The organism is Grimontia sedimenti, from assembly GCF_011045095.1.
GTDB classification, from domain to species: Bacteria; Pseudomonadota; Gammaproteobacteria; order Enterobacterales; family Vibrionaceae; genus Enterovibrio; species Enterovibrio sedimenti.
Genome location: NZ_JAALDL010000010.1, coordinates 115,344 through 171,909, shown reverse-complemented (window position 1 = coordinate 171,909; position 56,566 = coordinate 115,344). Strand labels below are relative to the sequence as shown.

The 56,566-nt window shown below is 50.3% G+C and carries 54 protein-coding genes, 2 tRNA genes, 1 other RNA gene and 1 pseudogene (2 of these 58 only partly in view); 26 read left to right on the top strand and 32 right to left on the bottom strand.

Annotated elements, in window-relative coordinates; translation table 11 throughout:
- Both pta and G5S52_RS14315 read right to left on the bottom strand, forming a co-directional pair.
- Positions 1–653 carry the beginning of a phosphate acetyltransferase gene (gene pta, locus G5S52_RS14320; RefSeq protein ID WP_165015050.1) on the bottom strand. The gene continues 1,495 nt to the left of window position 1, outside the view, so only the first 653 of its 2,148 coding nucleotides appear in the window; the start codon lies at positions 651–653; the stop codon falls past the left edge of the window.
- Positions 654–812: 159 nt separating this feature from the next.
- Complete coding sequence (locus tag G5S52_RS14315; RefSeq protein ID WP_165014979.1) at positions 813–2,009, bottom strand: acetate kinase; 1,197 nt, start codon at positions 2,007–2,009, stop codon at positions 813–815.
- A 610-nt stretch (positions 2,010–2,619) separates the two neighbouring features.
- On the opposite strand from G5S52_RS14315, the gene yfbV reads away from it, so the two are divergent.
- Complete coding sequence (yfbV, locus tag G5S52_RS14310) at positions 2,620–3,069, top strand: terminus macrodomain insulation protein YfbV (protein WP_165014976.1); 450 nt, start codon at positions 2,620–2,622, stop codon at positions 3,067–3,069.
- Positions 3,070–3,147: 78 nt separating this feature from the next.
- Here the strand turns inward: yfbV and G5S52_RS14305 are convergent, their stop codons facing one another.
- The 13 genes from G5S52_RS14305 to G5S52_RS14245 form a co-directional block, all read right to left on the bottom strand.
- The gene (locus G5S52_RS14305; RefSeq protein WP_235956258.1) at positions 3,148–4,803 is read right to left on the bottom strand and encodes a BatD family protein; all 1,656 of its coding nucleotides are present in this window, start codon (positions 4,801–4,803) and stop codon (positions 3,148–3,150) included.
- A 13-nt stretch (positions 4,804–4,816) separates the two neighbouring features.
- Positions 4,817–6,733, bottom strand: coding sequence for a VWA domain-containing protein (locus G5S52_RS14300; protein ID WP_165014971.1), 1,917 nt, complete (start codon positions 6,731–6,733; stop codon positions 4,817–4,819).
- Entirely contained in the window at positions 6,726–7,691 is a 966-nt protein-coding gene (locus G5S52_RS14295) for a vWA domain-containing protein (RefSeq protein ID WP_165014968.1), read from the bottom strand. The genes G5S52_RS14300 and G5S52_RS14295 overlap by 8 nt, the downstream gene beginning before the upstream one ends.
- Complete coding sequence (locus G5S52_RS14290; RefSeq protein WP_165014965.1) at positions 7,684–8,199, bottom strand: DUF4381 domain-containing protein; 516 nt, start codon at positions 8,197–8,199, stop codon at positions 7,684–7,686. Before G5S52_RS14290 ends, G5S52_RS14295 begins: the two co-directional genes overlap by 8 nt.
- 2 nt (positions 8,200–8,201) lie before the next feature.
- Positions 8,202–9,143, bottom strand: a complete 942-nt coding sequence (locus G5S52_RS14285; RefSeq protein WP_438590722.1) for a DUF58 domain-containing protein — start codon at positions 9,141–9,143, stop codon at positions 8,202–8,204.
- A 5-nt stretch (positions 9,144–9,148) separates the two neighbouring features.
- Entirely contained in the window at positions 9,149–10,105 is a 957-nt protein-coding gene (locus G5S52_RS14280; protein WP_165014960.1) for an AAA family ATPase, read from the bottom strand.
- A gap of 140 nt (positions 10,106–10,245) precedes the next feature.
- On the bottom strand, positions 10,246–11,193 hold the full coding sequence (locus G5S52_RS14275; RefSeq protein WP_165014957.1) for a ChaN family lipoprotein: 948 nt from the start codon (positions 11,191–11,193) through the stop codon (positions 10,246–10,248).
- An 87-nt stretch (positions 11,194–11,280) separates the two neighbouring features.
- On the bottom strand, positions 11,281–12,111 hold the full coding sequence (gene rlmA / locus G5S52_RS14270) for a 23S rRNA (guanine(745)-N(1))-methyltransferase (protein WP_165014954.1): 831 nt from the start codon (positions 12,109–12,111) through the stop codon (positions 11,281–11,283).
- Positions 12,112–12,229: 118 nt separating this feature from the next.
- Positions 12,230–12,532, bottom strand: a complete 303-nt coding sequence (locus G5S52_RS14265) for a type II toxin-antitoxin system RelE/ParE family toxin (protein ID WP_165014951.1) — start codon at positions 12,530–12,532, stop codon at positions 12,230–12,232.
- Entirely contained in the window at positions 12,520–12,777 is a 258-nt protein-coding gene (locus G5S52_RS14260; RefSeq protein WP_165014948.1) for a type II toxin-antitoxin system Phd/YefM family antitoxin, read from the bottom strand. The genes G5S52_RS14265 and G5S52_RS14260 overlap by 13 nt, the downstream gene beginning before the upstream one ends.
- 128 nt (positions 12,778–12,905) lie before the next feature.
- Positions 12,906–13,829: an agmatinase gene (gene speB, locus G5S52_RS14255; protein WP_165014945.1), complete on the bottom strand. Its 924-nt coding sequence runs from the start codon at positions 13,827–13,829 to the stop codon at positions 12,906–12,908.
- A gap of 50 nt (positions 13,830–13,879) precedes the next feature.
- Positions 13,880–15,799 carry a biosynthetic arginine decarboxylase gene (gene speA / locus G5S52_RS14250; RefSeq protein WP_165014942.1) on the bottom strand — a complete coding sequence of 640 codons (1,920 nt, stop codon included), beginning with the start codon at positions 15,797–15,799 and terminating at the stop codon, positions 13,880–13,882.
- A 111-nt stretch (positions 15,800–15,910) separates the two neighbouring features.
- Positions 15,911–16,102 carry a hypothetical protein gene (locus G5S52_RS14245; RefSeq protein ID WP_062711126.1) on the bottom strand — a complete coding sequence of 64 codons (192 nt, stop codon included), beginning with the start codon at positions 16,100–16,102 and terminating at the stop codon, positions 15,911–15,913.
- A gap of 38 nt (positions 16,103–16,140) precedes the next feature.
- On the opposite strand from G5S52_RS14245, the gene G5S52_RS14240 reads away from it, so the two are divergent.
- Positions 16,141–16,284, top strand: coding sequence for a hypothetical protein (locus tag G5S52_RS14240; protein WP_002540991.1), 144 nt, complete (start codon positions 16,141–16,143; stop codon positions 16,282–16,284).
- Between the two features lie 177 nt (positions 16,285–16,461).
- Here the strand turns inward: G5S52_RS14240 and G5S52_RS14235 are convergent, their stop codons facing one another.
- Positions 16,462–16,968 (bottom strand): YfbU family protein, encoded by a 507-nt coding sequence (locus G5S52_RS14235; RefSeq protein ID WP_046307024.1) that lies wholly within the window; start codon positions 16,966–16,968, stop codon positions 16,462–16,464.
- 204 nt (positions 16,969–17,172) lie between these two features.
- Between G5S52_RS14235 and G5S52_RS14230 the strand changes: the two genes are divergently transcribed.
- Both G5S52_RS14230 and G5S52_RS14225 read left to right on the top strand, forming a co-directional pair.
- Positions 17,173–17,820, top strand: coding sequence for an energy-coupling factor ABC transporter permease (locus tag G5S52_RS14230; protein WP_165014939.1), 648 nt, complete (start codon positions 17,173–17,175; stop codon positions 17,818–17,820).
- Between the two features lie 70 nt (positions 17,821–17,890).
- On the top strand, positions 17,891–18,316 hold the full coding sequence (locus G5S52_RS14225) for a GtrA family protein (RefSeq protein WP_165014935.1): 426 nt from the start codon (positions 17,891–17,893) through the stop codon (positions 18,314–18,316).
- A gap of 31 nt (positions 18,317–18,347) precedes the next feature.
- Here the strand turns inward: G5S52_RS14225 and pflA are convergent, their stop codons facing one another.
- The 5 genes and pseudogenes from pflA to ycaO form a co-directional block, all read right to left on the bottom strand.
- Positions 18,348–19,088 (bottom strand): pyruvate formate lyase 1-activating protein, encoded by a 741-nt coding sequence (gene pflA, locus G5S52_RS14220; RefSeq protein ID WP_165014932.1) that lies wholly within the window; start codon positions 19,086–19,088, stop codon positions 18,348–18,350.
- Between the two features lie 148 nt (positions 19,089–19,236).
- Positions 19,237–20,448, bottom strand: a complete 1,212-nt coding sequence (locus G5S52_RS14215; protein ID WP_165014929.1) for an EAL domain-containing response regulator — start codon at positions 20,446–20,448, stop codon at positions 19,237–19,239.
- A gap of 212 nt (positions 20,449–20,660) precedes the next feature.
- Positions 20,661–22,936: pseudogene (pflB, locus tag G5S52_RS14210) on the bottom strand (formate C-acetyltransferase).
- A gap of 199 nt (positions 22,937–23,135) precedes the next feature.
- Complete coding sequence (locus G5S52_RS14205; RefSeq protein ID WP_002541003.1) at positions 23,136–24,680, bottom strand: DUF3360 family protein; 1,545 nt, start codon at positions 24,678–24,680, stop codon at positions 23,136–23,138.
- A gap of 431 nt (positions 24,681–25,111) precedes the next feature.
- The gene (ycaO, locus tag G5S52_RS14200) at positions 25,112–26,863 is read right to left on the bottom strand and encodes a 30S ribosomal protein S12 methylthiotransferase accessory factor YcaO (RefSeq protein WP_165014926.1); all 1,752 of its coding nucleotides are present in this window, start codon (positions 26,861–26,863) and stop codon (positions 25,112–25,114) included.
- Between the two features lie 162 nt (positions 26,864–27,025).
- Here ycaO and G5S52_RS14195 point away from each other — a divergent pair, with 162 nt between their 5' ends.
- The gene (locus G5S52_RS14195) at positions 27,026–28,186 is read left to right on the top strand and encodes a tetratricopeptide repeat protein (protein ID WP_165014923.1); all 1,161 of its coding nucleotides are present in this window, start codon (positions 27,026–27,028) and stop codon (positions 28,184–28,186) included.
- Positions 28,187–28,236: 50 nt separating this feature from the next.
- On the opposite strand, the gene G5S52_RS14190 is transcribed toward G5S52_RS14195, so the two are convergent.
- Positions 28,237–29,898: an ABC transporter substrate-binding protein gene (locus G5S52_RS14190; protein WP_165014920.1), complete on the bottom strand. Its 1,662-nt coding sequence runs from the start codon at positions 29,896–29,898 to the stop codon at positions 28,237–28,239.
- A 372-nt stretch (positions 29,899–30,270) separates the two neighbouring features.
- Here G5S52_RS14190 and G5S52_RS14185 point away from each other — a divergent pair, with 372 nt between their 5' ends.
- From G5S52_RS14185 to G5S52_RS14170, 4 genes are all read left to right on the top strand, one after another.
- Positions 30,271–31,041, top strand: a complete 771-nt coding sequence (locus G5S52_RS14185) for an ABC transporter ATP-binding protein (RefSeq protein WP_002541009.1) — start codon at positions 30,271–30,273, stop codon at positions 31,039–31,041.
- 98 nt (positions 31,042–31,139) lie between these two features.
- Positions 31,140–31,904 (top strand): transporter substrate-binding domain-containing protein, encoded by a 765-nt coding sequence (locus G5S52_RS14180; protein WP_002541011.1) that lies wholly within the window; start codon positions 31,140–31,142, stop codon positions 31,902–31,904.
- Positions 31,905–32,205: 301 nt separating this feature from the next.
- Entirely contained in the window at positions 32,206–32,907 is a 702-nt protein-coding gene (locus G5S52_RS14175) for an ABC transporter permease (RefSeq protein ID WP_165014918.1), read from the top strand.
- A gap of 11 nt (positions 32,908–32,918) precedes the next feature.
- Positions 32,919–33,641, top strand: a complete 723-nt coding sequence (locus G5S52_RS14170; protein ID WP_002541015.1) for an ABC transporter permease — start codon at positions 32,919–32,921, stop codon at positions 33,639–33,641.
- Positions 33,642–33,772: 131 nt separating this feature from the next.
- Here the strand turns inward: G5S52_RS14170 and xthA are convergent, their stop codons facing one another.
- Entirely contained in the window at positions 33,773–34,579 is an 807-nt protein-coding gene (gene xthA / locus G5S52_RS14165) for an exodeoxyribonuclease III (RefSeq protein WP_165014915.1), read from the bottom strand.
- A gap of 210 nt (positions 34,580–34,789) precedes the next feature.
- On the opposite strand from xthA, the gene G5S52_RS14160 reads away from it, so the two are divergent.
- Positions 34,790–35,221 (top strand): hypothetical protein, encoded by a 432-nt coding sequence (locus G5S52_RS14160; protein ID WP_165014912.1) that lies wholly within the window; start codon positions 34,790–34,792, stop codon positions 35,219–35,221.
- 143 nt (positions 35,222–35,364) lie between these two features.
- Complete coding sequence (locus G5S52_RS14155; protein ID WP_165014909.1) at positions 35,365–36,327, top strand: glutathione S-transferase family protein; 963 nt, start codon at positions 35,365–35,367, stop codon at positions 36,325–36,327.
- Positions 36,328–36,375: 48 nt separating this feature from the next.
- Here G5S52_RS14155 and G5S52_RS14150 read toward each other — a convergent pair.
- Positions 36,376–36,460, bottom strand: a tRNA-Tyr gene (locus G5S52_RS14150).
- A gap of 66 nt (positions 36,461–36,526) precedes the next feature.
- Positions 36,527–36,611: transfer RNA gene (locus G5S52_RS14145), tRNA-Tyr, on the bottom strand.
- Between the two features lie 294 nt (positions 36,612–36,905).
- Here G5S52_RS14145 and G5S52_RS14140 point away from each other — a divergent pair.
- The 4 genes from G5S52_RS14140 (at position 36,906) to G5S52_RS14125 (ending at position 42,474) form a co-directional block, all read left to right on the top strand.
- A complete protein-coding gene (locus G5S52_RS14140) occupies positions 36,906–37,973 on the top strand; it encodes an efflux RND transporter periplasmic adaptor subunit (protein ID WP_165014906.1) in 1,068 nt (355 codons plus the stop codon).
- The gene (locus G5S52_RS14135; RefSeq protein WP_165014903.1) at positions 37,974–41,102 is read left to right on the top strand and encodes a multidrug efflux RND transporter permease subunit; all 3,129 of its coding nucleotides are present in this window, start codon (positions 37,974–37,976) and stop codon (positions 41,100–41,102) included.
- A gap of 119 nt (positions 41,103–41,221) precedes the next feature.
- The gene (locus G5S52_RS14130) at positions 41,222–41,539 is read left to right on the top strand and encodes a DUF1244 domain-containing protein (RefSeq protein WP_002540963.1); all 318 of its coding nucleotides are present in this window, start codon (positions 41,222–41,224) and stop codon (positions 41,537–41,539) included.
- A 200-nt stretch (positions 41,540–41,739) separates the two neighbouring features.
- On the top strand, positions 41,740–42,474 hold the full coding sequence (locus G5S52_RS14125) for a class I SAM-dependent methyltransferase (RefSeq protein WP_165014900.1): 735 nt from the start codon (positions 41,740–41,742) through the stop codon (positions 42,472–42,474).
- A gap of 35 nt (positions 42,475–42,509) precedes the next feature.
- Here the strand turns inward: G5S52_RS14125 and G5S52_RS14120 are convergent, their stop codons facing one another.
- From G5S52_RS14120 to G5S52_RS14105, 4 genes are all read right to left on the bottom strand, one after another.
- Positions 42,510–43,016: a peptide-methionine (S)-S-oxide reductase gene (locus G5S52_RS14120; RefSeq protein ID WP_165014897.1), complete on the bottom strand. Its 507-nt coding sequence runs from the start codon at positions 43,014–43,016 to the stop codon at positions 42,510–42,512.
- 147 nt (positions 43,017–43,163) lie between these two features.
- The gene (queC, locus tag G5S52_RS14115; RefSeq protein WP_165014894.1) at positions 43,164–43,850 is read right to left on the bottom strand and encodes a 7-cyano-7-deazaguanine synthase QueC; all 687 of its coding nucleotides are present in this window, start codon (positions 43,848–43,850) and stop codon (positions 43,164–43,166) included.
- Positions 43,851–43,945: 95 nt separating this feature from the next.
- Entirely contained in the window at positions 43,946–44,389 is a 444-nt protein-coding gene (locus G5S52_RS14110; RefSeq protein WP_165014892.1) for a GNAT family N-acetyltransferase, read from the bottom strand.
- A 160-nt stretch (positions 44,390–44,549) separates the two neighbouring features.
- Positions 44,550–45,620, bottom strand: a complete 1,071-nt coding sequence (locus G5S52_RS14105; protein WP_205743904.1) for a PLP-dependent cysteine synthase family protein — start codon at positions 45,618–45,620, stop codon at positions 44,550–44,552.
- Positions 45,621–45,814: 194 nt separating this feature from the next.
- On the opposite strand from G5S52_RS14105, the gene G5S52_RS14100 reads away from it, so the two are divergent.
- The 4 genes from G5S52_RS14100 to G5S52_RS14085 all read left to right on the top strand — a co-directional run bounded on the left by G5S52_RS14100 (position 45,815) and on the right by G5S52_RS14085 (position 50,550).
- The gene (locus tag G5S52_RS14100; protein ID WP_039850363.1) at positions 45,815–46,279 is read left to right on the top strand and encodes an Lrp/AsnC family transcriptional regulator; all 465 of its coding nucleotides are present in this window, start codon (positions 45,815–45,817) and stop codon (positions 46,277–46,279) included.
- 87 nt (positions 46,280–46,366) lie between these two features.
- On the top strand, positions 46,367–48,112 hold the full coding sequence (locus tag G5S52_RS14095) for a SmdA family multidrug ABC transporter permease/ATP-binding protein (protein WP_165014890.1): 1,746 nt from the start codon (positions 46,367–46,369) through the stop codon (positions 48,110–48,112).
- Positions 48,109–49,896, top strand: coding sequence for an ABC transporter transmembrane domain-containing protein (locus tag G5S52_RS14090; protein WP_165014887.1), 1,788 nt, complete (start codon positions 48,109–48,111; stop codon positions 49,894–49,896). The genes G5S52_RS14095 and G5S52_RS14090 overlap by 4 nt, the downstream gene beginning before the upstream one ends.
- A 33-nt stretch (positions 49,897–49,929) precedes the next feature.
- Positions 49,930–50,550: a helix-turn-helix domain-containing protein gene (locus tag G5S52_RS14085; protein WP_165014884.1), complete on the top strand. Its 621-nt coding sequence runs from the start codon at positions 49,930–49,932 to the stop codon at positions 50,548–50,550.
- 9 nt (positions 50,551–50,559) lie between these two features.
- Here G5S52_RS14085 and G5S52_RS14080 read toward each other — a convergent pair whose 3' ends face one another.
- The gene (locus G5S52_RS14080) at positions 50,560–50,943 is read right to left on the bottom strand and encodes a VOC family protein (protein WP_165014881.1); all 384 of its coding nucleotides are present in this window, start codon (positions 50,941–50,943) and stop codon (positions 50,560–50,562) included.
- A 289-nt stretch (positions 50,944–51,232) separates the two neighbouring features.
- Here G5S52_RS14080 and G5S52_RS14075 point away from each other — a divergent pair, with 289 nt between their 5' ends.
- Positions 51,233–52,156: a porin gene (locus G5S52_RS14075; RefSeq protein ID WP_165014877.1), complete on the top strand. Its 924-nt coding sequence runs from the start codon at positions 51,233–51,235 to the stop codon at positions 52,154–52,156.
- A gap of 63 nt (positions 52,157–52,219) precedes the next feature.
- Here the strand turns inward: G5S52_RS14075 and tesB are convergent, their stop codons facing one another.
- The gene (tesB, locus tag G5S52_RS14070) at positions 52,220–53,086 is read right to left on the bottom strand and encodes an acyl-CoA thioesterase II (protein ID WP_165014874.1); all 867 of its coding nucleotides are present in this window, start codon (positions 53,084–53,086) and stop codon (positions 52,220–52,222) included.
- Positions 53,087–53,423: 337 nt separating this feature from the next.
- Here tesB and G5S52_RS14065 point away from each other — a divergent pair, with 337 nt between their 5' ends.
- The gene (locus G5S52_RS14065; RefSeq protein WP_002540943.1) at positions 53,424–53,843 is read left to right on the top strand and encodes a YbaY family lipoprotein; all 420 of its coding nucleotides are present in this window, start codon (positions 53,424–53,426) and stop codon (positions 53,841–53,843) included.
- A 2-nt stretch (positions 53,844–53,845) separates the two neighbouring features.
- Here G5S52_RS14065 and G5S52_RS14060 read toward each other — a convergent pair whose 3' ends face one another.
- Positions 53,846–54,157 (bottom strand): MGMT family protein, encoded by a 312-nt coding sequence (locus G5S52_RS14060; protein ID WP_165014871.1) that lies wholly within the window; start codon positions 54,155–54,157, stop codon positions 53,846–53,848.
- A 111-nt stretch (positions 54,158–54,268) separates the two neighbouring features.
- Here G5S52_RS14060 and G5S52_RS23980 point away from each other — a divergent pair, with 111 nt between their 5' ends.
- From G5S52_RS23980 to G5S52_RS14040, 5 genes are all read left to right on the top strand, one after another.
- A complete protein-coding gene (locus G5S52_RS23980) occupies positions 54,269–54,436 on the top strand; it encodes a hypothetical protein (protein ID WP_235956256.1) in 168 nt (55 codons plus the stop codon).
- On the top strand, positions 54,433–55,002 hold the full coding sequence (locus G5S52_RS14055) for a VP0952 family biofilm-associated protein (protein ID WP_235956253.1): 570 nt from the start codon (positions 54,433–54,435) through the stop codon (positions 55,000–55,002). The genes G5S52_RS23980 and G5S52_RS14055 overlap by 4 nt, the downstream gene beginning before the upstream one ends.
- 136 nt (positions 55,003–55,138) lie before the next feature.
- An RNA gene (ffs, locus tag G5S52_RS14050) (signal recognition particle sRNA small type) lies at positions 55,139–55,235 on the top strand.
- A gap of 111 nt (positions 55,236–55,346) precedes the next feature.
- Positions 55,347–56,198: an AbaSI family restriction endonuclease gene (locus G5S52_RS14045; RefSeq protein ID WP_165014868.1), complete on the top strand. Its 852-nt coding sequence runs from the start codon at positions 55,347–55,349 to the stop codon at positions 56,196–56,198.
- Positions 56,199–56,528: 330 nt separating this feature from the next.
- On the top strand, positions 56,529–56,566 hold the 5' portion of the coding sequence (locus G5S52_RS14040) for a DUF4238 domain-containing protein (protein ID WP_165014865.1). It continues 2,329 nt past the right edge of the window; 38 of the gene's 2,367 nt are visible here — the first part of the coding sequence; the start codon lies at positions 56,529–56,531; its stop codon lies off the right edge, out of view.

Genomic DNA, 56,566 nt, shown 5'->3' with positions numbered 1-56,566 from the left:
CTCCAAGGCACACAACCCAGAACGCGGATTGGGCTGGAGTTAAAGATCTCCATCACTTCAACATTGCTGCTTTTCGCTGCATTGTTGTCATCGAAGATGTCAGACAGATCAGGACGGGTACGACCTTGCTCATCAACCGGTGCGCCGTGTTTGTTGATCACAACGCCTGCGATGTTTGAGTTCTTGCTACCACCGAAGTTAGATACGGCAACTTCAATGCGCTCTTTCAGTTGCGCAGGGTTGTCAGTGCCCGGAGTGGTGATGAACACGATTTCCGCATCCAGCGTTTTCGCGATTTCGTAGTTAACCTGGTTCGCGAAAGGATGGTTACGGGTAGGTACCAGACCTTCAATCAGCGCGACTTCTGCTTCAGCAGTTGCTTCTTTAAAGCGGGCGATGATTTCTTCCATCAGCACGTCAGTCTGATCGGTACGGATCAGCGCTTCAGCGTTTGCCATGGTCAGCGGCTCTGCCACTTTCATGTCGCTGTTTGCTTCGATGATGGTTGTTGTCAGGTCAGGCTGGTTATCGCCATGGCGAGGCTGGGCGATAGGCTTGAAAAATGAGACGCGAAGGCCCTTTTGTTCCATCGCACGCAGTACGCCCAGGCTAACGCTGGTCAGACCAACACCTGTGCCGATTGGAATGAGCATAATAGTACGGGACACGCTTGATTCCTCTTTACTATGTAGGGAGCAAAACCCACAGACGCGGGTTTTGTTAATAATTCAGTTTGGCAGACAGTCAGATAACTTTGCCAAATTGAAACGGCTGACCACATTGATCAGCCGCATGTTTGCATCAAATGGCGATTAGATTTCAGCCAGACGTGCAGTGTCTTGTGCGATAACCAGCTCTTCGTTGGTAGAGATAACCATTGCTGGAACACGGCTGCTATCAGTAGTGATAACGCCTTCGCCGCCGAAGCGAGCTTTCAGGTTGCGCTCTTGGTCAACTTCAACACCCAGCAGAGCCAGACGGTTCAGAACCAACTCACGGATTGGGCCAGAGTTCTCGCCGATACCGCCAGTGAACACGATCGCGTCCAGACGGCCGTCCAGGCATGCAGTGTAGCTAGCAACGTATTTCGCCAGACGGTGACAGAACACGTCCATTGCGCGAGTTGCTTCTTCTTTCGCACCGTAGTTGTCTTCAACGAAACGGCAGTCAGAAGTCACTTCGGTCAGACCCATCAGGCCAGACTCTTTGGTCAGCATGCTGTTGATTTGCTCAACGCTGTAACCCAGTGCATCGTGCAGGTGGAAGATGATTGCTGGGTCCAGGTCACCAGAACGGGTACCCATTACCAGACCTTCAAGCGGAGTCATACCCATAGATGTGTCTACAGATTTACCGTTCTTGATTGCACATACAGATGCGCCGTTACCCAGGTGACAGTTGATGATGTTCAGTTCTTCAACTGGCTTATCAAGCTGAGCCGCTGCTTCTTGAGCGATGAAGTAGTGAGAAGTACCGTGCATGCCGTAACGACGGATACCGTGCTCTTTGTACAGCTTGTATGGCAGTGCGTACAGGAACGCTTCTTCTGGCATAGTCTGGTGGAACGCAGTGTCGAATACCGCTACGTTTTTCAGAGTAGGGAATGCTGCTTTCGCTGCTTCGATACCTACCAGGTGCGCAGGGTTGTGCAGAGGTGCGAAGCTCGCAGCGTCTTCGATACCTTTCAGTACTGAATCACAGATCAGTGCAGATTTAGTGAACTGCTCGCCGCCGTGAACAACACGGTGACCGATTGCGCCCAGGTTTTCAGCCAGTTCTGGTTTAGAAGCCAGAATGGTTTCAACGATGAAGCTCAGTGCTTCTTTGTGTGCAGCACCTTCGCCCAGTTGAGCTTCGTGTTTGCCGTCCAATTTCCACTTAATGCGTGCTTCTGGCAGGTGCAGACATTCTGCCAGACCTGACAGGTGCTCATCACCTGATTGTGCGTCGATGATTGCGAATTTCAGCGAAGAGCTGCCGCAGTTAAGAACAAGAACCAGCTTAGACATTTGAGACTACCTATTCGTGTAAAGTAGATGGTGTTTACTAATCGGAGAAGGATAGTTGATTAACGTCACACTAACCGTCCCAGAAAAACTTTTAGCAAAATTTGTCGCGGAATAGATACATCGCTCATCAGTCCTTTGATAGATACCCACTGCGCCGCGCCCATCCTTGTTTTGCGTCACATGACTGGCCAATTCGGTTTTCTGTCACATCAGTGATTGATGTTCGAAGAATTCACGTACTGAACCTTATGACTCAACAAGGTTTGAGCTTTGAGGTGTGACTGCTTCATTTTCGGAAACAGTTTTTTGCCACACCGGTCAACATATCCGGGTACGCAACGAAAAACGCCAGACAGATTGTCCTACAGGCCCACCATCTTTGGTGATTTGTTGCGCTGCCGGTCATCCATTTGGCGTTTCAGTGGTTGCGAGATAATCAAATCCGAGCAACAATTGATTTAGGTCGGCTAAGTCTAGCGATACTTGCGCCAGATAACAAAAATTTTTGAGTCTTAATTGATTTGAATTAATGTTTATCAACTTTGTTTTAAAGATTGCAGCAAGTTTTTAGCCGATGATACAGAGACATCGCTTTAGAGGTATGCGCCATATGAGTAATAAATCAATGTGGAACGCGTTCCGTGATGGTCAGAAGTACATGACGGAATGGCCGGTTCGAAAAGAGCTGGCACCGATGTTCCCGGAAAACCGAGTAATCCGTGCAACCCAGTTTGCGATTAAAGTGATGCCTGCTGTTGCCGTCATCAGCGTTTTGATGCAAATGGCCTTCAATAACTACTCAGGTTTGCCGCAGGCCATGATCATGGCTTTGTTTGCACTGAGTTTGCCGCTACAAGGTATGTGGTGGTTGGGGAAACGCCGCGAAACACAACTGCCTCCTGCGCTTGCAGGTTGGTATCGCGAATTGCATGAGAAGATTGTCAGCGAAGGTGGGGCCCTGCAGCCAATGAAAAGCCGCCCGCGCTACAAAGAGCTTGCGCAAACGCTGAACCGTGCATTCAAGCAACTCGACAAGACATCACTGGAGCGTTGGTTCTAAGCCAAAATTCCAAGTGACAGTGCTACGAAAACGCCCCGTTTGTCGGGGCGTTTTGCTTTCTAGAGAAAGGAGAACACGTCAGGACAGTTCGCTAAGACTTGCCTTTTTGCTGATGCTTTTCTTTTCTCGACGAGCTTGCTGCAAGAGCTTCAGCAAGGTTGCGTTGTTCCAATCAGACGCTGATGGGCTGTAGCGGCTTGCCATCATCGCATTCACTTCCAAATCTATTTGCGCTGTCAGCGTCTCTGGCACTAGGGAGTTATCCCACGCGCGCATTGCAGACGCCACCTTCACAGAATCATTTGCCTTTACGGCAGCTATGAGCGTATCAAGCGGTGAAGCGGACTCGTTCGCCACGCTGACAGCACCGATGCTTGAAGGCGCAGCTGAAGGTTTTCTGAAGTAAAGCACCAGCGTGACGAGCCACAAGAAGGCAAACACACCGGTAGCCCAAGGCCAGATGCCAGCATCTTTCACTACAGTGGTTACGCTTGTCGGCGTTGTTGTGACTGTAGCAGGCGCAACAACGTCTGGCGTTTGTGGCACTGGAGCGGCAACAGCACTGCCCGGTTTCACATCCAGCTGAAGGCCCGCAATCTCACTGGTCTGTTTTTGCCCACTAATGGTGTTAAACCAATTGATGCTGAGCGCAGGCAAGATCACGGTTCCAGCTTCGCGCGGAATAATCACCTGTTTGAGCGTCATGACAGTGTAATCACCATCGCGGCTGTACTCGGGCTTATCCGCATAAACGCGCACGCTTTGTGGATAATCGATAGCGATATCCGGCATCGCGCTTTGCTCAATGTTTTTAATTTTTAACGTGATTTCACGATTGATAGCTTCACCAACCTCGACACCTAAAGGCTCTGATATCGCATCGGGTTGCCAAGATTGCGTCAGCTCCAGAGAAGGTGTTGGTAGCCAAAGTCCTGTGTAATCGCTCGGTTTTTCTTTGATGTCGAGCGTCATGTACTCCGCTTGGCGGGCAATAGGAACACCCAGTGATGGTCCCCAACCACGGCGACCTTTCACTTCTGAAGCGCTAAATACCGCGCCCTCCAGTGTTAGCTGTCCTGCTTTGGCTGGCGTCACTTGATAAAGTCGGCTGATAACAACATAGCGGCGGCCATTAACCACAGCCTCTGCCTGAACATCTTCACCCACTTGTTTCACCTCCAATCCATCGCCAAATGGCGCTTGAAGCGCAGGGGAGTCTAATTGGGTGCCAATCATTAAGCGGACACGGTAGTTAAAGGTTTCACCGACGTAGCCAGCGTTGCGATCGAGTGTCGCGGTCAGTTTTACGGTTTCAGTGTCCTGTGCTGCGCTTTTGTCTCTCGCTTCCACCGCCCGAATAGTAATGGGTTCGGTTTTCATGCCTTCAATGTCTAGGCTAGGCAGGGTGAAGGTTCCCATCTTTTTCGCCGCGACCGCAACGCGCCACACCGTGCTGCGGGTCATACTGCCATTGATGATAGAAGTGTTGCTGCTGACGCTCGGACGGCCGTAGATGAAATCTGTATCCAGCGGCGATAAATCGAGCGCTTCGTTATCGACACTGTCATCGACGGAAACGGTAAGCTGAAACGCCTCGCCAACAGGGACAACATTTTGCGATACAGTCGCTTCGGCAGAGGCCGCAAGCGCAGAGCCTGATGCCAAGAGCAATACCAATCCCAGCAAGAATGCGCCAGTGCGGCGATATGGAGCAAAGGATGTTAAACGTGTCATTCTCATTGTTCGTTTACCATGAATTTTCTGTTGGCTCAGGGGCATCTTTTTCCCTTGCCTGTAGAATGAGTTGAGCGCGGATTAGCGCGGCAGTGTCGTCCTGCACTTGCTCGAGTTTTTTCAGTACGGGGTGGCTGGCTTGTAAGCCATTACTGTCACCGCTTTCCCCTGCGTTAGCACTCGCTTGCGCATTTGGCTCTTCGCCATCTTCGCTGCTTTGTTTTGCTATCGCTGCGTCAGATTCAGTGCTCTGATCATCCCCTTGCTGCCCCTCTTGGGTATTGGCAGCGTTGCTCTTTGATTCAGACGCTTGGTCGCCTTTCTCGGTTTGAGGCTGTGAGTCGCCGTTAGATGCAGCTTCGTTTTCCGAAGCCTTGTCCTCTGAGTCGGCGCTGTTATTTTCAGCCTGCTGACCCTGCTGACCCTGCTGACCCTGCTGACCCTGCTGACCCTGCTGACCCTGCTGATTTTGCTCTGATTGCCCGTCCTGCGACTGACTATCTTGTCCTTCAGAAGGGTCTTGTTGGCCTTGGTTACCTTGTTGCGGTTGCGACTCTTGTTCGCCACCCTTTTGTTGCTGTTGCTGTTGCTGTTGCTGTTGCTTCAGCGCTTGTTCCACGACATCGAGATTACGTTTCGCATCAGCGTGATCAGGATTCGCATCCAGCAAAGAGCGGTAAGTGTCCGCAGCTTTCTCAAGGTCACCTGTTTGCGCTAGGGCATTACCTAAGTTGTACTGCGAAGTTGGGTCTTTCAAAGTCGAAAGCGTATCCACCGCACCTTGGTAATCGCCAGCTTTGTATTGCGCGATGCCTTTCCATTGTGGCGATTCGAATGTCTCCGCTGCGTTTTGGTAATCACCCGCTTCAAACTGCGAATACGCCTGTTGGTCATCGGTTTTAAAAGCGTTGGCGTTAGCATGTTCGATTGGCATTACCAAAAATAGGGCAGCCAATACAACGCCTCGGCGGAAACTCATGAGTGCAAGAAGAAGCACTGGGACAATCAACCAATAGCCATCGTTGATGCGCTCTTCTATGGTTTTCTTCGCGGTGTCTGCGGCACCGGAAAGCGGCTTTTCAGTGAAGGCAATGAGATTGTCCACGTCCTGATCGGTTGGTTGCCACATTTGCAGTAACCCACCGGTCGCTTTGGTGACTTCCGACAAAGGCGCAAGAGCGAGCTTGGCAATCACAGTGCTGCCATTTTGCTCAAGTAGCGCGCCGTCAGGCAATGGAATAGGCGCGCCTTGCTGCGTGCCCACCGCAAGAATAGAAACGCGGTAATCCTCACCACTGACAATGTTCAATGTGCGGGAGGCTTCTTTCTCGCTCATGCCATCAGTGATCACGATAATGTCACCTTTGACGAAGCCTGCCTGCTTGAGTACATCTATAGCCTGTTGCACCCCAGCGGCAGCATTGCTGCCAGCAATCGGCATTAACGCGGGGGAAAGATTCGGGATCAGGTTTTTCAGCGTCGCTGCATCTTGTGTCAGCGGACTGACGATGTAACCGTCCGCCGCATAAGTCACCAGCCCCGTACTGCCTTCTTTCCAGCCAGGCAGCATGTCCAAGGCTTTAAAACGAGCCTGCGCCAAGCGACTTGGCGCGATGTCTTCGGCATACATAGAGCGCGACATGTCCATCACCAGCACACGGGCACCAGCAAGGTTCACTGCAGGCAATTCGGTTTTCTGCCAGCTTGGTCCTGCCAACGCGAGTACGGCCAGCAACCAAGCCAACGCCAATGCGCCAATAGGCCAACGTTTCTTACTACTGTTTGTGGCATGACCGCCCGCAAGTAACGCCGACAAATGCGGGGCAATTAGCCCTGATTTCTGTGCTTTCTCGCGCAGCCAAGGTAAAAGCAACGCCAGCGGAATGGCGGCGAGCAGCCACATGGGATGCATAAAGGTAAAATCAGCCATTGCGTCTCCTTAAGACGGCAATCAATGCCGACAACAGCAGGGCTAACGCCAGTGGATAACGGAACATTTCATCGCGCGGTCGCCATGTTTGCTGCACGGTGGAAATGGGCTCCAATTGGTCGATGATCTGATAGATTTTCTCTAGTTCTTCGGGGTTACGGGCACGGAAATACTCGCCACCGGTTGATTGCGCGATAGCCGATAGCATGCGCTCATCCAAATCCTGAGAAGGATTCACCACGCGAGAACCAAACAGGCTGCGCTGGCGCATTTCCTCAGCGCCCACACCCACGGTGTAAATCGTCACATCGTACTCTTTGGCGAGTTTCGCGGCTTCCAGCGGGTCAATCACACCCGCGGTATTGGCACCGTCACTTAACAGGATGATGACGCGTTGCGGCGCTTTGCTGTCGATAAAGGTTTTGGTCGCCACGCCCAAGCCTTCACCAATCGCCGTTTGCTTACCAATCAGCCCCAGTACGGCACGTTCCAGTTGCTGTGCAACGGTATTTCTGTCGAGCGTTAACGGCGTTTGCAGATAGCCGTGGTCTGCGAACAACACCAAGCCCAAGCGATCTCCTTCGCGCTTACCGATAAACTCTGACAGCACGTGCTTGACCGCATCCAAACGATTAATGGTGCCACCACTTGGCAGCAGCATGTCTTCGATTTCCATCGAACCCGACAAATCAACCGCGAGCATCATATCGCGGTGTTCCGGTTGGATTTGGATGGGGTCGCCATACCAAACTGGGCGAGCAAGTGCTGCGACGAGGCTGATCCAAAGCAAAGACATCAGCACAATGCGTAAACGGCTCCCCGTTTGTTGGCTACCCAGACCTTGCGGTAATTTAGGCAGATGAATCGCTGCTGGGCGCGGAATAGGGCGCACAAAGCGGTATACCAGCCAAGGTAGTGGCAACAATAAAATCGCCCACCACCAGACAAGTTCAAACATGGCGAGCCTGCGTTTTTGACGGAGATGTGCTTAGCGCGGATGGCGACTTAGCCGGAATGGCTTTTTGCAGCCAGCGGGTGGCAAGAGCTCTTGCCTGTGTGAGTTCGGCGTCTGTTGATGGCGCGTTAGAAAATACGCCTTTTTGCCAAAGGGCGGATTCAGCGACAAAGCCTTGTTGCGCGGTAGGGAGCTGACTATCAAGGAATGCCAGCCAGCGTTCGCCAGTTAATCCCGCGACAGTTTCTCGGGGGAAGTAGCTTAACGCTGCACGTTTTAATAGAGCATTGATATCTGAGATGGAAGTGGTTTTCGCCAAGGCGTTCAGCGCCTCATTGCGTGCTGCGAGATGCGTTTTGCGCTTACGTAGCCAGAGAATGATGAGCGCCAGTGCGACAAGCACAGCAGCGATCACCAGCCACCAACCCCACGCCAGCGGCCAAATGCCGGGCGCTTGTTGTAGATGAATATCTGCCAATGGCAGCGTTGGAGTAGACACGCTGTTTGCCATGGTTAGTGCTTAGCCTTCATTGAAGAGGTACCAAGTTGCTTGAGCAAAGGAATGGCCGCACTGATGCTGTGCAGCGGAATGGCGAGCGAACGCGCCATGTCGGCAATAAACCCTTGCTGTTGTTGATACTGTTTTGCTAATCCATCGCGGGTCTTTTTCGCAGAGAAATCGAGCCACGCGGTTTGTCTGTTGTCTGCTACCAGTTCATGGCCACGGTAATCCGTTTGCCCCTGTTCAAGTGGGTCATACACGCGCACAAATTGAATGCGGTTATGCTGACGAAGCTGGCTGAGGCGACGTTTGTCCTCGGCTTTCAGCGCATAGAAGTCGCTGACGATGACGATATCACTGCCTTTCGGACACAGGTGATGCAAGTGGCGAAGCGCGCTGTGAAAGTCTGCGCTGGCGTCGGGCTGGGAATCCGCCGCCAACATTTCTTCGTGCGCCTCCATCAAGGTATGGATAAGACGCAGCGGCCCTTGCTGACGCGCCGTCGGTTTACACTCGCGCAAGCGAATGCCGTTGTAAATCACCGCGCCAATGCGGTCTTGCTGACTCACTGCTAACCAACTCAACAGGCTGGCAAAGTGCGACGCCTGAACCGATTTCAGCATCAGTTGCGAGCCAAACTTCATGCTGGTGCAGAGATCAATCATCAGCATGACTGGTTGTTCGCGTTCTTCGGTAAACAGCTTGGTGTGGGCTTTACCTGTTCGCGCTGTCACTCTCCAATCAATCGCGCGAATGTCATCACCCGCCTGATACGGACGCACCTCTGAGAAGTTCATGCCGCGACCTTTCTGACGGCTGGCATGTTGGCCGCTTAGCTGCGACCAAATGCTGAGCGCAGGCGGCAACCAGCGCACCGCTTGTTGGCGGTAGTGCAGCAGTTCTGCTAAAGACACATTGACGCCATCACTGTGTGCTGGCAGTTCAATACGCATGTCGGTCATACACTTGCGACCTGCTCGATAAGGTGAGTTACCACTGCGTCTGCGGCAATGCCTTCTGCCTGTGCTTCGTAGCTCAGCAGTAGGCGATGGCGCAGCACAGGATAAGCCATGGCTTGCACATCTTCCGGTGTAACAAAGTCACGCCCTGAGAGCCATGCATGTGCGCGAGAGCAGCGGTCGAGCGCCAAGGTAGCACGCGGACTCACGCCCATTTGCAGCCAGCTTGCCAGTTTGTCGCTGTATCGGCTTGGCTGACGTGTCGCCATCACCAGACGGATGATGTATTTCTCGACTTCATCGGCCATGTGGATGTTCAGCACCGCTTTGCGTGCTTCAAAAATGCTTTCTTGCTTGAGGTGAACGGCCTCTTCTTTTGCGACGCCTTGTGCTTCGCCGCGGTTCAAGCGCAGGATGTCCAGCTCACTGCTTTCGTCGGGGTAATCCACGTTCAGTTGGAGCAAAAAACGGTCAAGCTGTGCTTCTGGCAGTGGGTAGGTGCCTTCCTGCTCTATCGGGTTTTGTGTCGCCATTACAAGGAAAAGCTCTGGTAATGGGTAGGTTTTTCTACCAGCAGTAATTTGCTTTTCCGCCATGGCTTCCAGCATGGCCGCCTGCACTTTCGCTGGGGCTCGGTTGATTTCATCTGCCAGCAGCAGTGAGTTAAAAATTGGCCCCGGCTGGAAGGTGAACTCGCCGGTTTCAGGACGGAAAATGTCCGTACCTGTCAGGTCGGCAGGCAAGAGATCTGGGGTAAATTGAATACGGTGGAAATCCCCTTCGATGCAATCAGACAGCATTTTTACCGCGCGGGTTTTTGCCAGTCCCGGAGGGCCTTCTACCAAAATATGTCCGTCCGCCAGAAGGGCGATAAGCAGTTGCTTAACCAGTTCAGGTTGACCGATAACCTGACTTTGCAGGTAAGTGTTAAGGCGTTGAAAAGTATCCGCTAACATAGCTTTTGTTATCCCTGAGATAGACAGAGTGAAATTGTGACCTGAGTCAGACCGTGAAAGGTTTCTAAGGTTCCTTTCGAAAACAAATATGGATTGTAGGTGGGAATTTCAAGGGGAGGAGAGCGCCTCCCCTGAATGTATTACTCGCAAGACACGTTAGCGCCATGGCGCATTGAGGATATGGCTTGGTTCATTTCTTCTTTAGAAATCCATTGTGGCGGTAATGAATTGACAATTAAGCGATAATCGCCGTTTTCTGAGTGGCGTTTTGCGTCGTCAGTTTGTGGTGAGATAACTGCGATACTGAGGTCTGGGTTGCGCGCGAGAATGCGGGCAGCAATACCAAGACCGCCTTCAACGTGAAAAGCGCCAGCGATATGCATCACCTGATAACTCGGGTTTTCCGCTAAAAAGTCGACGATGCTTTCCGCCATGGTATCGTCCCACGCTATCTGAGCCTGATATTGGTTTTCAGTCTTGGTTTCATCGCCGTGGAACATGGCAGCATAGAACTTCTCTTTATATGGTGAATCTTCATCACTCAAGGTTTTAGCGACCCAACCACGCTCTTCTGCCGAGAGTTTATCGAGATAACTTTTACCTTCTCGGCCAATACAGCGAACAATGTCTTTCGGGGCGTTGGCGGCAATCACTGGCAAGTCATTGGCTTTGGCATATTCAACCAGTGGGCGGTAACTGCCTTCGTAGTTTGGCCAGTCATTGGTTTCAGAAAGCAGGGTGTTTTCACCAAATTCTCCAGCAAGATAAGCATCCAGCACCGCTTGCTCGGGGCGGGTAAACTGCTCCATGGAAAGGGCGGTATTCGGGTTTTGTTGTGTCAGCGAGGCAAGGAACTGCGCTTGGAATAAATGCACACCCGGATGGGAATGCCATTCACCGATCAAGACCACATCCGCATCAGCGACCGCGCTGGCGAGCTTATTGACGGAATAGGGCTCACCCATTGGTGAGGCAATGCGGTAGTCATAGAGGGTGCCCGACGTAGGGAGTTGCTGCGATGAAAGCGAAGACGCGCATCCAAGAAGCGTTAGGGAAAGCGCAGCAGCAATAATAGAGCGTATCGGCATGGGAAGTCCTGAGAGGTAAATCCTTAGATACGCTCCATTATGAGGTAATAGCTCAGTTATACCCAAACAACTTGAATGCGAGCATCTTCAGGTCGTTTGGGTACATACAACCTTGCGGTACACACGCAGGGTGAAATCGGCTTCACATTCAAACTGTTCTGCCTCTTTCAAGGTTTGCCACAGGCTTTCTGGCGCGCGCCACGCAAATGGCGTCATTTGCAAAAGGGTAGTGGCATCCGCACTGTTGAGCGTCATTGGGTAAGCGACGGTCTGTTCAGTTTCCAGTTCAAAGCCCGGTAAGTCTTCCACTGGTACATCGTGCAGTTTCACTTCGTCGTAAATGCCTGCTTTCAGTTGATACAGGTGACGAGGCCCCGGTGTTACCGTAACCACAACACCATTGTCCTTCACTGTACGTGCGAGTTCATCACCATTGCATGGCGCATAGATGCGAACCACTGCATCCAGTTGCTTGTCAGCGAATGGCAAGCGCTGGCTGGAAGCCACCAGAAAATCCACGTTTGGGTAGCGCTTGGCAGCGTAGCGGATCATCACTTTGGAAATATCGAGGCCAAACACTTTGGTGCCCGCCAGTTGATTGGCAAAGAAGCTGGTGTAGTAGCCTTCACCACAACCGATATCCAAAAGTTCCGCGTTTTCTTTTCCATTAAGCAGCGAAGTCAGCAGTTCGCTGACGGCATCGCGCATTGGTTGGTAGTGTCCAGCATCCAGAAACTGGCGACGCGCCTGCATCATCTCTTTGTTATCACCCGGATCTTTCGAACGCTTATGCTGCACAGGAAGCAAGTTTACATAGCCCTCTTTCGCCAGATCGAACTGGTGATTGTTGGCACATTTGTACGTGCGGTCAGAAAGGTTCAGCGCCTCTTGGCACAGCGGACAAAGATAAGATGACATAGCGATGTTTCGACAAGGATGAATGAGCGGCAAGGATACGGTGTGGGGGCGGGTGGTTCAAGCAAAGCAGCGACAATAGCGTCATAAAGGGGTATGATCAGGAGGGTTTTTTGCTTCGCTACTTTTGGCTTAACAGGAACTTTCGCAGATCTCTTTCAACACGCATGACAAACAAAACAAACACCTTATCGCCTTCGTGCTTGTAAAAAACGCGGAAAGGATTCACAACAACTTCACGATAGCTGAGGTTTTTGAGTTCTGGTGGCGTGCGTCCTGACTTAGGGAACTCCTCTAAACGTTCGACACTAGCGAACACAGTCTGAACAAGGTGCTTTGCCGCTACGATGTTTTCAAGTGCGATGTATTCAGCGATATCATCGAGATCTGATAGCGCTGATTCCGTCCAGATTACTTCAGCCATTTTGACATCTTGTCCTTGGCTTCTTGGTGGTCAATCGTTTTACCCTCTGCCAACGCACGTTCTCCCCGTGCAATTCCCTCAAGAATGGCTAAACGGTTCTGCATAAACTCGTAATCCTCAACGTCGACAAGATAGGCTGACGGCTTACCGTGTTCTGTAATCAATATCGGCTCTTTTGTATCGTGCAGTTCAGCGAGGATTTTGGTTGCTTGACGCTTTAGCGAAGTAACAAGTTCGACTTTCATTACAGTAGCTCCAAAGTGATACTATAGTGATACTATAGTTATACTATTATATCACTTTCATCGTAGCAACCTGCGCTGAAAACAAAAACACCCGCCTAAGCGGGTGTTTCTAGTCAGCAAAGTAGCAATCACTTCGCTTTAAGATTTGCCGCCCAAACATACAGCAGGTCAGTTGCTATCGTCGCAGCTGCCAGTGAGGTGAGGTCTGCGTGGTCGTAGGCGGGTGCTACTTCTACCACATCCATACCAATCAGGTTGATGCCTTGCAGCGAGCGAATCACTTTCAGGATCTTGTCAGTGCTCAGGCCACCACAAACTGGGGTACCAGTACCCGGCGCGTAAGCTGGATCCAGACAGTCTATGTCGAAGGTCAGGTAAACCGGACGGTCGCCAACACGGATTTTAATCGCCTCAACGATTTGCTCAACAGACCAGTCGTTTGCCGTCGCTGCATCTACCACCTTGAAGCCCAGCTCATCGCTATGCTCAGTACGGATGCCAATTTGAATCGACGCGTGTGGGTCAATCAGACCTTCTTTTGGCGCGGTGTAGAACATGGTGCCATGGTCGAATTCGCTGCCTTGGCTGTAGGTGTCGGTATGCGCATCAAAGTGAACCAGTGCCATTTCGCCGAACTGCTTTGCGTGGGCGCGCAGCAGTGGCAGGGTCACGAAGTGGTCGCCGCCAAACGTCAGCAAGGTTTTACCTTCTGCCAACAGGCTGGTGGCGTGCGCTTCCAGACGCTCGCTCATGTTGCGTGCATCGCCACAATCAAACACCAAATCACCACAGTCAGCGATGTTGATTTCTTTGGTCAGGGAGAAATCCCAAGGCCATTTTTTGCTTTCCCACGCCAAATTGGTAGATGCCTGACGAATCGCCCCTGGACCCATGCGTGCGCCAGAACGGCCCGTGGTTGCCATATCAAAAGGAACACCTGTGATCACCACGTCAGCGTCGCAACCTTGTGGGTTAAACACCAGTGGTTGGCGCAGGAAACCGAACGCGTTGGCGTACAGGGAGTAGTCTGGGTAATTGGCCAATGTTGCCATTGATAAATCCTTGAAAAAGGGGCTGCCCGCGTTGCCGGCAGCCGAAATCATTAACGGTTGTGGTGAATGTCTTCGAGGTAGGTGTAGCCTTTCAGACCTTCAGAAAGCTCAGAAAGAATTGCGTCTTGCTCCTGCTCTGGCAGGGTTTTCACCATTTCTTCGTATTGGTTCAGGAACTCGTCCGCTTCCAGATGAACGTAACGCAGCACATCACCCACGGTGTCGCCATGGTGGATAGATTCAATCTCGTAGCCACCATTTTTATTGCAGCGAACAACGGCAGAATCGGTATCACCGAACAGGTTGTGCATGTCGCCCAGAATTTCCTGATACGCACCCACAAGGAAGAAGCCGATGCGGTATGGCGATTCATCGCTCCAGGTCGGTACAGCGAGTGTACTTTCGATACCTTGACCTTCGACGTATTGCTCAACGGCACCGTCTGAGTCACAGGTAATATCCAGCAGCACAGCACGGCTTTCCGGCTCTTTATCCAGCTTCGACAGCGGCAGGATAGGGAACACCTGCTCAATACCCCATGCATCCGGCAGAGACTGGAACAGGGAGAAGTTCACGAAGAACTTGTCTGCCAAGCGGCTGTTCAGCTCATCCAGTACCGGGCGGTGTGCGCGGTTCTTGTGGGACATTTTGCAAGACAGCTCGTAACAAATACGCAGGCTGATTTGTTCTGCCCAAGCGCGCTCAGCAAAGTTCACCAAGCCCATGGCGAACTGCATGTGCACTTCTGCCAGATCGTTCTGATTATCGTGGTAAATCTCAACCAGCGAGCGCTGGTCAGTCGACTGGCTCAGGTCTTTAAATGAACGCCACATGTTATGAAGTATTTGCGACGCATCTTCTGCAGGCGCAAACACTTCCTCGCGCTGGTAGCTTTCAACGCCCATCACGTCAGTAATCAGCACAGCGTGATGCGCCGTCAGGTTACGGCCTGACTCAGAGATAATGCGCGGCATCTTGATGTCGAAGGCTTTACACACATCACCGATCGTGTAGACGACATTGTTGGCGTACTCGCGCTGGCTGTAGTTCATGGAACAGCTGCTTTGGCTACGTGTGCCTTCGTAGTCGATTGCCAGACCGCCGCCCACGTCCAGCGTAGTGATGCCAGCGCCCATTTGGTAAAGCTCAGCAAATACACGCGCCGCTTCGTTCACACCCGAGCGTACGTCGCGGATATTGGCGATTTGCGATCCCAGATGGAAGTGCAGCAGTTGCAGTGAATCCAGCATGTCGTTTTCACGCAGGCGATCCATTACCGTCATACACTGAGAAGCTGACAGACCGAATTTCGATTTCTCGCCGCCACTTGCCTGCCATTTGCCTTTGCCTTGTGACGCCAAACGCGCACGCAGACCTAAACGCGGTGTCACACCCAATGCTTTTGCTTCTGCCAGCACTGTGTCGAGCTCAGAGAGTTTCTCCAGCACGATATACACTTCGTGGCCCAGCTTTTCGCCGATCAGTGCCAGACGGATGTATTCACGGTCTTTGTAGCCGTTACACACGATTACAGAGCTTGCCTGACGCGCCATGGCCAGCACTGCCATCAGTTCTGGCTTACTGCCCGCCTCCAGACCCAGCTGGCGTTCCTGACTGGCGTATTGGCTTTTCAGGATTTCACCAACCACTTCTTTTTGCTGGTTCACTTTAATCGGGTAAACCAGCAGGTAGTCGCCTTCATAGCCGTAGTCAGCAATGGCATCGTTGAAGTGGGTGCACAGGCTGTCTACGCGGTGGTGCAAGATCTCCGGGAAACGTACCAGCACAGGCAGTGAAGCGCCTTTGGCAATCAGTTCATCGGCCAGCGTTGAAAGCGCGATGTTGTTGTCCGGTTGTTGGGTATCCGGACGGGCAACCACCTCGCCTTGTGAATTAATATCGAAGTAACCCTGACCCCAGTAAGGCGTGTTGTAGACATCGCGGGCGTCATTGATAGACCAATCACTCATGTTCGTTCCTCAGTGGTGATTGGGTACAGGAAACGCCGCTGACGGCAGATAATAGGTGGCCGTCACCGGTGCTTTGTACCAGACAAAAATAATGGGTAACGCTGGCAGACCTTACTCAGGCATCTGAAGCGACAGTTCGAAAAGCACGGTTTCCGCGCTGCGTGTTCGCTTTAACGATGCCCGTTTCCTGCGCACATGAGTCGACAGGTTCTGGGGCTTGTTTTGCGGGTGGATGTTAGCTGCGGTGTCGCAAAGAGTAGTCAGGCCTTCAGCCTGAACAGCGTGGTTTGCGATAGATTTCATTGCCATTCCTAAAAAGGCCGCGCTTACTGCTGCACGGTATGACAGAGAAAACGGCTCGTCTGCGTGGAAACTGCAACTTGAGGTTGTTCCAGCACATTGCAAATCAGAGGTTTGATTTGCTCGACCTAGCCCGTATACACCTCGACGGCATCATCAAAACCGGTTGGGTGCGTGGCGATTAGACAACCGATTTAGCTTGGGTGCAAATAAATTAATTTGTCACTGGCAATCAAAATTACTTGTCGATCCCTCTGTCAATACTGCGCGAGATAAGTTCAATTTAAACAGAAGGTTATGGGTGGAATTCAAATACAGAAAAGCCGCTAAAAACAGCGGCTTTTGATTGAGGTTTTTTGTGCTTATGCGCCCACGATTTGGCAAAGTTCGTTACCACACAGGTGGTACTGACGAGGGCAGTTGCGCCATACCTGCAGCATGCGCTGGTATTTCGCCAGCATTGGCGTTTGGCTGTTGAAGTGGTGTGAGCCTTTGTCGAATTGTGGGTACAAACCTTCCACATCGGTCAGGAAACGCACGTAGTTCACCAGATGTGCTTCCGTCGCGGCGTCAAAGCCCCAGAACTGAAGGCGGCGTGCATCCACATCACATTCGCAACGGGTGCCGTCTTCCAACATGCGGTAAGACTCTTGAAGTGCGTGGTGCATCTCCATGATATCAACGACCTGGCGGCACAGTTCTTCTGACATGTCGCCAAAGTCTTTATCCAATTCACGCATTTGCAGGGCATATCCACGCTCTACAATAGTTTGTAGACGACGATATTTTTCTGCGTTTTGTGGATCAAGTTGGGACATTAGCGTGTATTGATTAGATAGGATAAGACGTTGAGCGTGTGTCATTTCCATAATAGTGGCCTCGAAAGATAAAAATTCTTTATCCAAACAGTCTCTTAGTAATGATTTGAAGTGAGCAAGTTTGGCAATTCATGTGCCACAGATTAACAGTTGAAGCAGGTCATTTTTTTGATCTGGACACAGGTTAGTTACGCTTTTTTAACTTGAAAAGTGACTGAATTTTGTAGCTCAGAGCCCAAGAATAACGGAGCAAGGATGATTTACTGGCAGGTGTTTGGTTGGACGTGTTTTCTGGTGTCGCTGTGTCTTTGCCGATCGCCGCTTGGCTGGCAGAAAATGCGTACCGAAAAAGACTATCAGCACTTAGTGTTTGCCAGTGGGATCATCCTGTTTTGTTTGTGGGCATTGAAAGCGGGGATCAGCGAAGGGCTGGATATTCACTTTCTGGGAATGACAGTGCTCACGCTGTGTCATGGCCCGAGAATCGCTATCTGGATCTCAGCAATTCCATTGACCTTGATGGTGGGTTTTGGCCTGTTGCCGTTTGCCGATGTCGGGCTGTATGCGTTCACCACGGCGGTGCTTCCTGCCTTGGTCAGCTATGCGATTTTCCAGCTCTCCTACCGGTATCTTAGTCATCACCTGTTTATCTATATCTTCATCGCCGGTTTTCTTAACGCGGCGTTTACCATTGTGTTCCACCTTTGCACGGTGTCGACAGGTTACTGGGTGTCTGGTCTTCATGGCTGGGATACCATTTTCGATAATTACCTGACACTGGCGCTGTTGATCTGGTTCCCGGAAGGGCTGCTCAACGGCATGGCTGTGACTTTACTGGCGGTGTATCGCCCGCACTGGCTACGTACATTCTATGACAGGGAATACTTGTCGCCGGATAGATGATCTCCTTTTGACCTTTTTTCTACCGACCATCGGATAGATTGTCTGTTGGTTGTATCAAAAGAGAAAAGCGATGTTGGCGCAGATCAGAAAAACAGAGTGGACAGGTCTTGGCACGGCAAAGGTTGTGATAGGGCAACTAAAACGGTTCTCAGGCGTGGGTATTTTTAACACTGTGCTGGGTTACGGGCTCTATGCTTTCTTCCATCTTTTTTTCGACTACGCAACGGCTTATAGCCTTTCAGTGCTGATAGGTGTGGCGTTGTCTTTTGTGCTCAATACCAAGCTGGTGTTTCAAACTAAATTGTCCTGCGCGAAATGCCTGCGTTTTGTCCTGGTGTGCTTGGCGCAATATGGCATTGGATTGATGGCTTTGAAAGGGTGGGTGGAGTACGTCGGGGTCGATGACTTACTCGCGCCTTTGTTAGTGTTGGCTTTAACGATACCGCTTGGATTTGCGGGTTTTCGGTGGGCGTTGATGGATAAGAAAATGGCTTGAGTCTTTGCTCAAGCCATACAAGATTTCTCTATCAGTAAACCACTTTGTGGCCGTAGCCTTCCAGAATCGCTTTTAGCGTTTCCATGGTTTCTTTCTTCGGTGGGCTGACATCTTTCAGCTCATACTCGTAACCCAGCGCTTCCCACTTGTGGGCACCCAGCTGGTGGTATGGCAGCATTTCGACTTTCTCGATGTTGTCCATGTCTTTGATGAACTCACCCAGACGGTGTGCCGACTCTTCATCGTCGGTGTAGCCAGGAACCACCACGTAACGAATCCAGGTTTTCTGGCCACGCTGATGCAGGTAGCGGGCGAAATCCAGTGTACGTCGGTTGGATACGCCAATCAGATCTTTGTGGATGTCGTCGTTCATTTGTTTCAGATCCAGCATCACCAGATCGGTGGCATCCAACACTTCGTCAACAACATCAGTGTGCTTGCGGATGTAACCATTGGTATCCAGACAGGTATGAATGCCTTCGGCTTTTGCTGCACGGAAGAAATCACGCACGAATTCAGGTTGAAGCATGGCTTCACCGCCGGATGCTGTGACACCGCCACCGGAGGCATTGATGAAGTGGCGGTAGGTCACCACTTCTTTCATGATTTCTTCGACAGTGACCTCTCGGCCATCATCCAGATCCCACGTATCACGGTTGTGGCAGTATTTGCAGCGCATCAGGCATCCTTGCATGAAAACGATAAATCGAATGCCAGGACCATCAACGGTTCCACAAGACTCAAAAGAGTGAATACGGCCAATCACCGACATGAGCATCTCCAAAACTACTGTAAAAAGTAAGGTGTTATTTTATTACAGAAACGTGGTGACCTAAAGGGAATATGGCCCTAATGCAGCCATATGAGACGTGAAATTGTAAGGAAAGGAGAAAGGCGCGAATACCGCGCCATTACTGGGATTAGATTTCGATGGTGTTGAGGGCAATTGGGGGGCACAGCGTGCGACTTTCCAGCACGGAATCCCACAGTGTTTGCCAGTGCTTCAATTGGTCTGCCGGCATAGGGCGGGCAATGAAAAAGCCCTGACCATAATCGCAGCCCATGTCGCGAAGCGAATGCCAGACTTCAATGCACTCAATACCTTCAGCCACCGAAGCGACGCCAATGCGGTTGGCAACCAAGTTACTGGCTTCTACCAAGGCGAAGGCAGTGCGCGAACTTAGCATTGGTAGCACCAGGTTAAGGCCGATTTTCAGGGAATCGAGCGGCAGGAATTCGACCTGCTGTAACGTGCTGTAGCCTGAGCCGAATTCGTCAATCGCGATACGGAAGCCATTGAGAAGTAGGCGGGAAGCCGCTTCTTGTAGCTGAGCGATCTGCGAAAAGTTATCTGGCTCGTGAAGCTCAAAATAAATCAATTGATTGAGGTTGGGGTATTGATGGCCAAGATCAATCACTTCGTCCACAAAGTTCAGTTCGATAAGATTGTTCACGGAAACATTGATGCCGACTGGGTGACCATCGAGGTGAGTTTGATTGGCAATCACGGCGTTGATCACCGAAAAGGTCAGCTCAGATTCCAGGTTCAAATTTGATAACTGGGAAAGAAAAGATATCGGGGTGAGGGTTCCCCGTATCGGATGTTTCATCCGCTGTAATGCTTCACAGGCTACCCACTCACCGGTATCAAATCGCACGATAGGTTGAAACCAAGTTTCAAACAAATTCGCTTTCCAGGCTTCCAGCACTTCGTCGTCAGTAAGGGGAAGCAGATCCTGCGGATAATCGGTGTCGTGCTCCATCGCCAGTGTCAGGTAATACTTCAGCAGGGGGATAGAAGCAGGTTTTGGTAATACCCCGAGAACGTTGAGGCTCATGTGCTCACACATGCTTTTGACGGTATCCATTACCTTCTGAGAAGAAGCACTGGTGATCACAATGCATCCCATAAAACCGCGTTCGGCGGCATTGCTCAACAACCTGATGCCATCCATGTCTGGCAATTCCAGATCACAGAACACCAAATCCGGCTTACCGTGTAGGATTTTCTCAAGCGCAACACTGCCGGATTCAGCAAAAATAAGTGTGTCGTCTCCTGAAAGGAGCTGCATCAATTGCCCGGCAATCACATCTCGTTGGAAGGGATGGTCTTCCACTAGCAAGATATTCATGGCGTTCCCCTAAAGCGCACATGGTGGCATCGAACGGCGATGCGAAAGTTGTTGTGATAGAACAGCTTGCTTTCAGTATGGTCGTTAATTTTATGAGCGTCGACAGAACGTCATGCGGTTAGAGGGAAGGGCTATAGCGCCATTTGCTTTTGAAACAGGCATAAAAAAACACCTCCCGGAGGAGGTGCTTTTCAATTCAATGAATCCTCAGATTACAGAGATTCAGTGAAAGTACGTGCGATAACGTCTTTCTGCTGTTCCGCAGTCAGAGAGTTAAAGCGAACTGCGTAACCCGATACACGGATAGTCAGCTGTGGGTACTTCTCTGGGTGCTTAACTGCGTCTTCCAGAGTGTCACGGTTCAGAACGTTAACGTTAAGGTGCTGACCGCCTTCGATACCAGACTCGTGGTGGAAGTAACCATCCATCAGACCAGCAAGGTTAGCTTTCTGCGTGTCACCGTCTTTACCCAGTGCGTTAGGCACGATAGAGAAGGTGTAAGAGATACCGTCTTTCGCGTGAGCAAATGGCAGTTTACCTACAGAAGTCAGAGAGGCTACTGCACCTTTCTCGTCACGACCGTGCATTGGGTTTGCACCTGGTGCGAATGGCGCGCCTGCACGACGACCGTCTGGCGTGTTACCTGTCTTCTTACCGTACACAACGTTTGAAGTGATGGTCAGGATAGACTGAGTCGGTACTGCATCGCGGTAAGTTTTCAGCTTACGAATCTTGTTCATAAACTTCTCAACCATTTCACATGCGATGTCATCAACGCGTGAATCGTTGTTACCGAACTTCGGATAGTCGCCTTCGATTTCGAAGTCGATTGCGATGCCGTCTTCGTCACGAACTGGTTTCACTTTCGCGTACTTGATAGCAGACAGTGAGTCAGCTGCTACAGACAGACCAGCGATACCACAAGCCATAGTACGGTAAACGTCACGGTCCATCAGAGCCATCAGAGACGCTTCGTAGCTGTACTTGTCGTGTGAGTAGTGGATAGCGTTAAGCGCAGTCACGTACTGCTTCGCCAGCCAATCCATGAAGTTGTCCAGACCGTTCCAAACTTTGTCGAAGTCCAGAACTTCGTCAGTCATTGGATCTTGCTTAGGACCAACCTGCATCTTCAGTTTTCATCAACACCGCCGTTGATTACGTACAGCAGCGTTTTCGCCAGGTTCGCACGTGCGCCGAAGAACTGCATGTGTTTACCAACAACCTGTGGAGATACACAACAAGCGATTGCGTAGTCATCGTTGTCGAAGTCTGGACGCATCAGGTCATCGTTTTCGTACTGGATAGAAGAAGTATCGATAGATACTTTCGCACAGAAACGCTTGAAGCCGTCAGGCAGTTGCTCAGACCACAGTACCGTGATGTTTGGCTCTGGGCTTGGACCCATAGTGTACAGGGTGTTCAGGAAGCGGAAGTTAGTACGTGTTACCAGCGTACGGCCGTCACAGCCCATACCACCCATAGATTCTGTTGCCCAGATTGGGTCGCCAGAGAACAGCTCATCGTATTCAGGAGTACGCAGGAAGCGAACCATACGCAGCTTCATTACGAAGTGGTCGATGATTTCCTGAGCTTCAACTTCAGTGATCTTGCCAGCAGCGATATCACGCTCGATGTACACGTCAAGGAACGTAGAAGTACGACCCAGTGACATTGCAGCACCGTTTTGAGACTTAACAGCAGCCAGGTAGCCGAAGTACAGCCACTGAACAGCTTCTTGAGCTGTTGTCGCAGGACCAGAGATGTCGTAGCCGTATTTCGCAGCCATTTCTTTCATCTGGTTCAGAGCACGGTATTGCTCTTGGATTTCTTCGCGAAGCTGCATAGTCATTTGCAGATCGTCGCCTGCTTCCAGTTTCTCTTGTAGAGAGTGGAATTGCTTCGCTTTGTCTTTCAGCAGGAAGTCTACACCGTACAGTGCTACGCGGCGGTAGTCACCGATGATACGACCACGGCCGTATGCGTCAGGCAGACCAGTCAGAACACCAGACTTACGGCATTTCAGGATATCTGGGGTGTAGATATCGAATACGCCTTGGTTGTGCGTCTTACGGTACTCTGAGTAAATTTTAGAAACCATTGGGTCTAGCTCACGGCCGTAAGCCTTGCAAGAACCCTCAATCATGCGAACGCCGCCGTTTGGCATGATTGCACGTTTCAGAGGTGCCTCAGTTTGCAGACCAACGATCTTTTCCAGATCTTTGTTGATGTAGCCTGCATCGTGAGCAGTAATGGTAGAGATTACAGAAGTGTCGAAGTCTACAGGCGCGTGAGTTGAGTTCTCAAGCTTGATGCCTTCCATCACTTTTTCCCAAAGCTTGTTAGTTGCTTCAGTACCTTCAGTTACCAGGAAAGACTCGTCGCCCTCGTAAGGGGTGTAGTTCTTCTGAATGAAGTCACGAACGTTAACTTCGTTCTGCCATTCGCCGTCAGCGAAACCTTCCCATGCTTTAGCAAATTGCTCAGACATGTTGTACCTACCTTTTTAGTAGAAGAAAACAAGTACTTAGCGACTTTGACGTCGCTCCACCGTTGAGCCAGTGGTAGTACACGATCATTAAAAAACTGTAAAAGCAAAAACGGTCTTTCAAAACGCGTTTGATTTTACGCTTTCTAGCCAAATTATGAATAGTAATTTGGGCAGCCAGTTAAGACTGCCCAAACCGTCATTACATCAGAGCAGGGATGCCGAACTGATCTTCAAGCATACCAACCGCGAGCATAGCAACCAGACAGATAATTAATACTGAACCTGGAATCACGATACGGTCTACGAAAGACAGTTTTTTCGCACGCTCTTTGTCACCAATGAGACCATTGTTGTCGAGCAGCATTGCCAGCGCCCAAGCCAGTACTGGGTTAGCAACCATTGATGCGAAGATACAGATACCTGCTGATTGTGAATCCTTAGTTTCACGAACCATCTGAACACCTGCTTCAAGCAGTGGCAGGAATACACCTACCAGCAGCGCGATACGCATTACCGGTGGCCACACTGCTACGTCCATTGGGAAACCAAGGATAGCGATGAACATCACCAAACAGCCCAGCAGAATCGCACCAGCAGGGATTGGACGCTTCGCAATCGCTGCAGGGATCATGTAAGTACCCCAAGAAGACGTGATGTTACCACCACCTACGGCAGTACCAACCATCTGGCGGATAGAACACATAGTCATTGTGTCATCCACGTCCATCAGCACTTTTTCGGTTTTCTTCGGATAGTTCAATTCTTGGAAAATACGGTGGCCCAGGAAGTCTGGAGACCACATGGCTACTGCCAGAATCGCAAATGGCAGAGAGGCGATGAAGTGCTGCAGATTTGGCAGACCCAACATCCAACCTTGCTCAGTGCTACCCCACCAGTAAACAGGGTTCAGGTTAGGCAGACCCATTTCAGTGGTGAAAGTCAGGTCGAAGCCAGCGCCCAGCGCCAGTGCCGCAATCAGACCAGTGAACGCACAGGCAGGGATTGCCAACCAGCGTTTACCGATACGCGCCAGCAGAGCGTAAAGCACTACGTTCACGGCCAGAACCACTAAGCCAACGTAACCCATGCTGCCTTTCGCGACGGTCGCGGACTCAAGGCCTTTGGCCCAAGTCTGAATGTCAGCGATTTGGCTCATTGCACCGGTGAAACCGAGGAAAATAAGAAGACCGCCGGCAACCCCTTCACTGGTGAGGTTCACCAGTTTCGAGCCACCTTTGAAGTAACTCAGCATCAAGCCGAACATACCCAGCAGCAATGCAAGCGCAAGAGGGTGAGCACCGGCTAACGCAATGGTACCGATCAGTGGGATCATTGGACCATGGTTACCAGCAAGGTTAGCGCGTGGGTTGATAAAGCCAGAGGCAAGCACACAGAACAACAGTGCAGGGATAAGCATCTCAACACGTGCTACTTCGATTGCGAACTCTTTGCCCAGATTGATGTGATCCCAAGCTTGGGTCAGGCCATCAGCCCATGACATCATTACTGCTGAGTACATCGCGATAATGCCGATGGTACCCGCCAATGCAGGAACGAGGTCTTCGAGTTCGAAACGGAAATCACGGCCAGGAAGGTTTAGCTTCCAACGGCGCGGGTTCATGATTTGAAGTTCGTGGTCCAGGTAATCTGAACGTGTCGCGAACTCTGAGGCAGGTCGGTGCTTAGCTTGATACTCGCTTTGCGCCTTATCGCCGATGTGCTCTGATGGAGCTTGAGTTGACATAAAGTCCTCTTCGTACAAAAGCAAACAGAACTGGTTACGCTCCCCGCAGGTTTTAGCTTTTATTCAGCAATGAACGCGCTGCTGATTGAGGTGAGGCCGGGAGCCAAAATTCGTTACAAACATACTAACAAACCTCTCCTGAGCAAATTTGATCTAAATCATTTTCGTGAAAGTAAATTACAGGATTTGAAAGTTGTGAGAAACGAAAAACGCTATAAATGATATGGATATTGCCGTTTTGCAGAATTCACTTTGATTTCTGAAATAAAATTACCAAAAGTGGTGCGGGAGATGTGCCACAGAAATGCACTAAATTGCTGTGAAAATACGTTGACTGTCACTTTTTCCGCACATCGTTCTTGAACAATATAAAGAAGCCTGCACGGGTTTCCCTCAAGCAGGCTTGTTCGGTACAAAATCGTAAAAAGTTATTACGCAGCGTTGGCTTTTGCTTGTTGCAGCTTTTCGTAGGAGGCCAGAAGTTTTTGATGCGCACCAAATGAGGTCAAATCTGCGCTTTCTAGCTCAAGGCCAAAGAAGCGGATGTCACCGCAGATTGAGCTCCAAACCGCTTCGGTGATGCCTTGACCGTACACAAACCCAAATGCGCGACGGTACTCTGCAGCGTCTCGCGCTTCATCCTGGGCCAGCTCCAAGCTTGCAATCAAGCAGCGCATAAACATGGTGCGCTCCTGACTGTAGATGGTGGCATTGTATTCCAAACTCCAGGTCGCGAAATCCTGTGCTGTTTCCATGTCGCCCATCGCCAGCGCCAGCAAACATTTCAGTTCGCCAATGGTGAGTGATTTCCAAGCGGTACCTGCATCAGGCAGCACGCCCATTAATTCACATACCATGTAGCTGTCATCAAAGTCTGACATTTCCAGCACATCAAACAGAGACTCAACCGACTCATCACTGAAACCCGTTGCGAGCAGCATGGACATAGCATCACGCAGATCGGTACCGCGGTTGTTGTTACAAAGCTGCACTTCTTCCGGTGGGTAGATTTCAGACCAACCCGGCACTATCACTCGGCAACAGTTCACGCTAAGGTGGCTGTAATCGGCAATGTAGGCATCCGCACCTTCTGCATGAAGTTTACCGAGCAGCCAGGAGACTTCTTCTTCTGAAGTGCCTTCGAAGTTCCACTCTGTGAATTCATAATCTGGCGTAGATTTGAACATATCCCACGAGACTGTGCCTGATGAATCGATAAAATGGGTTTCGAGGTTGTGGTGGTCCGCCACGTCTTCATCGTGGAAAGATGGCGCTTCGAAAACGTCCAGATCTTTCAGGCTGCGGCCCTGCAGAAGTTCGGTCACAGTGCGCTCGAAAGCCACCTGGAAGCGAGGGTGTGCGCCCCAAGAGGTAAAGCAAGTGCCATTGTTAGGGTTAAACAGGGTGACGCAAACAACCGGGTACTGACCACCCATGGAGGCGTCATAAACCGCAATTGGGAAACCTTCTGCCTGCATGGCTTCAATCGATGCCTGAATAGTCGGGAAACGGGCAATCACCTCAGCAGGAATTTCCGGCATGCTGATGCGCTCAGCAATGATGCGGTTTTTAATGGCGCGCTCAAACACTTCAGACAGCGCCTGACTGCGCGCTTCGGTTGCTGTGTTGCCCGCTGACATACCGTTAGAGACATAGAGGTTACCGACAATGTTCATTGGCACGTAAACAGTCTGCTGATCTTTCTGGCGGATAAACGGCAGCGCACAGATCCCACGCTCTTCGTTACCGGATTGAAGATCAACCAGATCGCTCGCCATCAGGGTTTCTTCCTGATCGTAGAAGGCGCGCATTTCATCATCGAGCAGACCTTCTGGCAGCATGTCGTCATCAGTCAGTGGAAACCATTTCTCGTTTGGGTAATGAACGAAAGGTGCCTGTGCGATCTCTTCGCCCAAATAGAAATCCGCATAAAAATAGTTGCAGGAAAGACGCTCAAAATACTCGCCGAGCGCGGAAGCCAAAGCGGCTTTCTTGCTGGCGCCTTTTCCGTTGGTAAAGTTCATTGGCGCATCCACATCGCGAATGTGAACAGACCACACATTCGGCACAGGATTGAGCCAGGAAACAGCTTCAACGTTAAAACCGGCCGCTGTCAGTTTTGCTTCAAAGTTGTTGATGGACTCTTCGAGCGCAGCGTCTTTACCAGGGATATAGGTTTTCATGGGATTCTCAGTATTTATAAGAAGGCGCGGAGTATATAGAGCCCGCTAGTAAGACGCCACGGAAGATATGTTGCGTCCCTGCAAAAAATAGACGTTTTTACAGGCGCAGTGTGTCTAATCTACGTTATATTCGAGATATCAAATCGTTATTGGCTGAGGGATATGAAACTTTTTGGTGTTGGTGTATTGCTGTTGTGTGCAAGTTTACCGGCGTTTGCCAGTGATCCGGATTTTGCCCGTCACCTGAATCGTATCGAAACCCTGCTATCGAATGATGAGGTCGATAAAGCGGCCGATCTGGCGAAAGCGATTGTTGCGGATAACGAAGAACAGAATGCCTTACATCAGCGGTTGCTTGGTTACATCTATCTCAATGAAGGTGACTACAACCGTGCGTATCTTGCCTACACCAAAGCGCTGGAATACCGAAAGTTACCTGAAAGTCTGAGACAGGATGTGCTGGGCGCGTTAGTGTCCCTTTCTATGAAGCGTGGCCGTCCGGAAGTCGCCATTCAATACGGTAAAACCTATCTGGCTGAGTTTCCTACCTTCCAGCCGGTTGAGCACCTTTATACCCGTGCGCTGTTCAGCGAAAAGAGATATGCAGAAGCGTTGAAACAGGCTAACGCCATTATTGCCCGTTACGCCGATGTGCCGGAATTTATATGGCAGATCAAACTGCTGAGTGAAGAACAGCTTCAGCAACACCGGGCGCTGATTAATACCACCCGCGTGATTCAAGATAAATTTGGTCATGACATTCGCTGGCAACGCAAGAAAGCCTCCGCCTATGCGGCATTGGGTGAAGTGCGTGCGGCGTTGAGAACTTTACGGGAAGAAGCCAAAGCCGGAGCCACGCTGACAGAGGCGGATTACCTTAACATGTCCCAATACGCGAGTATGCTGGGAGATACCGATCAGGCGAAGCGATTGCTCAATCAAGGTATCAGCTCAGAAGCTGTGACTGTGAACCGCGATGTGCTGAAACGTAAACTCCAATATCACATGCAGTCGATGGAGTGGATGGAAGCTTGGGAATTGGTGTCTTTGCTGAATAGAGAGCCTGAACTTTCTCTGGTGAAAGTGCAGGTTAAAATAGCGTCCCAACTGCAACGTTGGCAGGAAGCCGCCAATCTGGCGCAGCAGGCCATCGACATGGGGGGCAGCCGGGATGCCTTTTTGTGGGAGATCTTGGGCTTTAGCGCGATGAAAACTAACCAGCTTGAGTTGGCGCGTTCAGCATACGAAAGACTAAAGATGCTAGACCCTGACAGCGACGCAGATGTATGGCTCAAAACGTTGGAGTTAATGGGCAAGGAATAGCGTGAAGGCCCCGAGTAAAAGAAAACCCAAGCATCAGCTTGGGTTTTCTTTTATGGGGTATTCTTGGGTGACTCTTCAACAGGTTCCAATTCGAGCAATTGAATCAACCTTGGCCTTTCTGTGTACCAAATTGGCGGTACATTCGGCGTCCCGTCTTCATGTCTTCTCCAACCTTTGTAACGTGTGGTGGTGAATTCCACCGTTTCCAGCTTGTAATAAAGCGGCACAGTCACCTGATTTTCAGAAACGCGCAGATGAAGCTGGCTGACAATATCGCGCTGTTTCTGCTGATCAGTTTGAAGCAGAAAGTCATCCAACAGGTCATCCACTTTTTCGTCTTTAAAATAGTGCTGGGCAAAACGTGGCGAAGTAGGGGTTTGATAGGCGCTGTTAAAGGCTGAATTGAAATACCTGAAAGGTGTCAGGCCGGTAAAGTAGTTGGTGATGCTGAGATCGTAATTGGCGTTCGCCATGCGGGCTTCATATTCAGGAAACGGTAAAACTTCTGTTTTTACACGCAGGCCGACAGCCGCGAACATCTCCGCTGCCACATTAGAAGCAGAGATGAAGTCGCTCCAACCATTCGGTGCGATGATCCGCAGAGTCAGTGGCTCTCCAGACGGCAATTCCCGGAATCTGTCGCCGTCGATATCGACCAAGCCCAACTCGTCAAGCAGGCGTGAAGCGGCTTTGGGATGAAAGCGAATGTAGTAAAGATGCTGCTCTGCGGCCGAATTCGGTATCCAGTCCTCAAATGTTGATGCCATACCACTGGCAAATACCGCTTTTTCACCCTGCCCAAAAACCGCAACATTGATCAAAAGATCCCGTGCAAGACTCATCGACATCGCACGGCGAAAACGCACGTCTTGAATAACTTTGCGTAATTCTTCGTTGGGATGTTTGAAGTTAAACATCAAGCTGACGATGGTTGAGGGCTTATGGTGGTAATGGTAATCACGCGAATAGGAGGCGTAGTTACGCTCAATATCTGGAATAAACGCACTCGCCCAGTCAAATTCACCGTTGCTAAGACGGCTGATGAGCTCATCATTACTTTTGACCTGTGGGTAGCGAATGCAATCGACCTTGAGTTTGTCTTGTTGCCAGTAGTTGGGGTTACGGCACTGAACGATGTTATTGCTGCTAAAGGCTTTTATATCGGTAAAAGGGCCTGTGCCGATAGGATGGGCATTAAGGAAAAAACGCTTGTCAGAAATGTCCTGCCACTGGTGCATGGGAACAATAATGGCTTCCTGTAAACGATGTGCTATCTGTGCGTTTGGATGGCTTAACGAGACGTATACCTCATTTTCGCCACGTTTTTCGATGCGCTCCATCCAGTACCCGAGTGAATTGTAATCCAGTTCGGGTTCGTCTTTGAGTAGTGAAAGACTATAGACCACATCGTCTGCCGAAAAGGGAGTGCCGTCAGACCATTTAATGTCATCACGCAGCGAGAGCAGAATGCCTTTCAGGTCGGGGGATAGGGTGTAACTTTTAGCCAGACGGAAATGTGCGACGCCCTCCTCAAAAACCATCAGGGGTTCGAAGATGAAGTCTCTCGTCGTCGCCAGTGTATCGGCGCGGAAAGGGTTGTAGTTTCTGACAAAGCCATTCGACAGCTCGGGAATAATTGTAAGTGTATTGGTCGTGGCTGAGCTGGCGAAAGAGACGAGCGCGAAACACAGGGTCAGCAAGCGTGGCAACATAGCTCTCTCGATATTGATCTACAAGCAAATTTTCATCGAAATACACCCTACACTAACCACTCAAAACCATCAATCAATTCAAACTCTTGATAAAGCACTCATTCTGTTTAATTATGCATTGAAAATGACTTATTTTTTATTCACTTAAAGGTTAACAAATTGTTGCTGTTGAAACTGATGGATGTTATTTTCAGATAAACGAGCCTCAGTAGTGAAATGTGTTGTGGCACGGCAGAAAATGACAATTTACGCCATAGTTACACTGAACTCGTACCACCAAGCCATATAAAAAGAGTGCCTAAGCAGTCTTCATACCAAGACCAGGTGCTCGTATTAGCTCGGCGTGCAAACAGAAAGACAGGAGTCAAGCGCATGACGGAAGCAGTAGCGCTACAAGTCAAAGACCTTCACAAGACCTTTGGTCAACACGAAGTATTAAAAGGGATTTCACTGGACGCACACCGTGGCGATGTCATCTCTATCATCGGATCATCCGGTTCAGGTAAAAGTACCTTCCTTCGCTGCATCAACTTGCTGGAAACACCAACCGCAGGTGAAATCTGGGTGAACGGCGAACTTATCGAAATGAAAAACGGTCGCCATGGCGAAGCCGTACCCGTTAGCGAAAAACAAGTTCAACGCATTCGTTCTCGTCTGGCGATGGTATTCCAGGGCTTCAACCTGTGGTCTCACATGACAGTGCTGGAAAACGTGATTGAAGCACCTATCCATGTTTTGGGCGTACCAAAGGCAGAAGCGTTGGAACGCGCAGAAGCCTTCCTGCAGCGTGTAGGTTTGTGGGAACGTCGTGATTACTACCCAGGACACCTTTCCGGTGGTCAGCAGCAGCGCGCTGCGATTGCCCGAGCGCTTGCGGTCGAGCCTGAAGTGCTGTTGTTCGATGAACCTACCTCAGCCCTTGACCCAGAATTGGTGGGTGAAGTGCTCAACGTCATGAAAATCCTGGCGGAAGAAGGTCGTACCATGCTGGTCGTGACCCATGAAATGGCCTTCGCACGTGACGTTTCCAACCATGTGATGTTCTTACATCAAGGATTGGTGGAAGAGCAGGGCGACCCAGCTAAGCTATTTACTAATCCTGAATCGGAGCGATTACAGCAATTTATCTCTTCGATTTACTGATAGTTCTGAAATAAGAAAGTCCCGACGCGGTAAACGCATACGGCAGATGGCAAAGGAGTATCGCCATCTGGACAATATATCCATAAGGAGACAGAAAGATGAAAAAATGGTTAGTTGCTGCTGCAGTGACAGCTGCACTGGGCGCGACAGCTGTTCAGGCAAAAGATTGGACAGACGTTCGCATCGCTGTAGATGTACCTTATGAACCATTCGAATACAAAGCACCAGACGGCACCCTGACTGGTTTCGAAGTGGATCTGGGTAACGCTGTATGTGAAAACGCAAAACTGAACTGTAGCTGGGTTATCCAAGCATGGGATGGCATCATTCCTGGTCTGCAAGCGCGTAAATATGACGTGATCTTCTCATCAATGTCGATCACTGAAGAGCGCGCTAAGCAGGTATTGTTCTCAGAACCTTACTACAACACCCCAAGCGGTTTCTTCGCACCAAAAGGCTCAGGCCTTAACCCAGCCGATGTTGATTCTCTGAAAGGAAAGCGTATCGGTGTTCAGCGCGGTACCATCCAAGACAACTACGCGACTGACACGTTCGGCAAAGTAGCAGAAGTTAAGCGCTACACCACAGGTGATGATCTGGTACTGGATCTGCAAGGTGGTCGTCTGGATATCGTACTGATTGACTTCCCAGTAGGCGAATCTTCAATCCTAGGCGGTAAAGACGGTGACACCTTCGAAGCAGTGGGCGATAACGTTCAGCTGGGTAACGGTGTAGCGGCGGCATTCCGTAAGCGTGATAAAGACCTGGCAGCGATCTTCAACAAGTCTCTGTCTCAGGTGAAAGCGAACGGTACGTATGACGAGATTCGTAAGAAGTACTTTGCTTACGATATCAAAATGTAAATCTGCTTCTTAGTTGGAGCGATAGCTGCGTTGCTTGCGCGCGCTCACCCCAAGCACATAGGAAACCTATGCTCATGGGGATTCACGTGCTCGGCGCCTTGCTCTAGCTCCAACTACTTTGCAGGAACTCTGCTAGGCCTATATGGCAATGCATGGCAGATTCATCAGCCTTCTGATTTAGGGGGCTGATAAAGCTCTAGGGGGAGCGGGATTCGCTCCCTTTTGACTGATAAGCGAAAACTGAATACAAGATCCATAAAGCGGTAGTTTCGCTATCGGTTTATTCGTGCAGGAGGAAAGGATGTTAGATCTGCATGGTTATGGCCCTTCCATTTTCATGGGCGCAATATTAACCGTCGAGTTGGCGGTGCTTTCTGCTGTGATTGCGGTGTTACTGGGATTAGTAACCGCATTGGCACGACTTTCTAAGAACCGTTTTGCCCGCGGCGTGGCAACGGTCTATTCCACCGTGGTCCGGGGTGTGCCCGATCTGGTGTTGATGCTGCTGATTTTCTTCGGCGCACAAATCATGATGAACAACTTCTCTGACTGGCTCTACGAAAAATATGACATCGATATGTTCATCAATATCGATGAGTTCACAGCCGGTGTTTCTACTATTGGCTTTATCTTCGGTGCCTACATGGCTGAAACCTTCCGCGGTGCATTTCTGGCGGTCGACCGTGGCCAGTTGGAAGCAGGCACAGCGTATGGCATGAGCCCTTGGATGATCTTCCGTCGCATTATGTTCCCGCAAATGATGCGTCATGCGTTGCCTGGTATTGGTAACAACTGGCTGGTGTTGGTGAAGACGACGGCACTGGTGTCAGTCATTGGTCTGGCGGACATGACGCGCCTTGCCAAAGAAGCGGCAGGTGCGGTGAACGAACCGTTCAAATTCTTTATTCCGGTAGCATTGGTCTACCTGCTGATCACCTCCATCTCTGAGCTTGGACTCAAGCGCTTGGAGCGTAAGTTCAGTGCCGGTGTAGTAAGAGGCTAAGGAGACACGGAATGTTAGAATCAATTTATGCTTACCTCGACCAAAACGAGATTTTCACCTCGACCACCATTCTCCACTACTGGAGTGGTTTGACGGTCACTGTTCAACTGGTGTTTCTGTCGCTGGTGCTTGGTCTTATCCTGTCCGTACCATTGGCGGTTGCGAGAACCTCAAAGAACCCTTGGATTAACCGTCCAGTGTGGATTTACGTTTACATCTTCCGTGGCACGCCGCTGCTTATCCAGCTTTATCTGATTTATTACGGTGTGGCGACCATTGAAGGCATTCAACAAAGTATGTTCTGGGCAGTTGTCGAAGATGCTTTCTATCCATGTCTGTTTGCTTTTGTGTTGAACACGGCCGCATACACAACGGAAATCCTCCGTGGTGCCATGGTGGCAACACCTGCAGGTGAAATCGAAGCAGGCAAGGCTTACGGCATGTCCCGCTTTACGATTCTGCGCCGCATCATCTTGCCATCATCATTCCGTCGCGCACTGCCCGCATACAGCAACGAAGTTATCTTCATGCTGCATGCAAGCTCTATTGCGTCGGTCGTGACCATCATCGACCTTACAGGCGCAGCAAGGGACATCTACGCACGTTTCTACGCGCCATTTGATGCCTTCCTGTTTGTGGCGGCTATCTACCTGTGTCTGACCTTCGCTATTGTTTACGGCTTTAAGCGACTAGAACACCGCTGGCACAGACATTTGAGACCGTTGGAGTCTTAAGAGCAGGTTCTAGGAAGAGCAGATCCTAGGAAAAGCAAGATACAAAAAACCGCCAATGAATGGCGGTTTTTCTTTTTGGGCTTTGGCTCTTCCCTAGGGCCTAGGACCTTCTCTTCCTAGGCCCTTCTATCCTACTTAAACTCCGCCCATATCGGCGCGTGGTCGGAAGGTTTTTCAATACCACGGAGTTCGTAATCAATACCCGTATCAATGCAGTCTGCTGCCAGTGAAGGCGTTGCCAGAATCACGTCGATGCGCAGGCCGCGGTTGTCGTCAAAGCCGCGGGAGCGGTAATCGAACCACGAGAACTTGTCGTCGGCATCAGGGAACTGCTGGCGGAAGGTGTCCACAAAGCCCCAGTTCATCAATGTTGCCAGCATTTCGCGTTCTTCCGGCTGGAAGGAACACTTACCGGTTTTCAGCCAGCGCTTACGGTTCACTTCACCAATACCGATATCCAAATCAATCGGGCTGATGTTGATATCACCCATCACAATCAGTTTCTCGTCATTGTTGTGCGAGGTGTTGAGGTAAGTCATCAAATCTTGGTAGAACTTACGTTTGGCAGGGTACTTGGTTTCGTGGGCGATGTTTTCACCTTGCGGGAAGTAGCCATTCAGCACCGTCACTTCACTGCCATCGTCTTGTTTAAAGGTTGCCATGATCATACGGCGTTGCGCGTCTTCCTCGTCGGTCGGGAAGCCTTTTTGTACTTTTACTGGCTCTTGTTTGCATAGCATTGCAACCCCGTAATGCGCCTTTTGACCATGGAAATAGACTTTATAGCCCATCGCTTCGACGTCTTCGACAGGAAAAGCTTCATCATGAACCTTGATTTCCTGCAGGCCGATAACGTCCGGTTGATGCTTTTCAATCAGTGCCTGAAGTTGGTGAAGGCGGGCGCGCAATCCATTGATATTAAAAGAAATGACTTTCATGCTGATTTACTTCTCTTTGTCTGAAGTCCATTGAGGTGTGCCCAGTTTATCTGAAATTACTACAGCTCGCAGAACATTAGTGTCTTACTATCGATGCAAGTTCGTCCCATTCGTAAAGCAGCTTCTTTTTATTGCAACTATGCTTGTAAAGAAAAGAATCTTCGGACACTCAAGGTGTTATCGTTTTTTGAGCGAAGGGAGCGCGAACTTATGAATGTGGTTTCATTAATGAAACTTTCAGTGGCTTCACTGACAATAACCTTGGTTGCGGGGTGCAGCGAGTACGGCGATTTCACACAAGAACAAATCTGTCGGGCGAGCTTGGCCGCTATCAAAGGAAAAAGTCCTTCTATCATGATGGTTGATAAAAAAGAAATCGAACCAGAGACGGAGCTGGAAGTGTTCCATATCTCCTATAAGCGGCCGGATGATGGCAAGCGCTGGCATTACCGCTGTAAGGTCGATAAAACCCGAGCCGTGTGGGCACAGGGCAAAGATGGCCGCTGGCGAGATCAGGCTCAGGATCCCACGGTAAGGTTCAAAATTGAAGGGGAAGATATTCTGATCCACGAAACCTTCCCTGACGGAAGTACCGCTCTGGATATTAGCTTCAGCATCTACATGCTGGGCGGTAAATCTTAACCTCTCCCCCTGATCCCGGCAGCGTCATCGCCGGGGTCATCTTACTCTTGTTCCAAATATTCGAACGACTCTGACAAAACCCTCCTACCGACATCTCCTCATCCTTCTCATATACTCTTTTCAACAAAACAAGGAGATTGGATATGGGCAAATTAGTGGAAGGCGTTTGGCATGACGTCTGGTATGACACCAAATCATCTGGCGGGAAATTCGTTCGTGAAGACGCAGGATTCCGTTCCTGGGTAACGGCAACGGGCGAAGCGGGTCCAACGGGTGAGAGCGGTTTTAAGGCGGAATCTGGCCGTTATCATTTGTACGTATCGCTCGCGTGTCCATGGGCACACCGCACCCTGATTTTCCGTAAACTGAAAGGCCTTGAAGAGCACATTACCGTCTCTGTGGTGAGTCCTGACATGATGGAGAAAGGCTGGCAGTTTGATGAGGCAGAGCCACTGTTCGGTTTCAACTACATGCATCAGGTTTATACCAAAGCAAAATCAGATTACACCGGACGCGTGACCGTGCCAGTGCTGTGGGATAAGAAAACCGAAACCATTGTCAGCAACGAATCGTCTGAAATCATCCGCATGTTTAACACCGCGTTCAACGAGGTGACAGGTAACACGGAAGATTTTTACCCAGAAGCACTGCGCAGTGTGATTGATGAGTGGAACGATTATGTTTATCCAAACATCAACAACGGCGTGTACCGCTGCGGTTTTGCGACCACGCAAGAAGCCTATGAAGAAGCATTCGACAATCTTTTTGCTGCTTTGGACAAATTGGATGCGCATTTGGCGACCAGCCGTTACTTGGCAGGCGATCAAATCACTGAAGCAGACTGGCGCGCCTTTACCACGCTGGTGCGTTTTGACCCTGTGTACGTGGGGCATTTCAAATGTAACCGCCAGCAGATAGCCCAATATGAGCACATCTTCGGTTATCTGAAAGAGTTATATCAGGTCGCGGGTGTGGCAGAGACAGTGGATATGTACCACATCAAACGTCACTACTATTACAGCCATGCCAACATCAACCCAACCCGTGTTGTGCCCAAAGGCCCGGAGCAGGATTTAATGGCTCCGCATGGTCGCGAAAGCGTTTAGTTCGCAGGAAAGCAAAAAGCCAGCTCGATGAGCTGGCTTTTTTAATGATGGTGGTGGGAGAAGGATTCGAACCTTCGAAGGCGGAGCCGTCAGATTTACAGTCTGATCCCTTTGGCCACTCGGGAATCCCACCACGAGTTATTCTAGTTGTATGCTGCACCGCGGAAATCAAATGAACATCGCGATGAAGCGCAGTAAGTGGTGGTGGGAGAAGGATTCGAACCTTCGAAGGCGGAGCCGTCAGATTTACAGTCTGATCCCTTTGGCCACTCGGGAATCCCACCACGCTGTGCGGGGCGCATATTATCAAACGAAGCATGTCTGTAAAGCACTTTTCTCGAAAATGCTGTGCGTTTGCTGGTTTTTTCGGCGTTGAAACAACTGATTGACAGGAAACCGGGAATTTTACCGAGTTTTGGGAATCCAACCTGCGTTTTATGGGGTACTCAGATGGAACCTAGAGCGCCTCTTTGCGCCGACTGCTGGCAGGTAAATCTTTTGTTGGATTTACATTTCTTTACCGCACGCAGGATAGGCATAGAGTAGACTATCGCGAGATGTCATTTACGGTTAATAAAATGAAAAATAAAGTCCTTTTCGCCGCCGTTGTTGTACTTGGCGCTGCTGGCTTTTTTGCCTTGCAGGGTGAAAGTGAAGCCGCGGACAAACCTTCAGCGCGTCCTGCGAGACCCGCTATTGCTGTTGCTACTGCCCAAGTTGAATCGCGCCCAGTTGCGCGAAGCCTTTCCTTGATTGGTAACCTCAAGTCCGAAAACTCTGTCGTGATTGCCCCTGAAGTGGCAGGCAAGATTGAAGTGGTTTACGTGAAAGCAGGCCAACAAGTGAAAGAAGGCGATCCTCTGTTGACGTTGGACTCTGCCAAATCTGAAGCCGCTGTTGCAGAAGCACAGGCATTCCATAAAGACGAACTGCGTAAACTCAATGAGTTCTCCAAACTTCATAAGCGTGGTGCGCTGACCAAAACAGAACTTGATGCCCAACAAGCCAGCGTCGATGTTGCCAAAGCACGTTTGGATGCAGCGAAATCCGATCTGGATGACCGTTTCATCAAAGCGCCGTTCAATGGCACCGTCGGTCTGGTGGATATCACCCGCGGTCAACTGGTGTCCGTGGGCGAAGCACTGCTGCACCTCGACGACCTTTCCCAAATGCAATTGGATGTGAATGTGCCTGAGCAATACCTGTCTGAGCTCAGCAAAGATATTGATGTGGTGGCCAATTCCAAAGCATGGCGAGGCAAAACCTTTGAAGGCAAGCTCTCGGCTGTCGACTCCCGCGTGAACAATGACTCCTTGAATCTGCGTGCGCGTATCGATATCAACAATGACGATCGTCTGCTGCGCCCAGGCATGATGATGGAAGCGACCATGGGCTTTGCGCCAACGGTCAACGCGGTGATTCCGGTGCAGGCTATTGAGTACTCAGGGACCAAGCGCTTTGTTTATCTGGTGGATGACAAAGGCATCGCGAACCGTACCGAAGTGAAACTTGGCGCGCGTATCGACAACCTGGTGACCGTCGAAAGTGGTCTTGAGATTGGCGATCGCATCGTCGTGCAGGGTCTGGTGAGCATGCGTGACGGCACCAAAGTGAACGATCTGACCGCGAAGGGCGAGGGCAAGTAAATGTGGCTCTCAGATGTCTCTGTTAAGCGACCCGTTGTCGCGATTGTTCTGAGCCTGCTGCTCCTCGTTTTCGGTATCGTATCTTTCAGCAAACTCGCGGTGCGTGAATACCCAGATATCGACAGCCCGGTTGTGTCTGTGATGACCCGCTATGCAGGTGCGTCCGCCAGCATCATGGAAAGCCAGATCACCCAGGTGTTGGAAGATGAGCTTTCCGGTATCAGCGGTATTGAGGAAATTACCTCTGTCAGCCGCAATGGTATGTCGCGTATTACCGTCGAGTTCAACATCGACTGGAACCTGACCGAAGGGGTCAGTGATGTACGTGATGCAGTCGCCCGTGCGCAGCGACGACTGCCGGATGAAGCCGACGAGCCAATTGTGTCCAAGTCCAATGGCTCCGGTGAAGCCTCCATCTATATCAACCTTGCCTCGCCGGAAATGGACCGCACTCAGCTCACCGAATACGCGCAGCGTGTGCTGGAAGACAAATTCAGCCTGCTGACGGGCGTGAGCTCGGTGGAACTTTACGGCGCGCTGTACAAAGTGATGTATGTGCGGCTCGATCCGGTACTGATGGCAGGACGCGGTGTAACGACGTCTGACATTACTTCCGCGCTTCGCCGCGAGAACCTTGAAAGCCCGGGCGGCGAAATCCGTAACGATGTCACCAAGATGACGGTGCGTACCGAGCGGATGTACCAGACACCGGAAGATTTCGATTATTTGGTGGTTCGCACAGCGAGCGACGGCAGCCCGATTTACCTCAAAGATGTGGCTGATGTATACATCGGTTCCCAGAACGAAAACGCGACTTATAAAAACAACGGTGTGAACAACCTCAGCCTTGGCATTGTGCCGCAGTCTGATGCCAACCCGTTGAACGTGGCGATTGCTGTTCGTGAACTGGTGGATGAGTTCCAGCCATTCCTGCCGGAAGGCGCGAAACTGTGGGTCGATTATGACTCCACCGTATTTATCGAGCGCTCAATTGATGAGGTTTACAGCACCCTGTTTGTTACTGGCGCGCTGGTGATTCTGGTGCTGTATATCTTTATCGGTCAGGTGAGAGCGACATTGATCCCTGCGGTAACGGTGCCGGTTTCCCTGATTTCAGCCTTTATCGCTGCTTATTTCTTTGGCTTCTCCATCAACCTGTTGACCCTGATGGCGCTGATTTTGGCGATCGGTCTGGTGGTGGATGACGCTATCGTGGTGGTCGAGAATATGTTCCACCACATTGAGAAAGGCGAAACTCCACTGGTAGCCGCGTTTAAAGGTACGCGTGAGGTGGGCTTTGCCGTGGTGGCAACCACAGCTGTTCTGGTGATGGTATTCCTGCCAATTTCCTTTATGGAAGGCATGGTCGGCAAGCTGTTTACTGAGTTCTCCGTGCTGCTGGCGATGTCAGTGATTTTCTCTTCTATCGTTGCACTCACGTTAACCCCAGTGCTCGGCAGCAAAATTCTCAAGGCCAACGTGAAACGTGGTGCGTTCAACCGCATGGTCGATAACTTCTTTGAGAAGTTCGAGAACGGCTATCGCGCTGCGGTCACTGTGGCGGTGAAAGCACGTTTTGCAGCACCACTCATCATTCTCGCCTGTATCGGCGGCAGTGCTTACCTGATGAAAAACCTGCCCGCGCAATTAGTGCCACAGGAAGACCGTGGCGTGTTGATGGCCTTTGTAAAAGGCGCAGAAGGCACGGCGTACAACCGTATGGTTGGCAACATGGAAGAAGTGGAACGTCGCTTGATGCCTTTGGTTGATCAAGGTGTTCTTACCTCTATCAGCATGCAAGCGCCAGCGTTCGGAGGCATGGCCGGCGACCAGACAGGCTTCGTGATTATGCAGCTCGAAGACTGGAACAACCGCGATCAAACTGCAGCGCAGGTGTTGGGCGAAGTGCGTAAAGCACTGGGCGGTATTCCAGATATCTTCGTCCGTGCCTTTATGCCGGGTTTCCGTGGTGGTTCAAGTGAGCCTGTTCAGTTCATTCTGGGTGGTCCTGACTATCAGGAACTGAATAAATGGGCGCAAGTGCTACTGGATGAAGCCAAAGCCAGTCCTATCCTTCAAGGTGCGGATCTGGATTACGCGGAAACCACTCCAGAGCTGGTGGTGAGCATCGACCGCAAACGCGCAGCTGAGCTGGGTATCAGTGCGGATGAAGTGTCCAACACCATGGAAATCATGCTGGGTGGCAAGAGTGAAACCACTTTTGTCGATCGTGGTGAAGAGTTTGATGTTTACCTGCGTGGTGACGAAGCCCGTTTCAACAGCAAAGACGACATCAGCCAAATCTACATGCGTACCCGCAATGGCGATCTGGTGAGTCTCGACACCCTTGCGGAAGTGGAAGAGGTCGCGTCAGCGCAAACCTTGCGCCATTTCAACAAGCAAAAGTCGATCACTCTGAAAGCCAACCTTGGTGAAGGCTACACCTTGGGTAATGCGCTCGACTTCCTTGATGCTAAAGCGATTGAGTTGCTGCCTGCAGATATCACCATCAGCTATGCGGGTGAATCGGCAGAGTTCAAAGATAACCAAAGCAGCATTCTGATCGTATTTGGCTTGGCTTTGCTGGTGGCTTACTTGGTTCTGGCTGCCCAGTTTGAAAGCTTTGTGAACCCGCTGGTGGTAATGCTGACAGTGCCGATGGGGATCTTCGGTGGTTTTGTTGGCCTGTGGCTAACCAGTCAGGGGCTCAACATCTATTCGCAGATTGGCATGATCATGTTGATTGGTATGGTGACCAAAAACGGCATTCTTATCGTCGAATTCGCCAACCAGCTCCGTGACCGTGGCGAACCGTTCGAAAAGGCGATCATTGATGCTGCGGTGCGTCGTCTGCGCCCAATCATGATGACTGCCTTTACCACCATTATTGGTGCTATTCCGCTGATTATCTCAACGGGCGCTGGCTACGAAAGCCGTGTGGCGGTTGGTACGGTGATTTTTGCCGGCATGACCTTCGCGACGACGGTAACTCTGTTCGTTATCCCAGCGATGTACCGACTGTTGTCTGTGAAGACGCACTCTCCGGGTTATGTAGAGGCGCAGCTCAATGCCGAGCTTGAGAAATTCAAGCCGCATCGCCCAGGTCATGGTGACTTTGAGCCGCATTGATGAAAACAAGGAAGAGCAGATCCTAGAATCCTAGGTCTGCTCTTTTGTTTTCCAGCGTCCGTTGGTATGTTTTACAACCATAGCCACCGAATAAATAACGAAGATAAAGGAAGCCAGTCATGTCGGATAAACTGACCCAAGAACAACAAGATCAGCTGGATGCAGCAACGTTTCGTCGTTTCCTGTCTCATCTGGATAATCACAAAGAAGTGCAGAACATCGATTTGATGATTCTGGCGGACTTCTGCCGTAACTGCTTGGGTAAATGGTACAAAGCCGAAGCCGATAATGCAGGCATTGAAGTGAGTGACGATGAAGCTCGCGAGCGCGTTTACGGCATGCCTTACAGTGAGTGGAAAGCAAACCACCAACTGCCAGCGACAGATGAGCAAATGGCAGCATTCAACGCGCGTCAGAAAGCCAAAGAAGGCAAATAAGCCTCACATCGAGATGAAAAGCGCCACTTGGCGCTTTTTTTGTCTCTGCCACTATTGTCTTTTTGCATGTCAGTGACGCTCTCAAATTGAGGATGAATATCGGGTTGATTTTAACTTATTGATTAATTTCGATAAAATAGCTGGTCTTTATCTTGCTTAGTCACTCTTGAGTTCATAAGAACACCAAAGGGGCACGATGGATGAAAGCGGATGTAAGAAGGTTATCTACCGAACAAACCGAAGCGTTTGATGTGGAATACATCGACAAAGCCCTGTTTCTGGTACTGACCACCCACATTGATAAGCAGTTCGATACCAGCCAACCTTTTCATTTGCTGGATGTTGGCGGTGGGAATGGCATGTACGCGGATAAAGTGCTCGAACACTACCCAAATGCTTATGTCACTGTGGTAGAGCCCGAACAGGCTTTGCTGGATAAAAATCGCGCCCATCCCAACAAACACCTTCAAGCTTCCACCTTTCAAGAGTCATTGCTGCAGACTAGGCACGATATGGTCCAGTTTAACTGGGTACTGCATCACTTTGTCGCTGACAGTTTCAGCCAAACCTTGAACGCTCAGCAAAACGCGCTAGATACCGCTTACCAGAACCTGAATTCCGGCGGTTTGTTAATCGTGTTTGAAAACCTGTATGAAGGGGAGTGGTTACACGACCTGCCAGGACAACTTATCTACCGCTGCACGGCGTCGAAACTGTTAACCCCTTTGTCGCGTCGAATGGGCGCTAATACCGCAGGAGTCGGGGTGAGCTTTCACAGCCAAGCGAAATGGCAGCAAATGATAGAGAAAGCCGGATTCAGCACAACGGTGTATGTTCCTTGTTACCATTTCGGCAACTTAGGGAAATTAGTGAAATTCGGGTTGCACTTAAAAGAGCAGAAAGTCGGCATGTTTATCGCCATTAAAGAGCGGTAATGTCGAAGAGAAAAGCGCCGCAAGGGCGCTTTTTTTTAAGCGGTCTCGCCGGAAAGGTAGGTGAATGCATTATGGCTTAATAACTGCGGATAGAGCTCTTTCAATACATCCATTTTCGGTGCAATCACACGACGACAAAAGGGCTTCGCTGGATTGCGCCAGAAGTAGTTCTGTTGGCGCGCTGGTGTAGGGTAAAACGCTACCATAGGCGCAACTTGGGTGACCACAGGTTTCACATAATCTGAAGCGGCGCTTTCCAGTGCTTTCGAGCATTTGTCCATGTGCGCTTTATTGGTCGGATAGACTGCACTCGGGTAGCTTTCCCGAAATGAATGGTTTGACGTGCAAGCGTGCGAGTCCAAATGCACACGAATCACATCCTCCAGCGAGATCTCTTCCTCATCGATACGGAATAATACCGCCTCAACATGCTTACGATCTTCCGTGACTAAAAATCCCTGTTCGACATTCGACACGCCTTTTAACGCGTTGAAGATGGCTTCCATGCACCAGTAACAAGTACCACTGACAGCAAGATACATATCGCCTCCAATTGAACAAGATAGGTACAGATAGAAACCGGAGATCAGGCGTTATTCTTTCATGTGGTGGCTTTTAAAGAGTAAATAAGAGATACAAAAATGCCTCCCACAAACGGAGAGGCACTTAGCAATCAGAAGTACTTGCGATTAGGCGCTTTTGCTATCCAGCGACACCATCACGCTTTCTTTGTCTTCGAGGTAGCTATCCAGCCCTTTCTGACGAAGGTCACAGGCAGGGCAATCGCCACAGCCTTTACCAATCACACCGTTGTAGCAGGTCAGGGTGTGGTCGCGTACAAACTCCAGCTTGCCGTATTTATCCGCCAGCGCCCAGGTTTCTGCTTTGTTCAGCCACATCAGTGGCGTGCGGATTTCAAGCTCGCGATCCATCCCCAAAACCAATGATTTATTCATTGCCTGCACAAAGTCATTGCGACAATCCGGGTAGCCAGAGAAGTCTGTTTCACACACACCAGTGATCACGGTTTGTGCGCCCAACTGGTAAGCGTAAATGCCAGCCAGTGTCAGGAACAGAATGTTACGACCCGGTACAAAAGAGTTTGGCAGGCCATTTTCCTGAAGCTCATGGGAAACCGGAATGTTGTCACGGGTCAGCGAACTGATTGCCAGTTCATTCAGCAGGCCAACGTCCATCACTTTGTGCGAAGTCGCACCTAGCGCGCTCGCAACATCACGCGCGACGTCGATTTCCTGCTTGTGGCGTTGGTTGTAGTCGAAGGTAATACAATGCACTTCGTCAAACTCAGACAACGCTTGGATCAGGCAGGTGGTTGAATCCTGTCCGCCACTAAAGACGACAACAGCTTTTTTCATGGCTACATCCTTTACCGGAAAGATGGTTTATAGGGGCAGGAGTTTAGCCTAACTGTTTGTCGAGCTCTATGGCCGCGTGATAATTGCCTGTGTGTTCATACACTGAGGAAGTAGTGAAAGTAGGTCTCATCCTTAACGTAACCCAGCGACTCATAAAGCCTTTGTGCACCAGTGTTATCCGGTGCAGTTTCAAGCGCCAACCCATTCGCCCCTGTTTCAATCGCCAGTGCTTTAGCAGCGCCTAACAGGGCTTTTCCTATGCCTTTACCGCGTTGGGAGTCCAGTACAAACAGGTCGTTAAGAATCCAGCTTTTAGTCGCGGAGACCGATGAGAAAGTAGGGTATAGCTGAGTGAATCCGACAGCATGTCCGGCTTCATCTCTGGCAATAAAAATGGTTGAATCCCGGTTTTCAAGGCGGGAATGAATGAAGCTGCACGCGAGGTCGATGTCACTATCTTTGCCATAGAACATACGGTAGAGGTTAAAAAGATAGGCGACGGCATTAACGTCTTCGGGTGTTGCTTTGGAGATGGTCATAACAAAAAGTACTGGTGGAGGAATCAGCGTGCCAGAATGGCATGTGGAATCGATGAGGGTCAGTGCATTTACACCTTTGATGAATGGCTTTCGAGAGAGATCCCGCCCAGTTGAAAAATGAAAGCGCACCGAAGTGCGCTCTCATCAATGCTTGTTTCAATTACCCAAACTTCTTCAGGTATTCCAACGTTGGTGCAATATCACCAATGTTTGCGTTCACCCACTCTTCATTGAAATAGGTATCCAGATAGCGTTCGCCGCTGTCACAAAGCAAGGTGACGATAGACCCTTTTTCCCCGCGTGATTGCATTTCTTCCGCCAGCATCAATGCGCCATACAGGTTCGTTCCCGTAGAAGCACCCGCTTTGCGGCCAAGAATGTTCTCCAGCCAGTGCACCGTGCCGACACTGTCTACATCTTTGATGGTTTCCATACGGTCAATCACGCCAGGGATAAAGCTTGGCTCAACGCGAGGGCGGCCGATGCCCTCGATTTTTCCGCCGCGATCCAAAGTCAGCGACTGGTCACCGGTTTTATAGAAATCATGGAAAACCGAGTTTTCAGGGTCAACCGCCATCAATTGTGTGTGCTGGCAACGGTAGCGGATGAAACGGCCGATGGTGGCGGAAGTACCGCCGGTGCCCGGGCTCATCACAATCCAGTTTGGCACAGGGTAACGCTCGTACTTCATCTGACTGAAAATGCTGTTGGCGATGTTGTTGTTACTGCGCCAGTCGGTGGCACGCTCAGCGTAGGTGAATTGGTCCATGTAATGGCCATTCAGTTCCTGCGCAAGGCGGCGTGATTCTGCGTAAATTTCGTCAGAGCGATCCACAAAGTGGGCTTCGCCGCCATAGAACTGTATTTGTTCGATTTTCTTTTTCGCTGTTGTTCTTGGAACAACAGCAATAAAGCGAAGGCCAAGTAAACGGGCGAAGTAAGCCTCAGAGATGGCGGTGCTGCCAGAAGACGATTCAATGATCGTGGTGTCTTCTTTGATCCAGCCGTTACACAAAGCGTAAAGAAAAAGGGAACGCGCAAGGCGATGTTTCAGGCTGCCTGTCGGATGGGTGCTCTCATCTTTCAGATAGATGTCGATCTCCGGGAAGTACGGCAGATCCAGCTTGATCAGGTGGGTATCCGCTGAGCGTTGGAAATCCGCTTCGATTTTACGAATTGCGTCGCAAACCCAGTGTGAGGAATTAGCAGGGACGTTTACTTCAGTCATCATTGGCTTACTTCATAATAATCAAGGTTATACCAACAATATAATCCTAGATGCGAAGTAAAGTTTTGCCATTTTTCGTCTAAATGTCGCTCGTTATGGAAATTCATTCTATTATTGGCGTCGAAAAAGAAAATATTTCTCTCCACTGTCTTGAGGGGGGATTTTTTGCCTCTTATCGCGGAAATGGTAAAGCAGTCATGACAATTTCACTGGATAATGTAGATCGCCAATTGTTAGATTGGTTACAACGCGACGCGTCATTGTCGCTGTCAGATCTGGCCGAACGGGTAAACCTCACTACCACGCCTTGTTGGAAACGTCTCAAACGTCTTGAAGAAAGTGGCATCTTGCAAAAGCGTGTCGCCCTTTTAGACCCAGAAGCGTTGGGGCTCTCGTTCACGGCTTTTGTCCAAATTAAAACCTCAAACCACTCTGAAACCTGGTACCGCAAGTTTGTGGATGTCGTTACCCCCTTTGCTGAAGTGATGGAATGCTATCGCATGGCGGGAGAATACGACTACATGTTAAAGGTGCAGGTCGCAGACATGGCGGCGTTTGACCGCTTCTATAAAAAGCTGGTGAACAGTATTGATGGCCTGACCAACGTCACGTCGACGTTCGCGATGGAGCCATTGAAATACACCACCGCGTTACCGCTCTAAAAAGACTCAGCAAACAAAAGCTTGAGCAATAAAAGTCAGGCAAGTCAGAGACCTGAAAAGTAAGTTGGCTCGCGCAGGGGAGGATGAATGCGCATATTTTTGGAACTCGGGTGGTTTTTCCGAATGGCGTGGAAACGCTATGTCGGCGCCATTGTGCTCTTATTTTTCGTCGCCGGTTTTGAACTGATCCCGCCGAAAGCCATTGGTTGGCTGGTGGATGGTGTCATGGCGGGCGATATCAGCAAAAACCAAATGTTTATCGCGCTTGGGGCGATCGTTGCGCTCTGGGTCGTGGTGTATTTCATGCGCGTTATCTGGCGCGTGTGGCTGTTTGGCGCTGCGGCGCAACTCGGCACCGTACTTCGTGACAAGCTCTACCAGCACTTTACCCGCCATGCCCCTCGCTTCTTTGAGCGCTACCGCACGGGCGATTTGATGGCCCGATCTACTAACGATGTCAAAGCGGTCGTGATGACGGCGGGTGAGGGCGTATTGACGCTGGCAGACTCATTGATCATGGGGATTGCGGTGTTGATAGTCATGACCACCACCATCAGCTGGGAACTAACCCTGCTGGCGCTGGCACCTATGCCAGTGATGGCGATTATGGTGAACCGCTTCGGTAAACAGCTCCATCATAGATTCAGCGCCTCTCAGGCAGCATTTTCATCGCTGTCGGAAGAAACCCAATCGTCGCTTAATGGCATTCGGATGATCCGTGCGTTTGGGTTGGAGTCCCAGCAGGTTGACCGCTTTAATGCGGTGGCGGATGACACTGGCGAAAAGAACATGTCCGTTGCAAAAGTCGATGCCATGTTTGACCCGGTAATCTTCCTGACCATTGGCACCTCGTTTTTCTGCTCGATTGCAGGTGGTGGTTACATGGTGGCAAATGGGACCTTAACCTTGGGCGAGTTGACCGCATTTACCCTTTATCAAGGCTTGATGATCTGGCCGATGCTGGCGGTGGCTTGGCTGTTTAATATCATCGAACGTGGTTCAGCTGCGTGGAAGCGTATTAAAGAGTTGCTGGAGGAAAAGCCGGACTTGGTGGATGGCGACAAAGCCTTACCAGCAGAACGCGAAACCCTGACTATTGCGATTGATCAGTTCACTTGGCGCGGTCATGGCATTCCAGCGCTCCGCGATGTGAACGTTGAATTAGCACCCGGAAAAATGCTGGGTGTGGCGGGGCCAGTGGGCAGCGGTAAAACCACCATTTTGTCTTTGATGCTGCGCTTGGAAGACCCTGTTCAGGGTCGCGTCAGCTATGGCGGCACAGACCTTCGTGATTTCAAGCTGGGCGAGTGGCGCGGCAAGCTGGCGGTTGTTACGCAAGCGCCGTTTTTGTTCTCCCGCAGCATTGCCGACAACATTGCGCTCGGTAAGCCGGACGCAACACGTGAAGAAATCCGTGAAGCGGCGAAGCTGGCTTGTATTGATGAAGACATCATGCAATTTCCGGAAGGCTACGAAACGCTGGTGGGAGAAAAGGGTATTACGCTTTCCGGTGGTCAGAAACAGCGGATTTCTATTGCCCGTGCTTTGTTGCTGGATGCGGAAATTCTGGTACTGGACGATGCCCTGTCAGCGGTGGATGGCCGCACTGAGCATCATATTCTGAAAAACCTTCACGACCGCGCACAGCACCAGACCACTGTGGTGATTGCACATCGTTTGTCGGCGTTGGAATCGGCGGATGAGATCATCGTGTTGCAAAAAGGGCATATTGAGGAGCGTGGCACACACAAAGCCTTGGTGAATGCCAACGGCTGGTATGCCGAAATGCAGCGTTATCAGCAACTCGAACAAGCACTGGAGGAGGCGCTATGAGTAAACGTGAAACCCTAAAACGCCTTCTGAGTTACCTGCTCAATGACAAAGCTGGTTTTGCGGTGGCGGCTATCTTCCTGCTGTTTGCAGTGGTGGCCGATGTCAGTGGCCCGTGGTTGATTCGAATCTTCCTCGATGACTATGTCGCTCAGGATTACTATCCACCGAATGTACTTTGGGGATTGGCCTTGGCCTATATTGCGGTCACGGTACTCTCGGGCCTGTTGCACTACGCCTATGGCATCCGGTTTAGCCGTATCGCGATTGAAATCGTCCAAACTATTCGCAAACGTGTTTATGCCAGCATCATCAACCAGCCTTTGTCGGCATTTGATTATGTGCCAGCAGGTAAATTGGTCTCGCGCGTCACCAACGACACCGAATCGCTGAAAGAGCTTTACGTGCAAGTGGTCGCGAGTTTCCTGCAAGCGACAGCGCTGATCATCGCCATGCTGACGGCCATGTACTTGTTGAGCCCGACACTCACGGTTGTGGTGGCGATTCTTATCCCTTCAGTGGTTTTGGTGATGTACTACTACCAACGCCGCTCGTCACCCGCTTACCGCGACTCACGCGACTTGCTGACAGACATTAACAGCGTGATGAGTGAGTCGATTCAGGGGATGAGCCTGATCCAGCTGATGGGGCAGGAGCAGCGTTTTTCTGAGCGCTTTGCTGATTTAACAGAGCAGCACCTTAAGACCGAAGTACGCATCGTGAAAATCAACGGCATTTACCTTCGCCCGCTGATTGATTTGATGTCTGGTGTGGCACTGATCTCGTTGGCTGCGCTATTCGGTTGGCACGGCAATGAGTTGATTGGTGTGGGTGTGCTTTATGCCTTTATCAGTTACCTAGGCCGTGTCACTGAGCCACTGATAGAACTGATGCAGCGTTTGTCTTTGCTGCAACAGGCGATCATGGCGGGTGAGCGTCTGTTCGAGCTGATGGATGTCAAACAGCATGTTTATGGTGACGACGACCGCGCCATAGAATCCGGCACCATTGATATCGAAGGGCTTAATTTCAGCTATGACAGTAAAACCCAGGTACTGACCGATGTGAATGTCTCGGTCAAAGAGGGCGGCTTCTTAGCTTTGGTTGGTCATACCGGAAGTGGTAAAAGCACGCTCGCTTCCTTGCTGATGGGCTTTTATCCGGTGCAAAAGGGCACGCTGAAGTTGGGTGGCAGAGAGCTCTCGACCTTGACTCAAAACGCGCTCCGCTCAGGTATTGCCATGGTGCAGCAAGACCCGCATGTCCTCTCTGATACCTTCCGCGCCAACGTGAGCCTTGGCCGTGATATTTCAGATGAAGCGATTTGGCAGGCCTTGGAACAGGTCGATTTAGCGGACTATGTGAAGCACTTGCCGTCAGGGTTGGATACTGCGATTGGCACTGGTGATATTACGCTTTCGGCTGGTCAGAAGCAGCTTCTGGCGCTGGCTCGAGTGCTGGTGGATAAGCCGCGCATCCTGATTCTGGATGAAGCGACCGCCAACATTGACTCCGGCACTGAAGAACGTGTGCAGCAAGCACTGGCAGCACTTCGAAATACCATGACGATTGTGGTGATCGCGCACCGCCTTTCCACCATCGCGGATGCGGACAATATTCTGGTGCTGCATCGTGGGCATGTGGAAGAGCAGGGTAACCATCAGCAGCTTTTGGCGAACAAAGGCCGCTACTGGCAGATGTATGAGCTACAGCAAACCCGAGCACATCTGGAAGAGCTGGAGCAAATTGCCTGTGGTGAGACAGAAACGCACGAGGGTATTGCCTAAGCTAAAGGCAGTTCAATGCCGGGTGGGGAGAGCATGGAAAGCATCATCGATATCTGGACATCTAATCCGACAGAAAAAGGGACTGTCTATGTGGTGCCTGATGGCTGCCGTGATGTCATTGTGACAGAAATCGATGGTGTGCAGCAGGTGCATGTCTCCCCGCTGTTTGACACTACCCTTACTGTTGAAATAACGCCCAAAGTAAAAATGACAGGCTACCGCTTAGCGCCGGGAACATGGGTGGATGAAGGCCAATTGATGGCCGCTGGAAAAGACACCCATGATCTTTTCGATAAGATTGCTGCCTTTTCACGTCGCTGTAGCAATGTCGATGAAGCGCTTTTCAGCCTAGGCGAGCGGTTGGGCTCTGTGGCTGATATTGCGCGCTCGCTTGGTGTCAGTGAGAGAACCTTACAAAGGCACCTTCTCAAACGGAGCGGTAAGTCGCCTTTGTTCTGGGTTCAATTGGCAAGGGCAAGACAAAGTGCCCGCGCCATTGCCGAGGGCGCACCACTGATTGATACTGCCTTTGATTTTGGCTACGCCGATCAGGCGCACTTCAGCCGCGAAATTAAACGCTGGTTTGGCGTGACACCAAGTGAATTACAACTCAGAAAAGATCTTACCGAACAGCTTTACGTTCCTGGTTATTGAGGGCCAAGGCTAGCCCGCCACAGCGGTACAAATCTCTACCAGATACCCATTCAAATCGCGTACGTAAGCGGTGGTTTGCCCCCAAGGCATTTCTTCAACTTCTTGCACCAATTCCGCCCCTGCTTTCAGCGCATTGGCAAGGTTTCCCGCTACATCATCAGTCTCAAAGGCGATTTCAAAGTTGGGTGAATGCGGGTTTCCAGAACTTGGGTGCTTGCCGAGCGAAGTCATCAGCGCTAGTGATGAAAAAGAGAGTTTGGTGTCGCCGGTGTTCAGCTCGCCATAATCGCCGCTTTCATGCAGAAAGGCGCGTTCCAGCCCGAAAGCCTGTTCGTAGAACGCCAATGTTTGTTCAACGTTTTCCACGTACATAATCGTGTATCTAAACTTCATTATTCCCTCTCCTTGTTGATGTTTTGTCCATTCTGGCTCTTGGTGGAAAAGGAGTCTTGAAGATTTCCGACAGCCTAAAGCGAAAGATATGCCTCGTAACTTTCTGTGTGATGAATATCCCGAGATTACAAGGTGTTGAGAGGTCAGTCGACAGTCATCATTTGGTCATTCCGGTGGAACATAAACGTCACCCGACAGAAACCGAACTGTCATTTTTCAGCCCTACCTTAGCCCCCGCTTTTTCTTTATTGGGCAAGAAAGCCCCCCAAATACAATAAGGTAGTAAGAAATGAAAAACGCAGCGTTAACCTCTGCAATGCTTATCGCACTCGCTTCAACTTCCTCTTTCGCGGCGACGGTCTACGACAGCGAAGGGACATCCCTGAAAGTCGGTGGCCGTGCTGAAGCGCGCTTCAACGTGTCTGACAACAACGAGAGCGACACCAACAGCTCTTTTGAAGACAAATCCCGCGCGCGCTTTAACCTGAAAGGCAAAACAGAAATCACTGAAGGTCTCTACGGTTTCGGTAAATACGAAGCTGAGTTCAGCGGTGGCGATAGCCTGAAGAACCGCTACATCTTCGCTGGTTTCGGCACATCAGCGGGTGAGTTTTCCTACGGTAAGCAAGATTCTGCACAGGTTCAGCTGACTGACATTACTGATGTGATGGCGACCTTTGGTGGCGATGCAGCAGATTTGGTTTCAGGCAACAAAGACAAGCGTGAAAACAACTTCCTGTACGCTGGCGAGTTTGACGCGCTGTCTATTCAAGCCAACTACATTGCAGCCGACGAGAAAGATGCAGACAGCTACGGTATCTCTGCGCTGTATAGCTTTGGTGTTGTGAGCCTTGGTGCAGGTTACGTGTCTCAGGATGCAGGCACTGACAGCGATGACCAAATCAACCTGGCGGCTGAATACTCGCAAAACGGCTTCACGCTGGGCGCACTCTACACCGCAGGTTCAAAAGGCAATCAGGACTACACCGGTTATGAAGTGGCAGCGCAATACAAAGCGACTAAACAACTGGCGCTGGTGGCGGTATACAACTTTGGTGAGTACGACGACACCAATACCGAAGAAGCAAACAACTTTGCTGCTGAAGCGGTTTACAAATTCAACGGCAACTTCCGCGCTTACGCAGGCTACAAGTTTGAAGGCCTTGATGGTAAAGATGACCAACTGCAAGCAGGCATGCGTTACGACTTCTAAGTTAATCGCGTGAAAACAGAAAAGGCCAGCATCACGCTGGCCTTTGTTCGTTCTAAGCCCCGATTAAGCTCTCGGATTCTTCCGCATCAGACCTTCCTGAATGGCAGAAGCAACCAGTTCGCCTTTCTGGTTGTAAATCTCGCCACGCACCAAACCGCGTGAACCGCTGGCTGATGGGCTATCAATCGCAAACAGCAGCCATTCATCCATACGGAATTCACGATGGAACCACATCGCATGGTCGATGGTGGCGACTTTCAGCCCCGGTGTCATTAGGGTCACGCCATGAGGTTGCAGTGCGGTGACCAAGAAACCCCAGTCCGACGCGTAGGCCAGCAGATATTGATGAACGCGCGGGTCGTCGACCATCTTGCCATTGGTGCGGATCCACAGGTATTGCTTGGCTTCGAGTTTTTCAGGGGCAAGTGGGTTCACCACCACAGCGGGGCGAACTTCAATCGGGCGGTCGCCACCAAAGGTTTCAATCACCTTTTTCGGTAGGTGTTGGGCGATAGAGTCGACCAGTTCTTTTTCTGACATCAAGCCTTCCGGTCCCGGTACTTGCGGCATGGTGAACTGGTGCTCATACCCTGGTTCATTCTTATGATAAGAAGCAGTCAGGTAGAAAATTGGTTTTCCGTACTGCACGGCTTTCACGCGGCGGGTACTGAAGCTTTGACCATCACGCAAATTTTCTACGTCATAAACGATAGGCTTTTCTGGGTCGCCGGGGCGGAGGAAATAGCTGTGGAAGGAATGTACAAAACGGTCGCTCTCGACAGTGCCTTTGGCGGCGGAAAGTGCCTGACCAATTACCTGACCGCCATAAACCTGAGGCAGGCCAAGGTTCTCGCTCTGTCCACGATAAAGCCCTTCTTCTATCTGCTCGAGCTTAAGCAAAGCCAGCAGTTCTTCCAATTTCGTACTCATAATTCCTCTTTAAGCCAGTCTGACGTCATATACCCAAGCAACCTGAAGATGCTCGCTGAATCCGGCATCCTCAGGCTGTTTTGGGTATATTGTTCATTGTTTTGACAGAAAAATGACAGATCGCTCTCATCATGTCGTTTATTTCGAACTTATTCAGCATGTATGCTCTCTAACCTTGCGAGGTGACATACATTACTCTGCCTCGCGCGACAACCAGTGGATGTTGAAAGGTGTGATCTCAAATCCACAATTTCCCAATGGTTGAATATGCAACGGTGATAAACTTGTTGTTGGTTTTATCAGTATTTTAGACGCTTGCGTCACTTGGAGTTTTACCATGAAGAAGGCCTTTTTTGGATTTTTTGCTGCGTTGATGGCACTCGCATTCACCGCATGTACTGACATTATTAAGGACCAAGACATGGCAACAGTGACAGGTGAAGTTTACTATTTGCAGCGTATTGCCCTGCCGGATAACGCAAAACTGACGGTCACTCTGGCGGATGTGTCATTAGCTGATGCACCAATGGACGTGATCAGCAGCCAGTCCTACATGACAGAAGGCCGTCAGGTTCCACTGCCATTCTCGCTGACTTACTCGCCTTCAGAGATTAAACCGGGCCACACCTACAACGTGAGTGCACGCATTGAAGTCGATGGTCAGTTAATGTTTATCAGCGACACAGCCACCCACGTGATTAATGACCCTGCCAAGACACAGAACGTCGAAATTCAGGTGGTCAGCGCCATTCGATAACGCTAGGCAGGCTCTCCATCCCATCTGAAACGGCGCAATGACACTGCGCCGTTTTCTTTGACTTCTACCCCATCATTCAACAGCTTCTCACGCTGCCTGACAAAGCTTTCTCCCTTGAGCGAAATCATCCCACTGGAATTGATCACCCTAAACCAAGGCAGCTTGGAATCCTTCGGTAGTGAGCCAAGAAGCTTGCCGACATGGCGTGCGTGACGGGGAAACCCTGCTAATTTTGCGACATCACCGTAAGTTGTTACTTTTCCTGGGGGTATTTGGATAAGTACTGCATAGATTTGGTCATCAAAATTGGGCATATTGAAACTGACGGAGAAATTATAATTAGAAACATCATACCTCACCTGACAACAAAAAGATTATCGCAGGAATGAGGTATCACTGTCGGCATGAAGCGCAGGAGGTGCTAAATGTGGTATGCGACGACACTAATGGTGACAGCAGCAGTCATGGTCATGGGCGCTGCACTTTCTTCTGCCTTTGCTGAAGGCGATATCCCCCTGCTTGCTTTCGCGATCCCCGCTCTCTTTTTGCAGGTTCTGGCGGTATCGCTGTATGGATTCTTGCACTTGGCTTGATTGGCTTCGGCGCCATGATGCCTTACCAACCCGTTGCCATTTCACTCAGCCTTTGGATGATCCTTCCCGCACTGGTGCTTATCACCGGAGAGCGCCGTAACTGGCAGGTCTCACTGCTGGTTATCTCAGTCGTTATCGCCATGGAGTGTGGAGTGCTCGCGCTGCAAGGGGACGAGAAACTCGGTGGTGCCATCAGCTACACCTTAATGCAGATATTCTGCGTCATCATGGTTTGGGTCGCGACTTACTTCTGGAAGCCAGTGAAGAGAATCAGCTGGTGGCCTGTGGCGCTGATTGTCGCGCTATTGGCAGGCGGGCAAACCCAAGGTGCCATGTTCGCCTTCTGCGGCAGTATGCTGGTGCTGGCACTTCAGGAACTCCAACGCATCGGTGGTGAACAACGCGGCGATAAACTCTGCGTGATTCTGCCAGCCATTGCTTTTGCCACCATTGTCGTCTTCCCGCAATTCTCAGTGCCAAACCCGGTGTTTGTCGCCTGGTTATTGTCTCTGACCATTGCTTGGCTTGGCGATTACCTTCTCCACACAGAAAACGAAGAAGAGTAGGGCGGGTAAATTCTCACCACTTGGTTGCTGAAAGCCAGATAACCCCTTGCATTGGGCGTAGCCATCCCACATAATGCGCTCGAACCAACGGTTTCTTTCTCAAGAGATTTTTGGTGTATCAAATCTATGGAGGCCCCCTTGGTCCTCCCGCAACACTAACTTGTGTACTGGGTCAGGTCCGGAAGGAAGCAGCCCGCGCTTGGGACGTGTGTGCCGGGATGTGGCTGAGGGGGCTTCCACCCATCTAGCGTTCTGAAAATTTTCCCCCTTCATCTCCGAATATCTTGTTTAGCAAGCCGACATTCCTTGGGATCGTGTCAAATCACTCGTAAACACTGCCCAAAATGAAAACGCTCCACCTTACCCGTCAGTTACAACGTTGTACCCACAAACGTTTCGAGCTTTATGCCATTTCCCGCATCATCCATAAAGTTGATGATCTGGATGTAAAATTCATCACCCAACAGTACGTTTCAAGGCCAGATGGCTTTGCGCTGACCGATCTCTATCTGCCCCAATTGAAGCTTCACGTTGAGATTGATGAAGGCTTTCACAAGCAGCAAATCGATGCCGACAAAATCCGCGAACTGGACATTGTTACCGCGACCCAACATGAGGTTTATCGCATTGATGCTTCTGTTTCGATTGAGCAAATCAACCAACAGGTTGATGAGTTAGTGACGTTAATCAAAACCAGAATTCAAAAGCAAAAAGCGGAAGGGGTATTCGCACCTTGGAACCCCGAATTCGAGCACTCTATTGAACGCTTTAAAGCGCTGGGTTATGTCGACTTGAAAGATGATGTGGCATTCAGAACCAGCGTCGAAGTGTGCAACCTTTTCGGCCATAACTATGCCGGATTCCAGCGTTCATCAGCTTCTGTTCCGGGATACCCGAACCACAAACTCTGGTTCCCCAAGCTGTACCCGAACGGAGAGTGGTTCAACGAACTCAGTCAGGATGGAAAAGAAATTCTCGAATACAACATTGAGTCGATGGAAAAACGTGCAGAAGTCATTGAGAAGAACCTCCAGCAAGATATCACCATGGTTGTGTTTGCGCGAGTACGTAATGAAGTGGGACAAACCATGTACCGCTTCCGCGGCGTGTTTGTGCAGGACTTTGAGAAAACCTCTGTTGAAGCGGGTTCTTATTGGAAGCGTGTTGCGGAGAGGATTGCTTTTAAAGCTAACTGAGTGAACAAAGAGCAAGGACGCTCTAACAATAAAGGGGTGGATTAGTTTTGCCCCTTTATGATTCAGAGTAAAAGCTCATACACACTTTGTTCATAACAACTTTGCCCTACCAGTAGTTATCCGAATGCGACAGCTCAAAGTGCGATTGGCTGATGGTGTTCGGACGGGATTTTTCGAAAAAACTTTAGCTGAATTTTTCCGAGTATTTATCGTATTGTCAAAAATAATGACAATGAAATCTAATCTCAGTGAGGACTATCAAGTTTTTTTGTTTTCTGGATAACAGTATTCAGTATAATCCTATTATTTATAGTGGCTTATGGTGGTTGAATGTCTAAAACAAGAGATAATCATTACGTACCTCAATG

Excerpts from the sequence above, each read along its gene's own strand:
- G5S52_RS14160 (WP_165014912.1), top strand. The coding sequence starts at position 34,790 with ATGAATGTGGTTTCATTAATGAAACTTTCAGTGGCTTCACTGACAATA.
- G5S52_RS14065 (WP_002540943.1), top strand. The coding sequence starts at position 53,424 with ATGAAGAAGGCCTTTTTTGGATTTTTTGCTGCGTTGATGGCACTCGCA.
- G5S52_RS14230 (WP_165014939.1), top strand. The coding sequence starts at position 17,173 with ATGATTTACTGGCAGGTGTTTGGTTGGACGTGTTTTCTGGTGTCGCTG.
- G5S52_RS14295 (WP_165014968.1), bottom strand. The coding sequence starts at position 7,691 with ATGTTTGAACTTGTCTGGTGGTGGGCGATTTTATTGTTGCCACTACCT.
- G5S52_RS14190 (WP_165014920.1), bottom strand. The coding sequence starts at position 29,898 with ATGTTGCCACGCTTGCTGACCCTGTGTTTCGCGCTCGTCTCTTTCGCC.
- G5S52_RS14140 (WP_165014906.1), top strand. The coding sequence starts at position 36,906 with ATGAAAAATAAAGTCCTTTTCGCCGCCGTTGTTGTACTTGGCGCTGCT.
- G5S52_RS14240 (WP_002540991.1), top strand. The coding sequence starts at position 16,141 with ATGACAGAGAAAACGGCTCGTCTGCGTGGAAACTGCAACTTGAGGTTG.
- ycaO (WP_165014926.1), bottom strand. The coding sequence starts at position 26,863 with ATGAAAACCTATATCCCTGGTAAAGACGCTGCGCTCGAAGAGTCCATC.
- G5S52_RS14280 (WP_165014960.1), bottom strand. The coding sequence starts at position 10,105 with ATGTTAGCGGATACTTTTCAACGCCTTAACACTTACCTGCAAAGTCAG.
- G5S52_RS14155 (WP_165014909.1), top strand. The coding sequence starts at position 35,365 with ATGGGCAAATTAGTGGAAGGCGTTTGGCATGACGTCTGGTATGACACC.
- G5S52_RS14305 (WP_235956258.1), bottom strand. The coding sequence starts at position 4,803 with ATGACACGTTTAACATCCTTTGCTCCATATCGCCGCACTGGCGCATTC.
- G5S52_RS14095 (WP_165014890.1), top strand. The coding sequence starts at position 46,367 with ATGCGCATATTTTTGGAACTCGGGTGGTTTTTCCGAATGGCGTGGAAA.
- G5S52_RS14125 (WP_165014900.1), top strand. The coding sequence starts at position 41,740 with ATGAAAGCGGATGTAAGAAGGTTATCTACCGAACAAACCGAAGCGTTT.
- pflA (WP_165014932.1), bottom strand. The coding sequence starts at position 19,088 with ATGTCGGTGATTGGCCGTATTCACTCTTTTGAGTCTTGTGGAACCGTT.
- G5S52_RS14120 (WP_165014897.1), bottom strand. The coding sequence starts at position 43,016 with ATGTATCTTGCTGTCAGTGGTACTTGTTACTGGTGCATGGAAGCCATC.
- G5S52_RS14135 (WP_165014903.1), top strand. The coding sequence starts at position 37,974 with ATGTGGCTCTCAGATGTCTCTGTTAAGCGACCCGTTGTCGCGATTGTT.
- yfbV (WP_165014976.1), top strand. The coding sequence starts at position 2,620 with ATGAGTAATAAATCAATGTGGAACGCGTTCCGTGATGGTCAGAAGTAC.
- G5S52_RS14110 (WP_165014892.1), bottom strand. The coding sequence starts at position 44,389 with ATGACCATCTCCAAAGCAACACCCGAAGACGTTAATGCCGTCGCCTAT.
- G5S52_RS14265 (WP_165014951.1), bottom strand. The coding sequence starts at position 12,532 with ATGGCTGAAGTAATCTGGACGGAATCAGCGCTATCAGATCTCGATGAT.
- G5S52_RS14175 (WP_165014918.1), top strand. The coding sequence starts at position 32,206 with ATGTTAGATCTGCATGGTTATGGCCCTTCCATTTTCATGGGCGCAATA.
- G5S52_RS14185 (WP_002541009.1), top strand. The coding sequence starts at position 30,271 with ATGACGGAAGCAGTAGCGCTACAAGTCAAAGACCTTCACAAGACCTTT.
- G5S52_RS14290 (WP_165014965.1), bottom strand. The coding sequence starts at position 8,199 with ATGGCAAACAGCGTGTCTACTCCAACGCTGCCATTGGCAGATATTCAT.
- G5S52_RS14045 (WP_165014868.1), top strand. The coding sequence starts at position 55,347 with ATGAAAACGCTCCACCTTACCCGTCAGTTACAACGTTGTACCCACAAA.
- G5S52_RS14075 (WP_165014877.1), top strand. The coding sequence starts at position 51,233 with ATGAAAAACGCAGCGTTAACCTCTGCAATGCTTATCGCACTCGCTTCA.
- G5S52_RS14170 (WP_002541015.1), top strand. The coding sequence starts at position 32,919 with ATGTTAGAATCAATTTATGCTTACCTCGACCAAAACGAGATTTTCACC.
- speA (WP_165014942.1), bottom strand. The coding sequence starts at position 15,799 with ATGAGTGATTGGTCTATCAATGACGCCCGCGATGTCTACAACACGCCT.
- queC (WP_165014894.1), bottom strand. The coding sequence starts at position 43,850 with ATGAAAAAAGCTGTTGTCGTCTTTAGTGGCGGACAGGATTCAACCACC.
- G5S52_RS14275 (WP_165014957.1), bottom strand. The coding sequence starts at position 11,193 with ATGCCGATACGCTCTATTATTGCTGCTGCGCTTTCCCTAACGCTTCTT.
- G5S52_RS14235 (WP_046307024.1), bottom strand. The coding sequence starts at position 16,968 with ATGGAAATGACACACGCTCAACGTCTTATCCTATCTAATCAATACACG.
- G5S52_RS14090 (WP_165014887.1), top strand. The coding sequence starts at position 48,109 with ATGAGTAAACGTGAAACCCTAAAACGCCTTCTGAGTTACCTGCTCAAT.
- G5S52_RS14195 (WP_165014923.1), top strand. The coding sequence starts at position 27,026 with ATGAAACTTTTTGGTGTTGGTGTATTGCTGTTGTGTGCAAGTTTACCG.
- G5S52_RS14105 (WP_205743904.1), bottom strand. The coding sequence starts at position 45,620 with ATGATGACTGAAGTAAACGTCCCTGCTAATTCCTCACACTGGGTTTGC.
- G5S52_RS14285 (WP_438590722.1), bottom strand. The coding sequence starts at position 9,143 with ATGCGTATTGAACTGCCAGCACACAGTGATGGCGTCAATGTGTCTTTA.
- G5S52_RS14100 (WP_039850363.1), top strand. The coding sequence starts at position 45,815 with ATGACAATTTCACTGGATAATGTAGATCGCCAATTGTTAGATTGGTTA.
- G5S52_RS14225 (WP_165014935.1), top strand. The coding sequence starts at position 17,891 with ATGTTGGCGCAGATCAGAAAAACAGAGTGGACAGGTCTTGGCACGGCA.
- G5S52_RS14215 (WP_165014929.1), bottom strand. The coding sequence starts at position 20,448 with ATGAATATCTTGCTAGTGGAAGACCATCCCTTCCAACGAGATGTGATT.
- xthA (WP_165014915.1), bottom strand. The coding sequence starts at position 34,579 with ATGAAAGTCATTTCTTTTAATATCAATGGATTGCGCGCCCGCCTTCAC.
- G5S52_RS14205 (WP_002541003.1), bottom strand. The coding sequence starts at position 24,680 with ATGTCAACTCAAGCTCCATCAGAGCACATCGGCGATAAGGCGCAAAGC.
- rlmA (WP_165014954.1), bottom strand. The coding sequence starts at position 12,111 with ATGTCATCTTATCTTTGTCCGCTGTGCCAAGAGGCGCTGAACCTTTCT.
- G5S52_RS14180 (WP_002541011.1), top strand. The coding sequence starts at position 31,140 with ATGAAAAAATGGTTAGTTGCTGCTGCAGTGACAGCTGCACTGGGCGCG.
- G5S52_RS14315 (WP_165014979.1), bottom strand. The coding sequence starts at position 2,009 with ATGTCTAAGCTGGTTCTTGTTCTTAACTGCGGCAGCTCTTCGCTGAAA.
- G5S52_RS14245 (WP_062711126.1), bottom strand. The coding sequence starts at position 16,102 with ATGAAATCTATCGCAAACCACGCTGTTCAGGCTGAAGGCCTGACTACT.
- G5S52_RS14130 (WP_002540963.1), top strand. The coding sequence starts at position 41,222 with ATGTCGGATAAACTGACCCAAGAACAACAAGATCAGCTGGATGCAGCA.
- G5S52_RS23980 (WP_235956256.1), top strand. The coding sequence starts at position 54,269 with ATGTGGTATGCGACGACACTAATGGTGACAGCAGCAGTCATGGTCATG.
- G5S52_RS14260 (WP_165014948.1), bottom strand. The coding sequence starts at position 12,777 with ATGAAAGTCGAACTTGTTACTTCGCTAAAGCGTCAAGCAACCAAAATC.
- G5S52_RS14300 (WP_165014971.1), bottom strand. The coding sequence starts at position 6,733 with ATGGCTGATTTTACCTTTATGCATCCCATGTGGCTGCTCGCCGCCATT.
- G5S52_RS14060 (WP_165014871.1), bottom strand. The coding sequence starts at position 54,157 with ATGCCCAATTTTGATGACCAAATCTATGCAGTACTTATCCAAATACCC.
- tesB (WP_165014874.1), bottom strand. The coding sequence starts at position 53,086 with ATGAGTACGAAATTGGAAGAACTGCTGGCTTTGCTTAAGCTCGAGCAG.
- speB (WP_165014945.1), bottom strand. The coding sequence starts at position 13,829 with ATGGCAACATTGGCCAATTACCCAGACTACTCCCTGTACGCCAACGCG.
- G5S52_RS14085 (WP_165014884.1), top strand. The coding sequence starts at position 49,930 with ATGGAAAGCATCATCGATATCTGGACATCTAATCCGACAGAAAAAGGG.
- G5S52_RS14080 (WP_165014881.1), bottom strand. The coding sequence starts at position 50,943 with ATGAAGTTTAGATACACGATTATGTACGTGGAAAACGTTGAACAAACA.